Below are 57,671 nucleotides of genomic sequence, written 5' to 3' on the forward strand. Positions count from 1 at the left end.
TTAGGTGGTCAATTTAAACCAAAACTTGGTGGTCAATTTAAATTGGAATCAGATGATCAATATCACTGGTTTTTACAGTTTTCGGTACAGAAACAAGAAGTTACTTCCTCGGATTTTTCATTAAGATAATAAGTTCTGAGTGTTCCTTTTTTTATAAAAGCCACTTCTTGACATATTTTGCCCTGCATTGCAAAATAATTGTTTTTAGGTAAACTACGTCGTTTAAAATATTGGCTGTAATTTTCAAATTCCTGATCGCTGACAGGAGTAAGACTATTCAAAAATAATTTAAAATTTTCCATGAATGATTTTATTGCGGCAGTTCTTAATATGCTTTTCGAAGCATAAGTGCGTAAACGTTTGGTAGCGGACTTTCTTCAATAGCCATCGCAGTTTTTTCAATATCATAGTCGACTCTTATGAATTCTACCTGTACACCTTCTTTTTTTGAGAGATTACTGCTTTTGTCAATAGTTAGTACTGCATAACAGCTTTTAGGATTTCCGTCCTTTGGTTTTCCTACTGATCCTGCATTAATAGCATGGAAATAACTTCCTTTTTTATTTGGGTTTTCTAAAACTCTATGATAAGGCTTGTGTGAATGGCCACAAATAATAATGTCAGCATTGGAGTCAAGAAAAATAGCAGTAAAATCTTTTTCCTTTTTATCCTCAAGCAAATATTCCTTATTGCTGTAAGGACTGCCGTGTACCATTAAGATCTTGATTAGTTTATCCGCTGTCTGAAATTCTAGTTTAATATGGGAAGGAAGAGCAGAAAGATATTTAATCTGCTCTTTGCCCACTATTTGATATGCATAACTTTCTGAGTCATTAGAACCCTCATTATGTATTTCTACAGCTTTAACATCATGATTTCCTGCCAGAGTCGGAATATGTCTTTTACGAATTTCATTTATCACGGCGTTAGGGCATAAATTATAACCTACCAAATCTCCGAGGCAGTAAACAGTATCAATATTCTGCTGTTCGATACTTTTTAAGGTTTGTTCCAGTGCTGGAAAATTGGCATGTATATCCGATATTATTGCAATTCTCATCTTTTAGAAATTAGTATTAGAAACTATGCTGTTTTTAAATAATACTTTTTTCTGAACCAAAACGCAACATTAACCAGTGCAATAAGTGCCGGTACTTCTACTAATGGCCCGATAACTCCTGCAAATGCCTGACCGCTGTTTATTCCAAATACACCAATCGCCACTGCAATTGCAAGTTCGAAATTGTTTCCTGTGGCGGTAAATGCTATTGCTGTCGCCTTTGAATAGTCAGCACCGAAATATTTTCCAACAAAGAAGCTGATGATAAACATTATAGTAAAATATATTACAAGTGGAACTGCGATACGAACAACATCCATAGGAATCTGGACAATCAATTCTCCTTTAAGACTGAACATCACTATGATGGTAAAAAGCAGCGATATTAGTGTAATAGGAGAAATAAATGGTACATATTTAGTTTCAAACCATTCGGTTCCTTTTATTGCAATTAGAGCATAACGGCTTATTATTCCAAGAGCAAAAGGAATTCCTAAATATATACCAACGCTCTCGGCAATCTGGCCAATGCTTATGTTAACTTCAAATCCATTATAACCAAAGTAGGGAGGAAGAACAGTTATGAAAATATATGCATATACACTGTAAAGCAGAACCTGAAAAATGCTATTAAGTGCAATAAGGCCTGCAGCATATTCCCTGTTTCCATCTGCGAGATCATTCCAAACCACAACCATTGCAATACAACGAGCCAAACCTATCAGAATGACCCCTATCATATATTCCGGATATCCATTTAAAAAAAGCAAGGCTAGTAAAAACATTAAAATAGGCCCAACAATCCAGTTTAGAAAAAGAGAAGCCCCCAGAATTTTTGTGTTTCTAAAAACCTGTCCCATCTGCTCATATTTCACTTTGGCAAGAGGCGGGTACATCATAAGAATAAGCCCAATAGCCAAAGGAATATTAGTTGTCCCGCTTGAGAATGAATTTATAAAATTACCACTGGACGGAATAAAATATCCTATTGCTACACCAAGGGCCATAGCCAGGAAAATCCAGAGCGTTAAAAATCTATCCAAAAAGCCTAATTTTTTGCGTCCTGCAGCAGGCGCACAGTTATTTGCTGACATTTTTATTGTTTGATTTGTGAGAATACATAAAACATTTCAGTCCCAATCTGCAGGCTTCGCTCCTGATAAACTTCTTTTTGCTGCGGTGTGCCGTCGGAAATTTTTGGATCTTCAAAAGTAATCGGTACACGCTTTTCGGCACCTGCAATAAAAGGACAGCCTCCATCAGCTTGTGAACAGGTCATTATAGCAACAAATTCACTCTCAGGATTAAAATCATCATCATAGGTCTTAGAAAAGCCAATAACTGGTAGTTCATTTGCTGAAAATTTTATAGAGTAGACAGGATTTTGACTTTCAGAAATAGTTTTAACTTTAAACCCAGCGTGTTGCAGGGTTTCGGCTACCATTGGGAATAGGGCAGTTGCTTCTGTTCCTCCTGAATAACAGGAAACATTCTGTATATTATAATGTGCAGCAGCAGTCTGCGCCCAGACCTGAGATAAGTGGCTTCTTCTGGAATTATGTGTGCAGATTAAATTAAGTCTAATCGGCAGTTTGTTGTTGACTTTATTTTGGATATAATCAACTAAAGGCTGCAGGATAGTTTTACGCTCTTCTGAGATCTGATTAAAATCAAATGAGTTTATGGTGTTTTTTATTTCAGTAAATAACATAGTTTTTGTCTGGTATTTATAATAGGTGTTTAATTGTTATTAAAAATTAGCAGCAGCCTGATCCGGGTGCACATGAATTTGCACTATCAGCATTTAACTGAGATAATTGTACTCTTGATTTATCTGACGGTATTCCGCATTGTTCCTGAGCTAAACATGCAGTCTGTTTATTTAAAAGAATAAAGTTTTTGCCATTAAAATCAAGATCATATTTACCAATTGTGGTATCCTAGTATTCCACTTCAATTTCATGGTCTTCAATGCCTAAAACTTTTTCTGAAAGTTCAATAATATGAATCAATTTTTGTGGTTTAAGCCTGTGTTCACAATCATTGGCATCCCATAACTGAAAATTAACAACTGTTTCTTTTCTTACTGTTCCGCCACAATCAATAAAGTTTTTAGTAATTAGGCCAACTTCTGTTACGTGGAAATATTCCGGAACAAAATTTCCGTTTGGCAATTCAAAATTTACAGCTTCAACTGTTTTTAATACTTCTTTAATTTCTGAAAGTTTCATGATTTATGTGTTTTAAAAATTTATAATATTTTTTTGCAGCAGTGGTAATAACTATGATTAAGCAATTACTTCTGCTATTGTATTTATAATTAAATATTTAATTGATCAATTTGCTTCTTCTTTCCAGAAGAACGGTATCTCTCCAGATTCCATTTTGCTTTCCGATTTTTTCGCGAATGCCTAAAATCCTGAAACCTGCCTTTTCATGGATACGCAGACTTGCTGTGTTTTCCGGAAATATACCAGCCTGAAGTGTCCAAATACCATCAGCTTCACTTAAATGAACAAGCTCATTTAAAAGTATAAGACCGATTCCTTTACCTGACTGTTCTGGATCAACATATACGCTGACTTCGGCTACGCCTGCATAAACACATCTTGAAGAGACCGGTGTTAGTGCTGCCCAGCCAAGAAGCTGCCCATCTTTTTCTGTAACAACTCTGCAGGAGGCCAAGTGTGATGCATCCCAATCTTCCCATGAAGGAGTACTGGTCTGAAAAGTAGCATTACCGGTATTTATGCCTTTTTCATATATCAACCTAACCTGTTCCCAGTCACTAGCTAATAAATTTCTGATTTCCATACTGATGAATTTAGCAGCATTCGTTTCTCTTTTTTTCTAAATGAGCAGTGATATGTTCGAAAAAACCTTTTATTTTTTCTAATCCCGGTTCATTAATACAGTAACAAATAGAGTTACCGTCAATGCTTCCTTTTATCAAGCCTGCATTTTTAAGTTCCTTAAGATGCTGCGATACTGTCGGTTGCGATAAAGGCAGTTCATTAACTATATCTCCACAGATACAAGTATCTACTTTTAGTAGATATTCCATAATAGCGATTCGGGCGGGATGTCCTAAAGCCTTAGCTAAAACCGCAAGTTCGTTTTGACTGTCTGTAAAATAATCTGTTTTTGTAGCTCCCATTGTTTTATATTTATATTGCAATATTACGATAATGTTTTGAATGAAAAAAGAAAAAATGCTATTTTTTATAATTTTAGAATTTCATAGAATAAAAAAAATTGAAAAGAAGAGATCGATTAGACTACAAAATAATTGTTGAAATCTTTGATAATGGGCTATCGAAGGGTATCTATATCACGGAATAGAAATAGATGCAATAAGAAAACTGATTTTAAGAACTGCTATTGTCGATTTGCAAATATTTTTTAAGTAGAAATTCCCTTGTAGCATCAAGAAGAAAATTGATAAAATGTACTATCCATTAATGTTGTCACGTTTATAGATCTCTAAAGCGGAGTACTATGAAAACAATCACTTTTACAAGGGCGGAATTATACGATCTTGTCTGGAAAAAAAACCTCGGACAAATTAGCCATTTGTATGGTCTCTCTAGTTATGGGATTCGACAGGCCTGTGCCACGCTTAAAGTTCCACTTCCACATGCAAGTTATTGGATACAGTTAAAACATGGTTATAGTTGGGTTGCTAAACTTTCAGAGGCTTATGAGGGACCCGAATCGATAGAGATACTTAAAAAGAAGTACGAAACTAATGTGCCCCCGCCAGTGCCCTCGCCCATAGTAATCCGTACCAGAGAAATCGAAAAAGACCCGAAGGCTCCCCTTACCGTCGGGGAGCGACTCACAAAACCTCACAGGCTCATACAGATTACCAAAGACAGCTGGGACAAACGCGATAAAAGCAAAAGAAACTGGGAGCCCGATATGGAAGGAATCTCATTGAATATGGCTGATGCGCTTAAGCCCAGGGCACTGCGCTTTATGGATGGGTTTATCAAATTGCTGGAGTACCGCGGTCATGAATTCAGAAAGAACCAGTATGGCTATACGGTGGCACTGGTGGATGGCATTGAAATTGAGGTCTATCTTCGTGAAGCAGACAAACGTGTACCTTCAAAGTCCGGTTACGGCACAGATCTCGTGCCAACGGGCATCTTTATTTTTCAGGTGGGAAAGTATTCCGAACAGAAAGAATGGCGTGACGGAAGTACACCAATAGAGGGACTGCTGGCAAGGATTTTGGCAAAGCTGGAGCTGATGGCAGAGAAAGAAAAGGAGTGGCAGGAAGAGAGCAGGCTGCGTCAGATCGAACGTGAAAAGCAGGAAGCTATTACAAGGGCTGCTGCCGAAAGAAAACAAAAAGAAGTGCAAGATTTCAAAGCTTTGCTAAAGGCTGCTGAGCGGTTTGATGAAGTTACAAGACTGCGCAACTATGTAGAGGCGGTTCAAAAACAGGTCGATCCACTGGATGAGGAGATCCGGCAGTGGATAGTGTGGGCTGAGAAAAAGATCAACTGGATGGATCCTCTGGTGGGAACCCCTGACGACATCTTGACAGAGTCTGACCTGACGCAGTATAAAAAATGGTAAATGGTGCCCTTTTTTACATATTTTCAAAGTGAATTTTATAGTTAAAATTTATCGACGTAGTTAGTAATCATTCGAACTTGTGCGTTTAGATGTTTGTTTAACAGTGATGTAATTTGTTTTTTGAGTATAGATGCATCGATTCTGCCCCAAAATTAAAAATGGCGATAATTTATTATTGCGATAAGCTTACTACCATAAAATTTTTCGCTAAAAAGAAACTAATTTAAAAATTAAGAGTAATTGCGTTATTCCTATTTTGACATCATGATTAGGTTTAAAGTATGCAAGTAATTTGTAATATACTTTTGAAATGTTTGTATTAATGCTAAAATAAAGTTTTGGAGGATATATTTTATTATCTGTGTCAATTTACTTTTAGTATTTTTGTTTTGTAAGATGCATTCTACGACACTTAATAAATCACACGATGGCAGATAGAGAAAATGATATAGTATTTATTGAAACTGATTTATTCGACGAATTATCCATACTTGTCGAGCAAACTCAACAGCAAGTTATTGTTCAAAACAATAGTTCTCTAACATTGCTTTTTTGGGAGATTGGTTTTAGAATTAACGATACTATACTTCAAAATAAACGAGCAGAATATGGAAAACAAATTGTGTCGGCATTGTCTGTACAATTGGAAAATAAATACGGAAGAAATTTCGAAGAAAAAAATCTTCGTAGAATGATGCAGTTTGCTGATCAGTTTGCAGATAAAGAAATTGTCGTGACACTGTCACGACAATTAAGCTGGTCCCACTTTTTAGCAATAATACCCATTAAAAATCCGGAAGCCAAACTGTTCTATGCTAATCAGGTAAGCGACCAGTTAATGAGTGTTAGGGATTTACGAAAGCAAATAGCAGCAAAAACTTTTGAACGTACTGAAATAGCCAATATTCAAACGACATCATCTCCATATAATTTACAATACTCATTTAAAGATCCTTATTTGTTAGATTTTTTAAATTTAGGTAATGCCTATCTGGAAAAGGATTTAGAGCAGGCAATATTGTATGAGTTGGAAAAATTCATTCTTGAACTAGGGAAGGGATTTACTTTTGTCGAGCGTCAAAAAAGAATGATTATAGATGGTGAAGATTTTAATTTAGATTTACTATTTTATCATCGTAAATTAAAACGGCTAGTTGCGATTGAATTAAAATTAGGAAAATTCCAAGCTAAACATAAGGGGCAAATGGAGTTATATCTGCGATGGCTGGACAAGTATGAAAAGCAGCAAGGGGAGAAAACACCAATTGGATTAATACTCTGTGCAGAAAGCAGTCGTGAACAAATAGAATTACTCGAAATGCACAAAGATGGGATAATAGTTGCTGAATACTGGACTGATTTACCGCCTAAAAAACAGTTTGAAGAAAAAATCCATTCATTACTGACCGAAGCAAAAGAAAAAATAGAAAGAAAATACCTTTCTGAATAAATTTCTATTATACCCACACTGGACACAATTGGAAATTGTAAGGACATTTTTTTAATTACTTTTTAATAATTAAAGAACTGTTAGTAAATTATTTTTACAATATTGCCTTTTTAGCGGGCATATACAGTTTCAAACCACAATATGTAAGGCTCTGATTTAACTGGATTTTAGTTCCCAAATTATGATGTGTTACGCTTCTGCCATAAAACGCCACGCTTTATTGTATTTTTTGTAATGTTTAAAGCTTGATTTTTTGACATTAATTTTTAAATTGGAAAAAAGCGCTTCTTTTTTATTTCGACTTTAAATTATGGTATTCGGTAATTGTAAAATTTCCCAAGGCAGAGTGTCTTCTTTCAGTATTATAGAAATTTTCAATGTATTCCGAAATTGAGGTTTTTGCTTTTCGTCTGGTTTTATAATTATTTTTTGAAATCAATTCTGTTTTCAACGTTTTAAAAAAACTTTCTGCTACTGCGTTATCATAACAGTTTCCTTTTCTGCTCATGCTTCTTGAGATTTGGGGATTTTTTGTAATTATATAGGTAAAATCTTTACATGCGTATTGGATCCCCCTGTCAGAATGAAATATTAATCTTTGGCTGCTGGTTAAAGGGCGGTGTAATACACTTTTTTTATAAGCGGCAATAGAAGTGTCGATTGCTTTCATAGTTTCACTTGCTGACCAGCCTATTACTTTGCGGTCAAATAAATCAATGACTATGGTAAGATATAGCCAGCCTTGTCCAGTTCTGATATAAGTAATGTCAGATACCCAAACTTGGTTTTCTTTTCTAACTTTAAAATCCTGGTTCAGCAAATTATCTACTACAGGATATTTATGAAATGAATTTGTAGTTTTTTTGAATTTTAATTTCGAAACTCTTTGTAAATGCAATCTCTGCAGCAACCTTCCGACATACCCTAGAGAGATTTTAATGCCAATTGAGTGTAATTCCTTTGTAATTCTTGTGCCGCCGTATCTGCCTTGACTCCAATTAAAGATTCTTGAAATTTCAGAACATATAAATGCCCTGCGATCTCTTTTGCTATTGGGCTGGGCTTTGTTCCAACGGTAAAAACTGCTTCTGTTTATTTCGAAAACCTGGCACATCTTCCCGGTAGGGAATATCTGAGCATTATCTTTAATAAATTGATATTTTGCCTGCCTTTCTTGGAGAAGATGCTTAGCTCCTTTTTTAGAATATCGCGTTCAAGTTTTATATTTTTAATTTCTTTCCTCAATTTCAATAAATCTTCTTTAGTGATATCTGTAGCGGTTAATTTTGAAAAAGTAAGTTTCCCATCCTTATGCAGTTTTTTCCAATGTGAGAGAGTATTTTCGCTAATTCCAAGTTCTTGGGCAACGTCAATGATGCTCCCGTATTTTATGCTCATATCAACAGATGATATTTTAAATTCTAAGCTGTATTTTTTTCTAACTGTTTCCATGCTCTTAAAGGTAAAGAGAATAATTATTTGGCCTGTAGAATTAGAAGTAATATTTCACAATTCTGACTGGATAATTACCTGTTAAATTTCTAATTGCTGTATATTGAATTTACTGGCTTTTTTGGTTTAAAAGAAGTATACTGCCTTAGCTTTTTGGTGCGTTTACGAGAGGTATTCCAGAATCTCTGTGCACCGATTCTGCACCCAAATTCAATTTTACTATTTCAATATTCAAACATGCACAAAAATTAGAGTACTAACGAACTAACAAGAAGTTGTATTATTCTTTTGCTTTACAAATATAATTATAAATATTTAAAATGCAGGGCTTCCATAAATTTTGACTTTTTGTAGACTTTGAAAAGTTTCCTTTTAAATCAACCGCAGAGTGTAAAAGTTTCTAACCTAAACTTCTTAGGCCTTGATTTTGCTGATGTTGTACTTTTTCAAAATGAAATGCGCCACGATTCTGCCATAAAACTTGGAATGGTCAAATATCTTTACAAACCACCTTAACTTTTTGTGGCAAAAAGGGTATCCACTCCAAATTGGATTGATTATAAAATGTATATAGGTTACTATTATTTTAATAATTTATTGGTAAAAAGGTAATCGGCAGTCTGGTACCATGCAATAGTTTCTTCAAGGAACGGCTGGTTCATAGGTATGGACTTAAGGCTGTTATCTTCTTTATTCCAGGAGTAAAAAGCCTGTTTTTTCTGGTCTGATAAAATCATTACTTTTTCTTTTTTCATCAATACCAGCTTACGATAGGTACCCATTAGGGCACGCTCTTCAAACTTTGGATCAAGTACGTTTTTTCCAAAAAAGTCAGACTCATAATTCCATTTGAAAATAGAGAACAGGGTAGGCCACAGGTCAATCTGAGAACACTGCCTGGTAATTTTTTGGTTGTACTGCTCGGGCAGGTTTACTATGAGAGCCGGAATATGATAATTGGCAACATCTATTTCATCCTTGCCGGCGCTGCTGGCACAGTGGTCTGCAATGATTACAAACACCGTATTTTTAAACCACGGTTTCTGGCTGGCTTTCCTGAATAATTCCCTTAAGGCAAAGTCAGTATATTTTACTGCTCCTTCACGGCTGGTTCCAGATAGAATGTCAATTTTTCCCGATGGATAGGTAAAGGGCCTGTGATTGGAAGTGGTCATGACAAAATTGAAAAAAGGCTTATTGTTTTTATACTGCGCATCAGCAACGCTAAGCATTTTATTGAAGATATCTTCATCGCATATTCCCCATGCATTCTCAAATGTTACTTCATTGTCATCGATGTTATATCTGGTTGTTTTTATCTTATCACTCAGTACACTACCGCGCCCCCGGTCATATATTGTAAAGCCGTTTCCGCCAAAATAGGCATTCATGTTATCAAAATAGCCGTCTCCTCCGTAGAAAAAATTACAGTCATATGCTTTTGATTTAAAAACACTGCAAACCGTATATAGATTTTGATTTTCAGGTCTTTTTACAATCGACTGTCCTGGGGTGGGAGGAATACAGAGTGTCACTGCTTCCATACCCCGAACTGTTCGGGTACCTGTTGCGTAAAGATCATTAAAAAATATACTTTTCTGGGCCAGACTGTCCATAAAAGGTGTTATGTTTTCCTTGTTTCCAAACTCCTTTAAAAAACTGCCGCTTAAGCTTTCAACCAGAACAAAAACTATATTTTTTTTCTGGTCAGATGCTGCGCTGTCCTTTATGGTTCTATGAATAGAATATCCCGCAGAATTGTAACGGGTATTCGGATCTTTAAGTTTTTCTTTTATAATTCCAAATGCTTTATCGTTACCTATAGAAGTATAGAAATCAACATACTTCATCTGGTTGTTGCGAAAAGCAGCAAAAAAAGAATAGATTCCTGATTTTGAAATTTCCGAGTTATAACGATTCGCTGACCATTCGGCCTGATAATTATGGATAAAAAATCCAAAGAATAATGCAACCGCTACCGAAACGCTCAAAACCGTTAATCTGGTTTTTGCACTTGCTTTGGTTGTAAAGGTACTAGCGAAGGCTCCTCTTTTAAAGAAAATGAAAATAAAAAGCATAGTAAGTAGCAGCACACCTCCAACCAATAAAGGAAGCGGGTAGGACTGCTCGATATTAGCCACTACTTCATGGGTATAGATTAAGTAGTCCACTGCTATGAAATTAAAGCGAGTCTTAAACTCATCCCAAAAGGTCAGTTCTGCAAAAAAGGTAAACACCAGAATAAAGACAGTTAAGGTGGTAAAGAAATAAATTAAAATTTTATCCAGGACTGAACCAATCCATTTGTTAGGCATAACCGTATAATAAAGAATAGCGGTCAGTGTCACAAAAGTAATTGTTCCGATATCATAGAATAAGCCTGTAAAAAGTGTTCTGAAAAGGTTTATGATGTTCCAGGATACTTCATCATACTGCCATATAAAAAAAGTGATTCTAAGGATTTGTGACAGGATTAAAAACCATATCATAAAATAGAATAATACAGCGTATCTGCTGTGAGACGGATTTAGTTTCGGCATAACTTTTAATAAGCGTGAATTTTAAAATACAATTCAGAATTAATTCTGAATTTTTAATAACTGATTAAAAAAAATCTAAAATTTGTAACTGATTCCAAAACATATTACTGGTGTTTCGTAATAATCTTTGGTGATATAACTAAAATCTTCTTATTTTATTTTTTTTGTAAGACTAATGTATTAAAAATATCCATTGCATTTAAAAATACTTCACCTTCTCTTTTTTACAATGTTTTTTGTTTATGAAAAAATTTATGTTGTGTTAAAGTTAATTTTTGAGCCAATTATTTTCTAATTTTAGCGTAGATTTTATAATGTCAATTTAAAATTTAGAAAGCAAAAAGTTGTTAAACTGCAGGTTCGTAAGGATCTGAACGTACTCCAGCAAAATGATATAATTAAATTAAAAGGCAACTCAATTTCTAAGGGCTATACTGAAATTATTAATATTTTGGATCAAGACGATGAATTTCATTTCAATTCTTTTGAAAAGCCTGCAGAGGGCAGGATGGAAGTTCAGGAGTTATATAACTATTAAATAATACCGTAATTAAGTGAAGAGATTTCTACAATAGCTCATTAATTGTCAATATTAAAAGCTATGTGTTGCATAGTATTTTAAACTTTTTAAACATTCTAAATCCTGTTATGATGAGAAGATGAATATTTTTAAATAATAAATAAAAAGGAGTTGTTTTTTAACAGAGCAAAAAATAAAAAATATCTACATTTGATTTGAATTAGGTCCTTATTAATTTTAAAATATCTGTGATGGAAAAAGCTATAAAACAAAAAGTCCAAAAGGATTTGGATTGCCAGCAAAAGTTGAAATAATCAGACTAAAGGGAAGTTTAATTTCTAAGGGATATACAGAAATTATATATATTTTATATCAGGATAATGAACTTAATATCAATTCATTAGAAGCCACAGATGAAACGAAAAGTAAAGTTCAGGAATTTATAAAAGTATTTGTAATTAAAGAGAACATGGCAGATACAATATCGCTTTTTAAATAAATTTTTAACGGTTATAATTGATTAAATATAAAAACCTCCAGTGGAGGTTTTTATATTTAATCAATTTATAAATTATGTAACTCAAAACTTGCAGAAATACTCTAAAAAAAGCTTTAAGTTTTTGTCGCAAAAAAGGAATTCATTCCATTTCAGCTTTGTCACGAATGCCACAAATCCCAAATTGAACGTTTTAATCTGTTAAATTGTTTAAAATAAATGTTATAATTCATAAGTATTTCAATTGTAAAAATATATTTTTTTAAGAAATAATTTCGAACTCTTTTAAATCACACAAAAATGAATTCAAGAAAATACAAATTCAATTTTTGTAGTAAAATTAAAATCGACTCCAGATTTGTTTGTTATTGAACACGGACAAGTGCAGAAACGATATAATTTTGTTGACCAAAAAGAATAATTTTAATTTTTATTACGGAATATATCAATTTAGAATAATTAGATAGTTTTTAAAACACCTCCATCTGCTCTTAATGATGCTCCATTCGTAGCAATTGAAATCGGACTTGACAAATAAACAGCCAGCGAAGCAATTTCTTCAGGATCAATGAAACGCTGTAATAAAGAGTGTGGATTGGTCTGCTGTATAATGGCATTTTTCATTTGTTCAATTTCGATATTTTGTAAAGCAGCAATATGTTCAATTGTTGAAGCAACTCCGTCAGAATAAGTTGGTCCGCCTAAAATAGCATTCACTGTAACTTCCGTATCTGTAGTTAGTTTAGATAAACCATTACTTACTGCCGTCATTGCAGCTTTTGTCATTCCGTAATGAATCATATTTCCTGGAATATTCACGCCAGATTCACTGCTAATAAAAACAATTCTTCCTGATTTTTTCTGAAGCATTTGCGGTAAAAGTTTTTTAGAAAGCCTAATACAGCTCATCACATTAACTTCAAATATTCTATACCACTCTTCATCTTCCAGATTTTCAAAGTCTTTTAATTCGAAAATACCAACGTTATTAATCAAAATATCAATATTATTTAATTTAGTTAATAAAGCAGTTACTTCTTCTTTTTTTTTAAAATCACATACAATTCCTGAAATTACTGCATCTGAAAATTCATCGTTTAATTTTTGTACGGCTAAATTTGTCTTTTCTTCATGTCTTCCATTGATTATGACTTCAGCTTTTTCATTTAATAATTGTTTGGCAATTGCAAAACCAATTCCTTGTGTCGAACCACTTATAAATGCTCTTTTTCCTTCTAATTTTAAATTCATTTTTATTATTTTAATTTTGTAATGATTGATACATAAATATTCAAAAAAATTAGCTGATAACAGCTAATTGCATTTCGATTTGATTTTTTAAGACATTTTTATCTGGATACATTCTTCTGAGCGTATTAAGTCCACACCAAAATGTTATTAGATATTTCCCAAGGATCTCGGGATGTGTTGGTGTTTTTAAGTTTCCCTTTAATTTTTCATCTTTAATGGCTTTAGTAAACATTTGTTCTACATCTTTTAAAATTTGAACCGCACTGGCTTCCAGATTTTTATCTATAAAAGTCATTTCTACAACCGTATTGGCAATAATACATCCTTTAAGATGCTCATTTTCTTCTGCGGAAGCGATACTAATAAAAAAGTCTTTAATTAATCTTAATGGAGATTCGCTTTTGATTAATTCCAGTTTAAAAGCATCAAAAGCCAATCGTCGTTCTTCAATAGCTTTTTCAAAAACCTCTTTTTTACCACCTTTGAAAGTATTATAAAAGCTTCCGGTACCAGCACCAGTTGCTTTTTGTAAATCATTCATTGAGGTAGCACTGTATCCTTTCTGCCAAAAAACTTCTTGCGCTTTTTTTACAATATTAGAGTCTTCGTAGATGGTAGGTCTTCCTCTCATTGTTTTATTTATTTTTATAATGATCGATACAAAATTAAATAAAAATAAGTTTACTCTAAATTTTAAAGCAATTTTATTTTGCTAATTAAAAGATTGCCTTAATTGCAGGGGAGTTAAACTGATTTTCTTTTTGAAGAGTTTGATCATGCTACAATTCAGCGCTGGGTTTATAAGTTTACACCTTACTTGAGTCAGAGATGAAGAAGAGAAAAGGCAGTGTAAATATCTCAACAATATATTAGAACGGGACCATCGTTTCATCAAATGGCGCATCTAAAACGGATTAGGTTTTAAAAATTTTGAATCGCTCAAACGCACCTTAAGCGGAATTGAAGTTGTGCATGTGCTAAGAAAGAATGAGATGGTTAGATAAGGAATATCTATGTTTAAATCATTCTGTAAATTGGTGGACTAACTTTAACATTGATTAAAGTTTTATATTTGATTCTGACAGATTCGAACCTATTACTTTTAATATGATAATTAAATTATTCTAAATAAGGTATTTTCATTTCGTAAATTCATTATTTATATTAAATTGACCAATATTTAAAAGTCGAATTAAACTATTTTATACAAAAGCAGTCTTATTAAAATAATCTTAAAATACCTAAATAATGAAGACCCCAATTTTACTTATAATCTCTTTTTTTCTATTATTATCCTGCTCAAAAAATGAAGCAGATGAATCAAATCAAGATTCTGCTTATATAGATGATGATTTGGCAGGGCCTATTTCCAGGCCAAAAACCGGATATGGTTCGAATGGCAGTTATGAAGTTGCAAAAATTAGTTTTCCAAGCCCATTATATAGTGGAAAAAATGTTGAAATTTTTTACCCAAAAGGAATTACTTCCCCCAAACCTGTTATTTTTTATTCGCATCCTTATGGTGGTGAAGAAAGTGCATACAATATAGGTTTGTATGAGTTTATTGCAAAAAAAGGATATGTTGTCGTATTTGCACCTTATCCTACAACAGGTGTAACAGTCGATGAAAGATATGACACACTTTGGCAAAGCTTCAAAAAAGCTGTGACAGATTATCCCACTATAATTGACAAAAAAAAAGTAGGCTTCATGGGACATTCATTTGGAGGAGGAGCCTCTTTTGCTTTGGCTCATAAAGGATTTATTGATGAAGGCTGGGGACAAAACGGGCGTTTTATTTTTGCAATGGCACAATGGTATTCCTACGAAATTACACAGGCAGAATTACAAAGTTTCCCTGAAAATACAAAATTGATAACTCAGGTCTATAATGACGACGTAACAAATGATCATAGGCTGGCAATTGATATTTTTAAAAATATAAATATTCCAAACTCTGAGAAAGATTTTATTTTGATAAAAAAATCAGTTTTACCAACTTTTACTTACACGGCAGAGCATAATCTTCCTAATACACAAACCTCATATGATGCATATGATTATTATGGAATTTACAGATTACTTGATGCAATGATTGATTATAGTTTTAATGGAAATTTGACAGCGAAAAATGTAGCACTGGGAAACGGATCTAAAGAACAAATAACAATGCCGAGTTATAATGGCCAGGCACTATCTCCATTAGAGGTAACCGATAATCCTTCTCCATTATATCCGCAGAGTAAATATGCTTTCCAATGTGGAGCAGTAAATAATCCTAGAATTGCAAATTGTAATTAAAGATTTACGTATTGAATGATATATAATTGATATAAAAAAAGAGGCTTTTTATTGAGCCTCTTTTTTATTAATGTTTTCCATTTCCTTTCCCATTTCCATTATGGTTGCCATTATCGTGATGGCCATTATCTTTCCCTTGTTTATTATTTCCTTTGCCGGGCTTTTGACCAATTGTTTTTTGAGGTTGTCCCTTATAGCCTTTTCCATATTTTACTTTATGGGTTTTGAAATTATCATAAGGACGATCGCCTCTATAATCTGTCAATACAACTTTATATTCATTATAGAGATCATAATTTCTGTAAGCTGAAGGAAGTGATCTGGTTCTTACCCATCTCCCGTTATTTAAGTAAACATAGTTTGATGTGTTTACATCGTAATATGTTTCAAGGTCTGGCAGATAGTAATAACGAACATCTGTATAACCGGCAGGTCCCCATGCAGGAGGAGTGCCAATATTAACATTAACAGATACTTGAGCCTGCGTATAACTAAAAGAAAGGAATAGTATTCCGATCAAAAAATATTTTAAAGTTTTCATAATTTCAGTTTTTAATTCATTAATATTTTCAAATAAAACAAGAAACATGCCTAAAATTTTATTCAATGTATGTGTTTGATTAGCTGTTATTTATATTTGATGTTAATGCTAATAATATCAGAAGTCATATTAGTAGTTCGTGTGTAATGCCCGTAACGAATCTCTAAAGTATTCCAGTGTTTTAACCCAAATAATCCGTTTAGCGGTGTAAATTTCATTCCCATTCCAAAGAAACTGCTGTCAAACTTAGATAGATCATAATTACTAGTGTAATATTCATCAGAAGCAGTATGTTCGCCATATGGTCTAAAATATTTCGTTCCGGTTTGAGTATAATATCTGTAAAATGGACTAACTGAAAAGGCCTGTGTTAATTTTACAGGAATTTCCAGATCAGCGGTATGTGCTTTTAAGTTCCAATCATCAGTATAATATCTGTAATAAGCTCTAATGATTACATTATCTCCTAAAAAATAGCTTCCTCTGATTCCCAATGGAATTTTTAATCGGGTATCCGGCATTTTTTCCTGATGCACTGAACCATCTGCAAAATAAACTCTGTGAAAAGGCAGGCTTAAATATCCGTTTTGGCTGATAACATCACCTACAAGCATTACCTGTAGATTTTTGTTTACAACCTGAGAGTAACTTAAAGTTCCTGCAAAAGTATTTCGGTTGGCACTTTCATAACCTTCACTTCCTGGAGCACGAAGCTCAACGGGTTCAATTAGTTTCAGCTGATCTATAAAGGTTTGGAATTTAGCGGTAAATTCTCCGTTTCTGTCTTTTGTTTTTTGTGAGAAGCTAATATTTCCTCCAAAAGACTGGTAATCAAATTCGGTAGATGATGAAACACCGATTCCTAGTGTTCTGCCTTTTTCTTCATTTTCTCTCAGATAAGTCAAAGAAGGGTAGAAGCGATTGTCTGAAGATGAAGCTGATGAATTTGCACTCAAATCAATCATATCTGATGATGCTGAGGTATAATGATCAATACCGGCTTCGATATCAAAAGTATGCTTGATTCCGGTGTCTCCGTATTTTACCAGTTTAACATCTATTGTGTTTGCAATGTCGGTTAGATGTTCAGAACCAATTCCGCCCGTAACGGCTGAATTGTTTCCGTCCTGTTTATAATAGCTCGAAACTAGATTAACTTCTTCCAATTTTAATTTTTTGCTTTTATAACTGGTAGAATCAGTAGGAACATTTTGCGCTCTTACCTGAAATAATGCCAATAAAGCAAATCCTGTTACGAATATTCTTTTCATTTTTTATAGTATGAAAATTAGTTGCAGCCACAGCCACCGCCGCTTTTTCCTGAATTTGCTCCGGAAGCTCCTTCACGGTAGGATTGAAAACTGAGTTCTGTCTTTTCGATTTTTCTGTTAGAAAGCACCATTTCAGAATCGTTGATTTTTCCTTTTTGATATTCCTTTACCGAAGTGCAGGAGGTGAACAGGATGCCCGTAATAGCAATACTGCATAACAGTGCGAGATTTTTTTGCTTTGGCTTTTTCATTTCAGGTTAATGTTTTTTGAAGTGTAAATTTTGTTGTCATCGTCGATAATAATACAATATAGGTCAGGGATCTGATCTATTAAAAACAAGCCTGCCTTAATACCCATAACTGCTATTGGAGTTGCCATTGCATCTGCAAATTCTGCATTTGAAGCGATAATGGTAACACTTTTTATTCCGGTTATTGGCAGTCCTGTTTTTGGGTCAATGGTATGCGAATATTTTTTGCCGTTAATGGTTACAAACTTTTCATAGTTGCCAGAGGTTGCGACTGCTTTATTGGAGATTTCCATATAAGAGAATGCAGCATTTGGAGCATCTGGATTTGCTACGCCAATCGTCCATTTTTTTCCATTTGGCTGCAGTCCCCAAGCCGATAGATCTCCGCTGGCATTAATAATACCGCTTTGTACATTATTTTTGATAAGAATTTGTTTTGCCATTTCAGCAGCGTATCCTTTTCCGATGCCTCCAAAACCAATACGCATTCCTTTCTCTTTTAGAAATACGGTTGTGTTTTCTTTGTCAAGGATGATATTTCTGTAATCGATAAGATGCACCATTTTTAATGCTGTTTGGGCATAAGGTAATTTGGTCATGGCTTTGTCAAAATTCCATAAACTTTTGTCAATACTTCCGTAAGAAATATCAAATGCACCTTGTGTAATTTTCGAAATTCCGATAGATCTTTCGATAAGATTAAAAACTTCAAGATCTACTTTAACAGGCATAATTCCTGCATTTTCATTAATCAGATTAGTCTGGCTGTCATCTTTATAAGTAGTTAAAAGTTTTTCAATCCGTCTGATTTCTTCAATGGCGAGATCAATATTCTCATTTGCTGCTTTCTCATTTTCGGCAACAACTGTAATGGTAAAGTTGTTTCCCATGAGTTTTAGGGATTGTGAATATTTTTGATTTTTCTGGATATTATTTTCGGCTTTCACAGATCGCTTTTATTTCGGCAGTCCATTGTTCAGGAGTAGTTTCTGGTTTTCCGTGCCAGGTTTTAAGTATTTTGCCATCAGCATCAAGAAGAAGTGTTAGAGGGAAGCTGCCTTCTTTATTGTAAATTTCAGCAAGATCTTCGTTTCTTTTTACTTTCTCCGGAGTTCCGATGTTTTTCTTTTTTCGAGGAAAATCAGCATTAACTAACACTAAATTTTCATTTGCCATGTCAGTGAAAACCTGACTTTCAAGATAGTCTTTGCGTGTTACAATACAAGGTCCGCACCAGTCTGAACCGGAGAAGTTCAATAGGATTAATTCATGTTTTTCCTTTGCAATTTTTTTTGCATTATTAAAGTCAGGTTCCCAGTTTATAGGAAGCGTTGTTAATAACAGGAATAATGTAATCAGCTTCATTTCGCAGTGTTGTTTTAGATATATACGAAATAACGAATTGTTGGGTATCTTATTTTTTTTAATCGCTTAAGATTGGATTAATTTTTTAAGAATTAAAATTTTGCTTTCACTATTAATGTACTTAAAAATTTAAAAAGATATTCTGTTGTAGTAATGACAAAAGTGCGGCTGTATAGCTGCCTCGGGATATTTTTCAGAAGCCTTGGTATGTACACTTTTAGTGATTGTAAATACCGTTCTTGAACCTGTAGACCAATGGCTTAGAAATAGAAAGTAATGAATGGTGTTATCTTGCATTATAATCTAAAATCTTTACTACTATCATTTTTGATATAATTATAGCACGGCAAATTATATTAATATCACATGAAAACAAAGTTCTTCATTATCATAGTAATTGCAATACTATTATCTTGCTGCCAGCAAAAAGATTGGACAGGTCCAAATGAAAATGATATTGTGATAGATGCTTCTGAAAGTTTTACAATTAATAACAAGATGCTAAAAAATTGGTTCTCGTTGAATAGGTAATCAGATAGTATAATTGCCTAGGCACAACTGATTATTCAAAAGCAAAGAGAGGAAGCAGAATTTCATCCGCAAGATGAGCGTGAATATATAAGTACATGCATTGTCTAGGTTCAGCAGCATCTAGATGAAATGAAAAGAAAAGTAAAATATATTAAAGAGTTTGCAGTTAATATTGAAAATTATGATCCCTCCCTGCAGCATAAAATTAATTCATTACAAGCGGACTATATTCAAGTTGGCGATTCTGTCGAATTTGGGAATAAGTTTATCTTTATAATTTTAAACCCATCGAAAAATGAATGCCAAAGGTCATTGCTATCCAAGGTATATTATTCTGCAGGCAGTATATTTTAAGCTTAGGTTTACTTTAAATTATCGAGGTTTTGAAGGAATTTACTGCAGTAATAAAATCAATTTGGATAAAAATAGTAAAAACAGGACCAACTTTTTGTAATGTGCGACAACTTGAAAATTTGGACATAGAACTTGAAGAAGAACTTTTGCTGTATTTGATCCAAAAAAATCGGCAGTAAATTTCTTTTTCATTTCCCTGTTTTGTTTTTTTAAAGGCTCATTACAAAGTTACAGTATGCAACAGCTATGGCCCATCTAATTGAAATCCAGTAAGTTTTTTTTAGCTCAAGAGATTTAAATTGATGTTTCAGATTGTATCAGGGGCAAAGAGATAATAAATACGGCCCCGTTATCTTTTTCTCCGCCGGCGCTGATGGTCCCTTTATGTCTTTGGGCTATTTTTCTGCAAAGCGCCAGACCAAGTCCGTTTCCTTCGCACTGATCTTTGGAATGCAGCCTTTCAAAGGCAGCAAAAATCCTCTCGGCATCAGCAGCATCAAGTCCAATGCCATTGTCTTTAATTGTAATTTCAACCATATCGGTACCTTCGCTATTGGCTAGGACATGTGATATAATTACTCGTGGCGGCTGATCTGCTTTTGAAAATTTCAAGGCATTGTGGATCAGATTGTAAAAAAGTTGCTGGATCAGAATGGGGGCTCCCTGTATATGGGGAAGCTCGCTTGTAATCAGTATAGCATTTTTCTCCTTAATGATAAGTTCGAGATCTGTTTTTATACTTTCTATTAGTTCATTGAGATTGATCTTTTCAATGGGCTGTATTTTTTTATCCATCGTGGAATAGGCCAGGATTCCCTCTATAATGGTCTGCATTCTCTGTGCGGACTGATCTATCTTATTGAGGTATTTTTTTGAATTTTCAGTACAGTTATCCTGGGATTCATTTCGTAAAAGGTCATTAAAGATTTTGATTTTTCGAACAGGTTCTTTCAGGTCATGGCTCACGATATTGGCGAAATGCATAAGATCATCATTGGATCTTCGCAGTTCCTGTGTACTTTGATCCACCTGTTTTTTTAATTCATCCTGAAATTGTTTCTGCTCATCGATGTTCTGGACAATTCCAATAATATTGGTTGGAGTATTGTTCTGATCCTTGATGATTTTACCGTTAATTTTAACCCATTTAATAGAATTATCATCATTTACGATTCGGGCTTCATAGCACATTTTCCCAGTGCTCTGTGCCTGCTGATGTGCTTTTTCGCGCACAAGCTGATCCTCGGGGTGGAGTTTTGCAATGAGCTCTTCATTGTGGATTTCCCGGTCGATGGACCAGATAGTATTGAAGTTTCCGGAGGTCTTGATTTCCCTGGTAGCAAAATCTATTTCGTAAGTTCCCATTCCTGAGGATTCAATGGCCATTCTGAGTCTCTCTTCAGCGTTTTCTGTCTTTTGTTTAGCCAAATGCAGTTCAGTGACATCCGAACCTGTATTCATGACGCCATAAATTTTCATTTCTTTATTGAAAAGCGGGATAAAACTATAATTAAAATAATGTGTTTTTAAGACTCCGTCAATCACCAAATCTACTTTTCTGTCTTTTCCATGAAAGGGAATACCGGTTTTAAGCACCGATACTGCCTGTTCAAAAAACTTCTCATTCTGAACTTCAGGGAGCGCATCAAGATAATTTTTTCCAATCACCTGATCTCCTTTTCCCCAAGCGCTGATCATGGCGGGATTTGCCAGTACTATCTGGAGTTGATCACCGGTATAAACTGCTATTGGCAAAGGGGTATTGTCCACAATGTTTTTCAAAAACAATAGATTATCGTACATCGCTTGCTGGGTTATATTTTATCACGAAGCTATCTTTTATTTGGTATTGCAGTTTTACATTATTCTTTTGGATTGTTTTAAAATTCAAACATGTATAAGTTCCTTTAAAGAATTAAAACAGAACAGAGAGCATAAATATAGCGTTAGAAAAAAATAATCTGTACTATTTTTTTTTTTTAATTTTTAAAATTAAAATTTTCCTGGAGATCCAACAACGTCAATACTGATTTAATTTAAACTTACGAGAAATGGTCCGCAACCAAAAAATAAGATTATGCTTTTGTTTTCAGCTATAGTTTATACCGTAAATTTATTATTTTTGCAACATGAAAATTAAGGGAGAAATAATAGTGATAGAAGATGATCAGGATGACAGAGATTTTCTTAAAGATATTTTTGAAAGTTTAAATTACTCCAATAAAATTGTTTTTTTTGAAGACTCCACAAAAGTTGTGGATTACCTCTCGGATGAGAAAGTGAAGCCTTTTATGATTATCTCAGATATCAATATGCCTAAATTAAATGGATTTGAATTAAGAGACAAGATTCTTCAGGACACTTCAATTAGTAATAAATGCATGCCGTATATCTTTTTGTCAACTTCAAACAATCCAGAAAACATATCCAAGGCCTATACTCTTTCCATTCAGGGTTATTTTAAAAAGCACGACAATTTTGCACAGTATAAAGAAATGATAGACAAGATAATTCAATACTGGATTGTGAGCCTTACTCCGGTATCGGATATGTAATTTTATATATGAGAGAATGAGTATGGATTTAAAAAAGTTTACAATGGAGAAAGCCGTACAATTAAAAGTACGTAAGGACTTAGACAGCTCTCAGCAGTTAAACATTATCAAATTAAAGGGAAGTTTAATAGCTAAGGGATACACGGAAATTATACATATTGTAGATCAGGATGAGGAGTTTCACATTAATTCTTTTCAGACGCCTGCTGCATACAAAAATGAAGTGCATGATTTTATTGCTGCCTTTATCAGTAAAGAAAATTTAGAAGATACCATTACGCTCTGCAAAGGCTGAAATGAATAATAATGAAGAGCTTGTCTTAAGCCTATGCATAATGGCTGAACAATTTAAAAAGTACTGCCGTTCATGCTCTAGCCCTCTACTTTTTCCTTATGATGCTGCTTGAGCCATTTTTCCATTCGCTGCAATAGCTGCACTTCTTTAGGATCGCCTGTGGGATTGGAAAGCCCTGTAATTGTCCTTTCAGAGTTAAACCTTTTATCCTCAAAGGAGCAGGTGAATTTTGGGACCTCGTTGTGTTTGACCAGCCATCTGCCGGGGCCTGTAGTTGCAATTTCAAATTTCTTCATTTTTCTTAATCTCCTTGACAGCTGCAGGTACTTATTATATTGTTGTTGTTTTAGGCTGTTTTTACTGCTGAATTGTAAAGGACAAAATTAGAGCATTATTGCGCTTTTTTGTTATATAATTTACAGCTGGAGGATATTTTTTGATTACTTTGATTATTACTAAAATAAAATTAGCTGAGTCAGTCCAAATAAACAAGTTTCCAGACGGGTACTCAAAACCCTGTTTTTTTATGTTTGCATTATAGGCAAAAAATCATGAGGGAATCTTTGTTTTGCTGTGGCGAAAATAATGCTTTCTTTCAGAAGCTTTTCCCGCTATCCGTTGCAATCTTTTGTGCCGAACACCGGCACAAAAGTATTTTTACTACTATCGGGGCTAGGGCTGCCGGGGAGCCCTGGTTTTTGACTAATAAAAATAAAAACGTTATATAAAAAATGGCGTCAATTGTCTTCAATTGGCGCCATTTGGCTTGTTTGTGACCACTAAAGGACACATTTCAAACCATTTTAGGGAGGATTTGAAGAAATTGGCTTATTGGACGTAGAGACTGTCTTTCATTGGCGTTCTGAATTTGGTTTGGATGTACTGCTGGGGATTGAAGGACAATTCTATTTGATTACGAAGCGATTTCAAAAAAAAACTTATTGAATAATTTATTTAATGTAAAATCAACAGCCTTAACTTTTTGTGGAAAAAAAGGTATAAGCTCCATTTGATGAGTGCTATGTTTGTAATGGCTTTTTGCAATAAACGTTTTGCCGCTCCACGATCAAAATTTAACCACTTCCAATAAGTTTGTGGTTTGCTAAACAAAAAAATCTAAACAGTCGCTTCTTACATTTATCAATTTAAAATATAGGCTTAAGTTATTACAAAGTTTTTCAGAGTTATTACAAAGTAGCATTATTACTCTTTGATACAGCTTTTTTTTGTTTTAAAATTGCACTGAATTAAAGACAATAACTGCAGTAATAGAAGAACTTTTTTAGCTAAAAAATTTAATTGGGGAATGAAATACAAAAATATATTACTAGTCAACGATATAAATGATGATGCAGAGACTTTTGTATTAGTACTAAATGCAATTCATCATAAAATTAGGTCATCAGTAGAAGGTAGTGCACTTGAAGCTCTAAAAAAGCTTCAGGATTCAAAATTATCACCAGATATAATTTTCCTGGATTATAACATGCTATATCTTGATGGAACTGGATTTCTTAAATTACTTCGGGATATTAAAAGTCTAAAAAGAATTCCTGTTGTAGTTTATTCACGAAATTCAGGACTTATGCTAGATGAAGGGATGACCAAATTCAAGAGAGTGCAATTTTTGAAGAAGCATTCTAATTTTAGAAAGCTTTTTAAGTCCCTACAAAAGATAATAATGCCTGACAAGTCTGAAAAAAAAGTATAAGATTAAAATCATTATGTCGGAGAGTCACTGGTACTTGATTTATCATCGGTGAGTAATATAGCCCTTATTCTGTCAATGTGAACCTGTGACATTTTTGCCCTTTCATTGGCAGAATTAGCCATTGCGCCTTTTTGACCATTTGCAATAGTGGTGAGAAGATTTTTCCTTTCTTCAAACATTCTAAGGGCAGTCCACATTGTTTCTTCAATTTTTTCAGTTTGCTCAGCCAGTAAAGCAGCAGCTGTGTAGGCATGACCCGTATGACAGCGATACCTTAGCCCGAATCCCTCGTCCATTTTCCATAATACACCTCCACAGCCAGGACAGTTAAAAGGAACTTGTTCTCCGAGGGAATTAACTGAAGGCAGGTCACTTAGTACACGCTGAGCTATTTTAATTTCCTTAACTATATCTTGTGGAACTGGCAGTTGCTTAGTAGTTTTTCTTATCATTAGGGTGGAAAGAATACCGCCCATCTCTGTTAGGGGAACACAATAGTCTGGCTTCATCTGATTCAGTGCATTGGTTGGCATATCAGGATAATCCGCATCTGCAGGGTCCTGAATTATGCTGATACCTCCACACCTTTGTATGGCAATAAGTCCAGCTGTACCGTCGTCGAGATATCCTGTCAAAAGTATCCCTATTGTCCTGTTTCCAAAAGAAGCCGCCGCAGATCTGAAAAGGGGGTCGATTGCAGGGCGTGATCGATTTTCCTGAGCTCCTTTGGTTACCATAAGACAACCATCCTTTTCAACCATAAGATGATGATCGGAAGGAGCAAAATAAATATAACCGGGTTCAATACGATTTCCCTGCTTGGCGTGAATACATTTGAGTTTTCCAATTTTATTTAATGAATTCAGCAGAGCATCTCCTGTTGCATCGGCAGAGATATGCTGAACTATCAAAAGGGGTGCGGGAAAATCTTTTGGAAGCTGTTCTACCAAACTTATCAGGGCTTTCATGCCTCCTGCTGATGTACCTACTACCACTATATAATTATTTTTGTCGTGAATTTCTTTCATCTCATAAATGTAATCAAATAAAATTCAGTAAATTGAATATCCAATATCTATATAATTAATTATATATCGCTGTGAAAAGCAGCTCCAAAACAAATAAATTTTAGTAATTGTTGTCCCAATTTTTGATTAACCGTTATCGCAAGGGAAGCCAAATCCAAATTTTAATAATATTGTCAAAAAGGTCATAATAGGTTTTTAATTTTCAAACTATTTTTCTTCAAACTTATATATGAATTTGGTCCTATTTGTACCTCATATGCATATTCTATTACATAATACAGCGAAACTAATTTCTGTAAGTGAAATTAGCATTTGGTGAGTAATTTATATTTAATTTTTGAAAGCTTGTTTCTTTTGACTCAAATTAGAGGAAAGTTTAGGGGGTTTTTGGCTCCGCCCAAAACAATTAAAATCCCTGTGTTTACAGGGCTTTTTTATTCAGCGGAGTTTAGTAATGTTTCGAACTTGATCCTTCAAATTGTTTTAATACAGTATTATAAGTTCTTGTTAAATCTAAATGCATCTATTATTCAACCATTTTAACGCGCTAGCATCATTAGAAAAGCTATTATTTAATTGGCTGTTGATTCTGAAACTCTTCAATCGTTAAGTTTCCGAGTGCAGAATGTCTTCTGCAGGTGTTGTAAAAGTTCTCGATATAATCGGTTATTGATTTTTCTGCTTTGTCTTTAGTCTTATATTTATTTTGGTATACCAGTTCTACCTTTAATGTCTTGAAGAAGCTTTCTGCTATCGCGTTATCATAGCAGTTTCCTTTTCGGCTCATGCTTTGGGTTATTTTATTTGTGGCTAATAAAGCAATAAACTCATGGCAGGCATATTGCTTTCCTTGGTCTGAGTGAAAGAGTAGTTCCTGATTGTTCTGCAATGGACGATTTAAAAGAGCTTTCGTTAAAGAGGTGATGCTGGTATCTTTTGCTCTCATTGTTTCGCTGATTGACCAGCCGATCACTTTACGGTCAAAAAGGTCTATCACCACAGTGAGATAGATCCAGCCTTCATCTGTTTCGATGTAGGTGATATCAGAAACCCAGATTTCGTTTCTTCTGGATGCCTTAAAAATCTGTTCTAATCTGTTTTCTGCTGATCTGTTATTAGGGGGTGGGTTTGTAGTCTTTTTATATTTAGATTTTGCAATGCTTCTTAGATGGTTTTCCTTCATAATCTGCCCGACAAATTTTCTGGAAACTTTTATCCCGATGGAATCTAATTCTTTAGCAATTCTAGGGCTTCCGTATCGGCATTGGCTCCAGTGGTAAATTCTTATAATTTCTTTTATTATATGGGCTTTCCGCACAGACTTTGATGTGGGTGTTCTTTTCCTCCATCGGAAGAAACTGCTTTTGTGGATCTGAAAAATCCGGCACATCTTCTCGACAGGAAATATTTCAGCATTTTCTCTGATGAATTCATATTTCACCCGCCGCTCTTGGAGAAGATATTTTGAGCCTTTTTTAGGATGTCCCTTTCAAATTCTAATTCTTTTATCTGTTTCCGAAGCTTCTGCAGCTCATTTTTATGGGATATTTCAGCTGAAGTTTTCTTTATGGTAAATCTGCCTTCTTGGTAAAGCTTCTTCCAGTGCTGCAGGTTACTTGTACTGATGTTGAGTTCTCTTGCCACGTCACAGACTCTTCCGCAGTGGATGCTCATGGAAGCGGCCAGAATCTTAAAGCTTAAAGTAAAGGTTCTCCTCGTATTTTTCATGCTGTTAAAATTAGCAGGAATAAAATTAGCTGCCAGTCAGAAATTTTAGGCAATATATCATCATTTTTTATTGCTTCAGATAAACACTGCCTAAGCTTTTAGTCGCAAAAAAGGTATCAACTCCAGTTCTGTAACAGTCGCAAAAAAAGTATCAACTCCATCATATAAATTATCATTTCCTGAACTTTAAAATTTATTGACATTTTATTTTTTTTCCGTAAGAATTTTATTAAATTTAAAACTTTTAGAAGTTATATTTTTATTCTGATATCGGCTTCAATTTATAATAAGATAAGTTATGAATACAGATAAATGTTTAGAACTGGACGGGTCTACAAAATGTATTTCATCTACCAAGGATATTCGAAGCGAAATCAAATGCAATCACAGCACAGAGATTTTAGTTATCGGTACAAGCGCTGCAGGTATCAGCGCTGCCTACTGGTTAAGAAAATCCGGCAGGAAGGTGATACTGGCAGGCACGGCAATGCCTCACCAGAGCGGGGCCGGGAGGATCACAGCCAGTATAGCAAACCCCATAACGTGTAGTTATTATGACATGTCAGATAGGATAGGGGTGAAAAAAGCGGCCAAAGTTCTCAAGAGTTACAAAAATGCATTAGAATGGACTGCCTCTGTAATCAGGCAGGAAGCAATACAATGCGGATATAAGGAAGTGAAGAGTTATTTATTTCCTTGTGCGGATGAAGATGACAGCAGGATGGACAAAGAATATGCCGCTGCCCGATCCCTGCGGCTGCCGGTAAAGATGCTTCATTCTATACCGTCTTGTAAGACGGCGGAAAACAAAAAATGTCTGCAGCTTTCCAGACAGTCCCAATGTGATGCTGCCTCATTTCTTAATGGGCTTCTTAAGGCATTTATAGAGGAGGGCGGGATATTTTTTGACCACTCAAATGTTGAAAAAATCTCTGACCAAGGGGCAGATATTAACGGGTATTTCATACAATCGGACCATGTTGTACTCGCTTGTGATATGCTGATCAACAAGCTGCCTCAATTCTCGGCCAGACTCAATATGCAGAAAGCGTACCGCATCGGAGTAAAAATTCCAAAGGGTACAATGCCCTTTGGATTCTGGAGTGAAACCCGGCCTTTATATTCACAGCGGGTTTCCGGACCCAATCATAATGCTGTAGTGGAAGCACTGGATTCCCAGTACGATCTTTTAACTGCAGAAGCTTTATATGATACATCGGCAAGATATGAGCCTGAAACTGAAAAAGGGGAGCAGAGAATGGAAAAGCTTGCTTTATGGACTAAAATGCATTTTCCTTCTTTTACCGCTGCTGACTGTAAATGGTCGGGAGAAATAATGCAGCCTTGCGATCTGTTGCCTTTGATAGGCAGAAGTTCAGCCGGCGGGAATATTTTTATTGTAAAAGGGTCTGCAGTAAACGAAATTTCGGACGGGGCATTAGGTGCCCTTATTATTAAGGATCTTATTAATGGAAAAAGAAACAGCTGTGAAAAATTATATGCCCCGTCGCGGACTCCGATGAGGAAAGCCGGAGAGGATACTAGTGAAATTCGCAGGGCTTCACTGGAGAAGGCCCGAAAATGGCTTGCCTGGGATATTTCAACAGTTTCGGACCTGCCTGATGAAGAGGGCAGGATTATTACTGCGGGAGATGATAAAATTGCAGCCTACCGGGATAAAAGCGGAAAACTGCACCTCTATGAGGGAACCTGTCCTCACAGCGGTATGGACTTGGAATGGAATAAGGAATGTAAAACTTTTGACAGCATCTCAAAGGTTTCGAGGTTCTGCCCTTTGGGCATTGTACTCAGCGGACCTTCCGATATCGGGCTGCAGAAAAAGATTTTTTGAATATTGTTACGAAAAAAATCGCTTAGAGACTGTCATCACGCTCCTGCCGCTTTTAGATTTAGAATTTTTAACGCATCGAAAATGGATACCGAAGGTCATTGCTGTCCAAAGGTTACCATTCAGCAGGAAGTCTATTACAGGTTTAGGTTTATTTTAACTTATTGATATGTTGAAGAATGAAGATTATGGCTATGAATGTTAGTTCATGTACTTTATAGTAAAAAGATATATTCTTAATTTTTTCCAAAAAAGAGATGTCAAGTCCAAAATATTTATAGTTTTAAGCTCGCAATAAAATGGTAATCAAAATCTCTTATACAATTGACTATTAATATTGTATCTCATAGTAATTATATAAAAAGCCCTGAAATTTCAGGGCTTTTTATATAATTGTAATTTATTTTCAGCAAATTACATTTTTGGAAGCAGTACTGTGTCCACTACATGTATAACACCATTAGATTGATTTACATCTGAAATTGTAACTTTAGCCTTATTGCCGCTTTCGTCGCTAATGTACAAATCTTTTCCATCCATCCATGCAGTTAGAGTTCCTCCGCTCACTGTTTTTAAAGCAGCTTTTCCTTTACCAGCTTTTATTGCTTTTGCAATATCAGAACTATTCATTTTACCGGCCACTACATGATATGTCAATATGGTTTGTAATGATTTAATATTCTCAGGTTTCAATAATGTTTCAACAGTTCCAGCCGGCAATTTACTAAATGCTTCATTTGTTGGTGCAAAAACAGTAAATGGCCCTTTACCTTGTAAAGTTTCAACTAATCCTGCTGCTTTTACTGCTGCTACCAAGGTGGTATGATCCTTTGAGTTTACCGCATTTTCTATAATATTTTTATTAGGATACATAGCCGCTCCACCAACCATTACAGTTTTTTGCGCAAATGATGTAAATCCAAATCCTAATGCCAGGATTGCGGCTGCTAAAAATTTTCTAGTTTTCATAATTACTTTTTTTAAGTTATAAAGTCATTTACGCTTTAATATTCTTTTTGGTTTTAAAAGAAGTCAAAAAATAAAGTAAAATAAAATCGGACTAAGTAAAAGGTATTATGGATGAGTATTTTGAAGTAATATTTTTTGTGCAATTTACTTTTGTCAAAATAATTTCGCTGTTGTATTCAAAATCAAAGCAAACATGTAATGTATAGCCTAAATTTCTTCTTCTTTATCTTTGGCACTCCAAGTTTTCAATTAAGTAATTTTAATCAATTGATTATAAACTTTAAAAATCAAATGTTATTCTTTTAGCCCTTTTAAGGACTTAAAAGCTGGAATTCTTGAAATAAAGAATTGTGGCCTGGATTTTTTATCAATTTATAAAATAGAATTTCTTCCCATCTTTTAGATTATATCTATTGGTTTAAGATTTAATGTATTATCAATTCTCTCATAACTGTAAAAGTACTATTTTTGTTTAATGGTATTTAATAACTGTTAAACAAAATATGATAAAATCAATCATTGTAAAAATCGATAATGGTGTATTGAATGAAATTCAGATCGATAGAATTATAGAAATGGCATGGGAAGACCGAACACCTTTTGATGCAATAAAATTTCAATTTCATCTTTCAGAAGCCGATGTGAAAGCTTTAATGAAAAAATAGCTAAAATTCAGCAGTTATAAATTATGGCGCATTCGCGTTGAAAATTGTAAAACAAAACACGCTGCAAAGAGAGCCGAAACAATAGACAGATTTAAATGTAACAGGCAAAGAGCAATTTCAAATAATAAAATATCTAAGCGTTAATAAAAATATTCGAAGATGATAAAAAAAGATAAACCCGATAATGTAGTATTTTCTTCTGAGCATGGTTATAATGCAAGCCTATTGCCATATGCTACAAGTGTTGGCGCACCGGTAATAAAAGCAGATGATTTAGCAGGATGGAAAGGCATGGGCCTAAATAAGGTAAACAAAGAGTTTGAAAGTAGATTCAATGAACTAAAAATGCAATATCAGGATTTAATCGAAGAATTCCAATGGAATGAATTGGTATACAATGCCAGATTTTCTTTTGAACCTATTGTAGGTGAAATATATCACTTATATAAAGATGCAGACGGTTTTGATTTTCTCTCACTTATAGGACCCAAAGAATGGAATAAGGAACATATTGCTACTTTTAAACTTAACAGTGATAAAAAATGGATACTCATCAATTGAAAAGTTGCATTTTTTAATAAATTTCTACTAATGAAAAACAAAATAAATTTTAAAACCAGTGATCTGGAAAAAATGGAAAAGCAGACTGCCGTGCATCTAATCAATAGTTTAGGCGGTTTTAAAAGTGTGGCATTGGTAGGAACTTCTGATGTACAGGGAAATACTAATTTATCCATTTTTAGTTCTTTTTTTCATATTGGAGCAAATCCTCCATTAATAGGTATGATTTTTCGCCCCAGCCCGCCCGAGCGTGATACCATGAGAAATATTTTAGATACAGGATTCTATACCATTAATCATATCAATGAACAGATCTACAAGCAGGCACATCAGACATCAGCGAGATACAATAAAGAAATTTCAGAATTTGATACTGCAGGACTCAGTACGGAATATAAAAATAACTTTCCAGCTCCTTTTGTGCTCGAAAGCAACGTACAGTTAGGCATTAAATTTAAAGAAAAAACAGCCATTTCAATCAATAATACCACTATGATTATCGGGGAAATAGTCCAGATTTTCATTCCCGAAGACTGCTTGTCTGAAGATGGTTTTGTTAATTTGGAAAAAGCAGGTACCCTTACGTGTTCCGGTCTGGACAGCTATCATAAAACCATGCAGTTAGACCGATTAAGCTATGCAAAGCCCGATAAGGAAATTACATCACTGCTTAAAAGTTGAATAAAAAAAAGATAAATATTATGTGGTTCAAACGTGATCTCCGTTTTACAGATCACGAACCTCTTTTTATGGCACAGCAGGAAAATATCCCTCTTCTTTTGGTTTATTTTTTTGAACCCTCAATAATGGCTTGCGATGATGCTGATGTCCGTCATTGGCGGTTTGTTTATGAATCCTTAAAGGAAATGCAGTCTAAATTAAAATCATTTGCTGCGCAGATTTATTATTTTCATAACGAAGTCCAGACTGTTTTTGAGCACCTAAGCAGTCTTTATGATATTCAAACGGTATTTTCGCATCAGGAAATTGGCAATAAAGTCACTTTTGACAGGGATATTGCCATGGAGTCTTTTTTTGATGATCATAAAATTCTTTGGAAACAAGCTCAGCTCCATGGTGTAATCAGAAAGCTGCGATCAAAACAAGATTGGGATAAGCGCTGGGAAGAAACAATGCGCGCAATTCCTAAAATGATTGATCTGAATACTTTTGAATTTGAAGATTTAGATCCTGATTATTATCAAAAACTAAAAGGAAAAGCACTTTCAACCGAAATTACAAACCGACATGAAAACTTTCAACAGGGTGGAGAATATTGGGCATGGAGGTACCTAGAAAGTTTTGCAAAAGAAAGGCACGTAAATTACAGCAGACACATTTCCAAACCCAGTTTAAGCCGAAAAGGCTGCAGCCGTCTATCTCCCTATTTAACCTACGGAAACATAAGCATGCGAATGGTGTATCAATATACCAATCAGTTTTATGAAACATCTCCCAACAAAAGAGCCATGCTTAATTTTGTTTCAAGACTGCACTGGCATTGCCATTTTATGCAAAAATTTGAAAATGACTGTCAAATTGAATTTGAAAATATAAACAAAGATTACGATTCCTTGGTCAAACCAAAAAACGAAAATCTATATAAAAGCCTGGCAGGAGGGTAAAACCGGCGTTCCTATTGTTGATGCCTGTATGCGATGTTTAGTCCAGACAGGTTATATCAACTTTAGAATGCGGGCGATGCTGGTTTCCTTTTTCACATTCAATTTGTGGCAGGACTGGCGGGACCTCCATTTCTTGGCAAGACAGTTTTTAGATTATGAACCCGGAATTCATTATCCGCAGATTCAGATGCAGGCCGGTACAACAACAGGCAATACCATTAGAATTTATAATCCCGTAAAAAATTCACAGCAGCACGATTCAGAGGGCATATTTATAAAGAAATGGCTGCCTGAGCTGGCTGAAATTCCACCACAATTAATTCATGAACCATGGAAATTAAATGGTATTGAGCAGCAATTTTACAAATGTGAATTAGGAAATGATTATCCAGAGCCTATAGTTGACATAGAACAAACTCGAAAATACGCCAGTGATATTGTTTGGAGTTTTAGAAATAAACAAAAAAATGAGAGGAGTTAAAAAACAAAACCTGCCCACTAAAATCTGCATTGTTTGCCAGAGACCATTTGCGTGGAGAAAAAAATGGGAAAAAATCTGGGACGAAGTGAAATATTGCAGTGATAAATGCAGAATAAGCAGATAAATGATATTTATACTGGTACTAGTTCTTTAACAAAGGTATTAATGGGTAATATATTTAGAAAGTCAAAAAGGACTGTTTGTCAATTTAGAAAGCTTTTGCTTCTTATATTTATTAGTCCCTTAATAGTTATAATGCTTGCATCTGTAGCTGAATCTAGAATAATAAAATCTTCACTATCTAGCATTATTAATGCGTCTAAAACTTTTGCCTGATTTGACCTTTGGATAAGTAAACTCTCTTGCAGCGATTGATCAAGATAAGGAATAAGCATACTAGTTAAATCTTCAAAAGAGTAAATTTTCTCAGGGTTTTGCGCCAGTATATTAAGAATGATTTCAGAAATATTAAACTTGTTATACATAAAATAGTTTTACTTAAAATTATGCAAAATAATTCTATTTTAAAACTTAAAAAAGTTACCACGATAATTAGTGCAGAATTTAGAATATTAAACAAAATTACTTTCCAGAGTAAATATTTACTTTTTAAAATATTTTTTTTAATTATCAAAATCAATTAATAAAAAACATCGAAATAAAAAGCGGGGAATTTAGAATCTAATTGATGTTAGACGTACTTAGGTAAGAAAAGTCGTTTTAAATGTTATACTTTTAACTAAATTTATTAATCGTAAATTATGGATCAGGATATTATATTAGATAAGTTAAAAAAAGCTAAGCAAGAACTTATTTTTAATCACGAAGAATTGCAAAGATGTACTAAAGATTTAAAAATTGCCAATGTAAATTTGAACATCAGAGAAAAAGAAAAGGAGTTGAACATGGAAGAATTTAACAGTGGTTTAGAGCAGATGATGTTTGCAATTTCTCACAAGGTTAGAAAGTCCGTTGCCAATATCCTGGGTCTTTCAAAATTGTTGTGTGAAGATGTAAATCTTGGAAATAATGAGTTGAAAGAAATTTTACTTTTGATTATTCAATCTGCCGAATCACTGAATGCTTCGACAGAAGAATTATCGAAGTTCATTTGTAAAAAGAGGCGAACGGATATATGAATGATGGGAGGTCCAATATCTCGATATTGCTATTTTAGTATTATTCAGCCCAGTCATTAATCCAGTTACCAACAGTCTGGCACCACTGGTCGTCATCATTCAAACAAGGAACGGCCAAGAAATTTTCTCCTCCATTTTTCTCAAAATCTTCTTTGGCGCGCATGGCGATTTCTTCGAGCGTTTCTAAACAATCCGAAACGAAAGCAGGTGTTACCACAGCCAGATTTTTAATTCCTTTTGCCGGCATTTTATCAATTTCAATATCGGTATAAGGCTCTAGCCATTTATCTCCAGCCAATCGGGACTGGAAAGTTAAGCTGTATTTATCTTCTGGGGGACCTAATAATTTTACAACTTGTTTGGTTGTTTCATAGCATTGATGACGGTAACAAAAATCATGCGCAGCCGAAGGCGTGTTGCAGCAAGAGCCATCAATTTTGCAATGTGATTTAGTTACATCTGTTTTGCGGATGTGACGTTCCGGGATTCCGTGATACGAGAATAACAAATGATCGTATTGAAATCCGGCTAAATGTTTCTGAATTGAATCCGCCAGATTCCTTATATAATCTGGTTTATTGTAAAACGCAGGAACATCTGTAAAAGTCATGTGTGGGAATTTCTTTTTACGAATTTCTTCTGCTTTTACTAAAATAGTCAAAGTCGAAGCCATTGCATACTGCGGATACAGCGGAAAAAGCAGTACTTCCGTTGCGCCTTTTTCATGCAGTTCCTGCAGTCCTTTTTCAATAGTCATACTTCCGTAACGCATTGCCAAAGAAACCGGAACGTTTACCAAAGGCTGTACTTTTTTCTGCATTCTTTCTGAAAGCACCACAAGGGGCGAACCTTCATCCCACCAGATTTTTGCATAAGCATGTGCCGATTCTTTGGGTCTTTTTCTTAAGATGATACCTCGGACTAATAAAGCTCTTAGTAAATACGAAACATCGATCACAAATTTATCCATTAAAAATTCATCTAAATAGGGCTTTACATCTTTTGGTGTCGGGCTTTCGGGAGATCCTAAATTTACTAATAATACACCTTTCATTTTTTTTTTTTGGCTTTTTTACTTTAAGCTTCAGGCTTTAAGTATTTGTTGTTTAAATTGATGCTAAAAATAGTATTGGCTGCCTTTTAGAAAAAGGAAAAATCAATTTTATTTATGCTGTAATTTACAAAATCGACGCTGTTTTAAATTTGGTATTAACAGACATCAGGTATTTCTTTGGAGTTGTGGAAAATTTTTTCTTGAATCCCGCAATAAAGTGGCTTCCGGTGCTGTAACCTATTTTAAGCCCCACTTCATTTACATTGTAGGAACCGCTGTCAAGCAGTTTTCTGGCGAAATCCATTTTGTAATCAAACAGAAAACCATAAACGGTATCTCCGTAAATTTGTTTGAAACCTATTTTTAATTTTTTCATGTTCAGTCCAATTTCATCTGCCAATTGCTGTAATCCTGGTGGTTCGGCCATATTGGCGATAATGATTTCTCTGGCTTTTCTGATTTTCAGGACGTTAGCTTTATCGATCAAAAATGGACATTGTCCTGCGTTTGAATCTTCCATTTTATTGAAATACAAACTCAACAATTCGTATCCTTTTCCTTTATAATAAAGGTTCTTTAGGGAGGGATGAAGGCTGTAATGAAACAACTGTCTCAAAACAATAGCCATCGAAGGACTAATGTTCCCTTCGGTATAATCCTTTTTTTTCTTATTATCGGGGCTTAAAATAGTAATATAATCTGCTTCAACAGAAAATAATGAATGAAATTTCTCAATCGAAACAATAACTGAAATCACCCATGAATTTGGAGAAAGCTCTAAATGAAGCAATGACTGTTTCTGCAGATTGCACAAAATCAGGGATTTTTCCTCTTTCAATTCTAAAGCACAATGATCCTGATTGGACAAAAACAATGCATTGCCTTTTAGTCCGAAATGAAACTGTAACAGGCCAGCACTAATTTCGTGCTGTGCAAAAAAAGATTCTGAACTGTCGTTCTGAAACCGCATAAGGGTAAGGCCGTCCTCAATTTTTATTTCTTCCTGCATTTTTTTTATATAAAAAATTATTGACTTTTCAAGATAGTTTTTAGGCGGTTATTGCCTATTGGACCCTAAGACTGCGGCAACCTGGATATTTATTTTATTGGAAAGCTTACTTTTAACCAAATTTGGAATTTCAATATTAAAATCACTAGCATTTACACTAAAATTACATGAAATGCTAATCCCTGATGATGATCTGCTTATCCTTGCAGCAGTATTTATATCCCTGGATTTTCCGTGAAGTTCTAATGTACCTTTAATGATAAAATCTTTGGGATTTACTGTTAGGCTTTGAAGATCAAATCCTTCTATTTTTCCTTTAAATACTGCTTTTGGATATTGGTCACTTTCGATGTAATTTTCATTAAAGTGTTCTTCCATTAAAGCAACCTTAAACTGGAAACCTTTCATCAGGGCCAAACTTGCAATCTCTCCTGTTGCTGGATTCAAAACAAAAGTAACATTCTTGTTTACTGCTTTAACTTCTTCAAAAGAAGGAACGGAAGCTTCAAAAGTAACTTTTGCTGATTTTCTGACCATTTTTTCTTGTGATACGCCAATGGCGCAAACACACAGCATTGCAATAAGTATTGTTTTTTTCATTATTTCGCCTTTATTTTTTTATAAAATCATCCTGTTTTGCGAAGTCTTATTTTAAAACTGCAATAATTTGAATTTTGACTTTATTATCCAGTTTATATTTAATAAGCGCTGGAATTGGAATGTTGAAATCACTTGCATTTACTTCAAAATCAGATATAAGGGTGAATCTGGAACCCGATCTTGTAATTTTTGCATCGACACTTATATCCTTGGATTTTCCATGCACTTCTAGTTTTCCTTTTATGGTGTAATCTTTATAATCTTCTGTTAGACTTTTAATGTCGAAACCTTCAATTTGTCCCCTGAAAACTGCTTTTGGATATTTATCGGTTTCCATGTAATTTTCATTAAAATGTTCTTCCATCAATGCCATTTCAAACTGGAATCCTTTCATTAAGGCAAGACTAGCCACTTCTCCAGTTGCGGGATTCAAAACAAAAGTTACATTGCTGTTAGTTCCTGTAACCGGCTGAAAAGAAAGTACTGAAGCTTCCAGAGTTATTGTTGCAGATTTAGTTACTATTTTTTCCTGTGAAAAAACAATAAAAGAAGCCAATAGCATTGGCATTATTATGATTTTCTTCATGTTGCTGTTATAGATTATTTTTCTAATAATCCATCCTGATTCCATTTATTTATAATGTCGATAGTAGCTTGAGGCAATCTTGGTCCACCTTGCGGCATTAAGGAACTATCTCCATTTTCTAAAGAAATTCGTGTAAGCAAACCTCGGTTTAAAACTGCATTTTTCACCTGTTCATAAGTAACTAAAGACATTGACGCGCCATTTTTAGGAACTGCCGCATGGCATACAGCACATTAAAAGGTTATGAAATTATAATGGTCAAAATAAAAAGAGATAATGGTGAGTTAGAATATGCATTGAATTTTTCAATTGAACGATTAGGTATTAAAAACAAATTACACAGCTATTGGAATATTGCACAATATCCACCGGGTGATTATCTTAATTTTCAAGTTTGGGAATCTTCTATGTCACAAGTAAGTGCCATTACTGCCGCCATTATTACTAATCTTCAGGAGCAAGCACCTTTATTTTCAGAAGTTGTTGATAATAGAATACCAACTGTTTTTGTTAAAAAAGGATTATATAAAAATGGTAAATTGAACCTAGAAATCATTAACAAATCAAAAGCATCTAGTTTAGTTTTTGAAGGAAATAAAAAAATAACAGAATTGACAACACTAATTTTGTTTCGCAAAACATTAGTTTAACTGGCGAATATTTACAAAATTTAGCAATAGATTTAGGTGGTTTATTTGATATTGGTTTCTGTATAATGGGTGATTCATCAAATCAACCAGATGCTTTATAGTTAGCAGATGGTCCATGGGGATTAGATTATTTAAAAACAGAGTCTACTCTTACCTCTTTTAATATAACTATGTTTCTAGTAATAATTTACCAAATGATCAATATGCGATTGAAAGAAACACAACTGTAAAAGGAGAAACTTATGGCACGATGAATATTTTTAGAAATATACTTCCAGGAGAATTAGCTTTTGATGCAAGTTCGTATTCGACAGTAGGTTTTTATATGCACAATACTTTAGATGTAGAAGTAGTTTTGTTGACAGAAAGCAACACAGATTGGCAAAATAGATTGCGTTTGAAAATACCCGCAAATAGTTCTCCTACTGATGTTAATATTTATTTTGATGATTTTGTAAATACACTTGGACAAAAATACAACAATGAAAAAATTAAAGGATTAGTTTTTTCTGTACAAGGAAATTATCAATCTTTTCAACCCTTTGAAATTTCAGTATCCAATGTAGTCTTTAAAACAGTCAATACGCTTAATGCACCTATTTTTGAGAAAGTATTAGTAAAAAAAATGTATAGTTATCCAAATCCGTGTACTGCAGTAACACCATTAGTTTTGCCTAAAGTTATGGAAAGCGCCAATGTTAAAATTGTTGACATGAATGGTAGAATTATAAAAGATAAAACTTGATTCTATTTTTTATAATAACGAAATCGAAGTAGCATTGGATAACGTCAATTTGGGTATTTATTTTTTAATCGTTACTACCATAGAAAACGAAACTTTTAAAACCAAGTTAATTGTTCTTAATTAATATTTTTATCGCCGATTTTTTTGAGAGGCTGTCTAATTTTAGAGAGCCTCTTGTTTTGGTGCTTCCAGCATGGGCGATAAATCTAGGGTGTAAGTCCCGAAATCTTCTCCTGAAGAACAGAAACTATATATAAGAACAGGAATGTTGGATAAGGTTGCTAAACAAACAGAAGTCTCAAAATGTAAGGTAACATGATCGTAAATATCGAATAATTTTGATAGCTGCCTTGAGAAGGGAAGTACGGAATCTCAAAGCTACCAAGGAGTGCAGACCTTTATTTGGATAACTGAAAACAACCTCACGGAAGTATATTTGAAAATGTATCTTAAATTAAGAACCACCTTGGTACGGATCCGTATGCGAAGTGGTTTAGAAGGTCGCCTTGGGAATTAATCTCTAGGCTCCTATCCGATTAAATAGAAAACCTTTTGATTATTTGTAAGAAAAAAACTAATACATTTAAAATAACATTAGGGTAAACGGGATAGTAAGAACAAAATAAAGCCTCATTTTTGATACAAACAAATTCTCTTTGAACAAGATTGAATTTTATATTTAGGCTAGTTTTAAAATAATTAGGGATATTATTAAGGAAAATTAGTTATTTTTAACGTTAAAAGAAATAGAACTTCCTTACATAATTACGTTTGGTATAATACAAAAAAATAAAAATTCAGTTATATGCACAAACCTGAAATTCCTGATAACGAGCATCTTCGTTTCGAAGCCTTAGATGCTTATAAAATACTAGATACATTACCAGAAGAAGAGTATGATGCCTTAACCAAAATAGCAGCACAAATTTGTGGTACACCCATAGCATTAGTAACTTTAGTGGATCATAATCGACAATGGTTTAAATCGCATCATGGTTTAAATGCAACCGAAACTCCAAGGGATTTTGCTTTTTGTGCGCATGCAATAAACACACCGGATGAATTATTTATTATTCCAGATGCTACTAAGGACATACGGTTTCATGATAATCCGTTAACCACTAAAGACCCGAACGTAATATTTTATGCTGGAGCTCCTTTAAACACTAAAGATGGTTATTCTTTAGGGACGCTTTGTGTTATTGATACAAAACCAAGAGAAGGTCTTACAGAGAACCAACAAGAATCATTAAAGGCATTGGCCAATCAAGTGATTTCGCAATTTGAACTTCGTAAAAAAAATAGGTTTTTAGAAGATTTGAATGATGAAATTATTAAAAAAAATGTGCAGTTGGACCAATTTGCGTATCGGCTTACTCATGATTTAAAAGTACCGATACGAGGTATAAATTCATTATTAATTTTTATAAAAGAAGATTATAAAACACTCCTTGAAAACACAGAATTAGAAGCTTGCATCGATTTAATTTATTCTCGAAATGAATACATGGATTTCTTAATTAATGGAATCTTAGAATATACAAAAGTTAGTAACGATCAAATTTGTTTTGAAGATTTTAATGTCGAAAGCACTATTCAATATATAGTTAATAATGGTGCTTTACATATTCCGACTCATATACATTTTAGGAATTGCGATACCTTTATAAGGCATTCAAAAATAGGTTTTGTTCAAATTATTCAAAATCTTTTATCAAATACAACGAAACATACCGACAAAGAAGAATGTAATGTTTGGATTTCACTAACAGAAAATGAAACTAATTATTCTTTTGTTTATGAAGATGATGGGCCAGGTATACCAGAAAAATATTGGTTAAAAGTATTTGAGTTGTTTGAAACAGTTAACTCAAAATATGGTAAAAATGCCGGTATTGGCTTGTCAACAATAAAAGCCATAGTAGATCGAGTATTGGGTACTATTTATTTGAAGAATAGAGAAGATAATGAAAAAGGTGCTTGCTTTTGTTTTGTTTTACCAAAAGAGTATGACTGTTAATTTTTGACTGAAGATTTTATCAGCCTACAACAAGCATTTTACTTTTTCTTTTAATAAAAGTAGTATCGAAAATTTGTTTGTGAAGCAAGAAAATAGCACTTCACTAGAATTACATCGCCTTTTAATGATTTTAATTTGGATAAAAGCTTAGAGCTTTTTGGGCAAAAAAGGCGGTCATGTTTTTTGGTACTTAGAAAGTCTTTTTTGAAGGTGTAGGCAATTTCAAAATTGATTTTTAAAAGCGCAAAGTACAACAATAAATGGCAATGTAATTCTGGAAGTAATTGCAATAGTGGAACAATATTGGCGCAAACAGGTTAATGGCAGTGACAAAAATGAAACAAAAAATTAGTTTTAGTTTGTCATTTTTCAAGCAACTTATGAAAAATTCTTTGCTTGATACTATAACTTATGGTAACTAATACCGTTTTTGAAATGTATCGAATAAAATTTTCTTTTTTAAACGGTTATTAACAATTTGAAGTGTCATTCCGATGAATGAAATGGCTAAAAAAAAACATAATCAAAGTGTTTACTTCGATAGGGATCTTTGTCTCTAGGTTTTTTCCAACAGTTATAATAATCATTGAGAATACTAAATAGTGCTCAGATTTGATTCCAGTAGGAATTGTGTTTGCTAAAGTAATTGCTGTTTTCATTTTTCAGTGGTATTTGAATGAAACTTCATTTTTTGTTAATAAAAAATTTTAATTTTGAGTGCTTAACAGATTCATAATATCATGTAACGAAATGCTAATAACTGATGAATTGTTAAATTGTTTTTGGAAATAATTATTTTTTAATTTTTATTTTTTTGTCCATTAATTCTGATACAAATCTAAGGCGATTATAAGAATTATTTTTGTCTTTTTCGATGAATGGCGGTTCGATGTCGGTGAATAATCAATCTCTACACTTGACTTGCAAGTGATTATGAATGTATGTGTTCACGAATAAACATTTAAAAGGAAATATTCCTGTTTTTTGGAGTTTTTTTAATATTAAGTTTACTTAGTAAATTACGTACAGAGATTTTACTTCATATAATAAATTTTAAAAATCAGATCAATGGGTATTCGATAAAAATAGATTGAAGTATAAGATCCTTTTAGATTTCGCTTTTGCAGGCTTGAAGATGGTTTTTTATGGATCAATTGCATATTTATACCATTCGTCTACACTTTTTTTCCAATTGTCTATACTTTATTATGAGTTAACGAAAAACAACTCGTATTTTATAGAGAATGAAATACATTTGAAGTTGAATAAGTATGCATCAAACTTTAAAATTAATAAAATGGCAAAATCGTTGAATATACTATTAATAGAAGATGATGCAATTGAAGTAATGAAATTCAATAGAGTTCTAAAAAGTTTAGAACTCAATCATCGCATCATTGAAGCAAATAATGGAGAGGAAGCAGTTAATGTATTAAAAAGGAAAGAAATAATACCAGATGTTATTATTTTAGACCTTAATATGCCTAAACTAAACGGTATCGAGTTTTTATCTATCTTAAAAGCAGATGATGTATTAAAATACATACCAGCAATTATCTTAACTACTTCTAACAATCATAGAGACGTGATGGAGTGTTATAAAATAGGTATTGCAGGCTACATTTTAAAGCCTTTGAAATATGAGGATTATGTAGATAGGATAAAAAAAATACTAGATTATTGGAGCACGAATGAATTAATTTCTCAGTAAAAATAAGTAGTGTTATTTTTTGAGTCTCGTACTAGAGATAAGAATTAAAGCTTTTAAATATTTTTTTTGTTTTTTATGTCATAAACAAATTTAAAACCACTTAAGATTGAAAACATTTGTAGAGTAAGAAAAAAAGTAGTACTTTAACTTACAATTCTAAAAGAGTTGAATAGCTGGAATTTGAGTTGGGTTTAGCAGTAGTCTTATCTACTTTTCGTAATCAAAAACATTCGAAATAATAGAATGTATTCAGATGCCATATTCATGAAATTTTTAAAACTAAGGAGGTAACAACATGGAAAATTCTCAATTTCATTTTGATAGTGAAACATTCAATAGGATTTTCCCTTTTTATGTTTTACTAGACCACAACTTAATCATTCAAGACCGAGGTAAAGGTTTAATCAAATTGCTACCGGACTTAAAATGCAGAGGACATTTCCTGAGATTATTTACAATTACCAATCCATTTATCGAAGAGCTAAATGTTGACAATTTTTATAAAGTTACCAATCAATTAGTTATAATAGAATCTGTTAAAGATAAAATTTCGCTTCGAGGACAATTTGAAAACTATGAAAATGGCTATTTATTTATAGGTAGCCTATCGCCTACTTCCTTGAATTATTTTGAAGAAAAAAAAATCTCTCTTTATGATTTCGCTCACTACGATGTAGCATTACAAAATTCTTTGAATACAATACATCAGCAAGAAAATCAATTAAAAGAAGCCAATAAGAAAATTGTTGATATTGCTCTTTTTACTACTCAAAGTCCAGATCCATTAATTCGCATTGATTTTGAGGGTCATCTATTAAAAATGAATCCAGCAGCCGAAGATTTAAAAAATCTTATATTTCTGGGAATTGATTATGAAATTGAGGATTTTTTAAAATTTATCATTCATCAAATTGATAAGAGAAAAGAAAGATGGATGTTTGAGGCGGAGAATAATGGTAAGTGCTATTCTTTTGTTTGTAAAAGTCTGCAACAAGAGGGCTGTGTAAATATCTATGGACGTGATATTACAGAACAAAAAAGAAATCAAGAAGAGCTAAATAAGCTGTCCTTGGTAGCAAAAACGAATAAAAACGGCATTGTATTCACTTATCCGGATGGAAAGATATTTTGGTGTAATGATGCATATCTTAAATTGACAGGATATGAGAACGATGAAATCATTGGTAAAACACCTGTTGAAGTAGGTTCGGACGCTCTATCGAATAAAGAGGAGATTCACAGAATGATCAATGCATTTTACGAGGGAAATACTTTTGAAGTAGAAATTTTGCATGCTAAAAAAAACGGTGACACTTTTTGGTCTAAAACAGTGGGACAACCCATTTTTGATTCCTCCAAAAAGGTGATTCAATATTTTGCAATGATTGAGGATATTTCTGAAGATAAACAAAAAGAAGAACAACTTTTATTACTTTCCTCGATAGCAGATAAAAATATTAGTGCAGTCATTATTTGCGACAGTGAAGGTAAAATTGAGTGGGCCAATAGTAGTTTTACCACAATGACTGGCTACTCCAAGGAAGAATTGATTGGTAAGAGTCCTGGTCGTTTATTACAAGGTGAAGCAACCAATCCAAAAACGATTGCTTATTTAAAGAATCAAATAAAACAAGGACTTCCTTTTACTTGTGAGATCTTAAATTATACAAAATATAAAAAGAAATACTGGGTTAGAGTACAAGGACAGGCGCTTCATAACAAACAAGGAGAGGTGATTAAATATTTTGCTATCGAAGAAAATATAAGCCAAGAAAAAGAGTTCAATCAACAGCTTATAGATTCTGAGAATCGTTTAACGTTATTAATAACCAATCTTCAATCAGGCATTTTACTAGAAGATGAGGATAGAAAGGTGCTAATTGCCAATAAAAGGTTTTGTAATTTATTCGATTTTAAAGGAGAACCAGAAGAGATGATAGGTTTTGATTCTAAAATGGCTACTGAAGAAAATAAACACTTTTTTAAAAGACCAGATGAATTTATTGAAAGGGTAGAAGAAATTTTAAGAAATAAAAAAAACGTCTTTTCTGAAGAAATTGAATTGGCCGATGGACGCGTTTACGAAAGGAGTTTTATTCCGATAGCCAAAGGCAAGAAAAATGATGGTCATTTATGGAGTTTTGAAGATATTACCATCAAGAAAAAGTACAAAGAAAGCCTGGAAGCAGAAAAAGAAAAATATAGAAATATTATTGCTAATATGAATATGGGTTTATTGGAAGTAGATATGGATGACGTAATACAATTAGCCAATCAGTCTTTTTGTGATATGAGTGGTTTCTCTTTAATTGATTTGTTAGGCAACAATGCATCTGAAATTTTGTTGCATCCTGAGGATAAAAAATTAGTAAATTTTAAAAATAAAGAACGGGTTAAAGGTAAGTCAGATTCGTATGAAGTTACTTCTATCAATAAAAAAGGAGAGACAAGATATTGGTTAATTAGCGGCGCTCCAAATTATAATGTAAATGGTGAAGTAATTGGTTCAATAGTTATACATTTAGACATAACTCGACAAAAGAGCCTGGAATTGCAAAAAGAAGAATTACTTAAAAAATTAGAAAAACAGAACGAGCAGCTCAATGATTATGCTCAAATTGTATCGCATGATTTAAAGTCACCACTACAGAGCATACATTCTTTAGTTACATGGATTAAAGAAGATAATGAAAAAGAGTTTAATGCGCAAACGAGTCAATATCTTGATATGATTGAAGACAAAGTCGAGAAAATGGATCATTTGATTGAAGGAATTCTAACTTATTCTAAAGTAGATGATATTGAGATGATTACTGAGAATATTAATTTGAATGTTGAAATCAATAAAATAATTGATATTATTCATATACCTAAGAATATTGAAGTTATAGTAAAAAACGAACTACCGACAATCAAAGCTGAGCGATTTAGAATGCAACAGTTGTTTCTAAATATCATCAGCAATGCGGTGAATTATATTGATAAGCCTCTCGGAATTATTCAAATAAGTTTTGAAGAGGAAAAAAAGCATTATATTTTTGCTATTAAGGATAATGGTCCTGGAATTGCTACAGAGAATCAGGAAAAAATTTTTAAAATATTTCAGTCTTTTACATCTAATAAAAAATCAACAGGTATCGGATTGTCTATTGTAAAAAAAATAGTCGAGAATTACAAAGGAAACATTTGGATAGAAAGTGAACTGACTAAAGGTACAACCTTCTTTATTAAATTACCAAAATAGAAACTATGAAAATAATTCAAGCTTATAAAAAAAAGAATGAAAATTGGCAGTACCTAACAAATAAGGAAGAATTAAAAAATCCGCTGGTACTTGTTTTTGCCAATAGGATGCAATTAGAGCTTCCAGAAGTCATTGATGCTATTAGAAAGGAGTTTCCTTATGAACATCTGGTTTTTGGCTCTACAGCGGGTGAAATTTTAGATGCAAATGTCTTTGATGATTCTATTGTTGTTAGTGCTATAGAATTTGAAAAAAGTACGTTTGCAATTAAAACCGATAATATTTTTAATCATAATAAAGATGCAAATGCTTTAGGGGAATCTCTTTACCAACAAATACCCAAAGAAAACTTAAAGCATTTATTTGTACTTTCAGAAGGTAGTTTCGTAAACGGAAGCTCACTTATTGAGGGTCTTGAGAATGGCATTCAAAATAAAGTGCCTATCTCAGGAGGAATGTGTGGAGACGATGCAAAATTTGAGAAAACATTGGCTTCTTATAAAGAAAATCCAAAAGAAGGAGAAGTCGTTTTAATTGGGTTTTATGGAGAAACTTTAGAAATTTCGTTTTCAAGTTTTGGAGGATGGAGCTCATTTGGTCCCGAAAGAATTATTACCAGATCAGAAGCCAATATATTGTATGAAATCGATGGACAACCTGCTTTAGATTTGTATAAAAAATACTTAGGAGACAAAGCTAATGAGTTGCCGCAAGCTTCTTTGTTATATCCTTTAAATGTTACGCCCGAAGGTAAATCACAAGCTGTAGTTCGTACCATTTTAAATATCAATAACGAAGATCAGTCGATGATTTTAGCTGGAGAAGTGCCTGAAAATGCCAAAGTACAGCTCATGATGGCTTCTGTAGATGCTATTGCCGAGGGAGCTTCACAAGCGGCAATGTTAGCAATGCAAAATAGAATAAATCACCCACAACTTGCTTTACTAGTGAGTTGCGTAGGAAGAAAATTAGTTATGAATCAACGGGTTGAAGAGGAAATAGAGCAAGTGCAAGAAATAATAGGAAATGAAGTAGCAATTACCGGGTTTTACTCGTATGGCGAAATGGCTCCATTTAGCGAGAATACTTTTTGTGAATTACATAATCAAACCATGACTTTAACCCTAATCAGCGAATAATGAATACTCTTTTAAAAAGGCAAATTGCTAAATTTATAAACCCTGAGCACTTAAAAGATTTAAAGCATTTTTTGCACGCAGTCAATGAATCTTATGATAATCACGAAGATCAGATGAACATGTTGCAGCGAGCGATGAAAATTAGTTCTGATGAACTTTTCCAAGCCAATAAAAAACTACGCGATGAAGCCAATAGTTTAAAAGAAATAAATTCAAATTTGACAGAAATATTGAATTCTATGAATTTGGATGCTGAAAAATTAGGTAATGAAAAAGATTTTAATCAATCCGATTTCTTAAAAAAACAATCTATAGAAATTGTGACTATGAATAAGCAAAGAGAAGAATTACTAAAGAGTTTAGAAAATCATAATAAAGAACTTAACGAATATGCTCATGTTGTTTCTCATGATTTAAAAGCACCACTCAGAAATATAGACACCCTTATTAATTGGGTCATTGAGGATAATAAAGAAATGGGTGAAAGTTGCTTAAACTCTCTTAATCAGGTACTTTTTAATGTCGAAAAAATGGATTTGCTCATCAAAGGAATTTTAGATTATTCTACTGTAGACAAGTTAGAATCTGAAGAAAGATTAATTGATCTTAATGAGGTAATTGACGAAATAAAGAGAGATATTCATATTCCGAAAAATATTGAAATTTCGATAATCAATGATTTACCAAAAATAAAAGGAAATACATGGCGATTCAAACAATTAATGCAAAATTTAATTGAAAATAGCATCCATTATAATGATAAGTCTCAAGGCCAAATTGAAATTGGTTGTAGAGAAAAAGAGCAAGATTTTGAATTTTACATCAAAGATAATGGCATCGGAATCGCTGAAAAATACCACGACAAAATTTTTAAAATATTCACAAAATTAGAAAGCAACAATCAAAATTCAGGAGTAGGGCTTTCTATAGTTAACAAAATTATTGAGTATTATAAAGGTTCAATCTGGCTTGAAAGTAAAGAAAACATTGGAACAACATTTTATTTTACCTTACCTAAAAACTATGGAACAGCCTAATTTAAATTATATTGACCAACTCTGCGGAGAAGACGATGCATTTAAGCAAAAAATGATTGCAATTATTAAAAAAGAACTCCCTCTTGAAATAGATTCCTATCATAAATTTATGCAAGAGCAGCATTATAAGCTGGCTGCAGAGTGTGTTCATAAATTAAAGCATAAAATATCTATTTTTGACCTTGAAAAAAGCTATGATATTACTCATGAATACGAAAATCACTTATTAAATGGCACACTTGAGTCTGAAGACAAATTTGAAAGTATTTTACAGTTAATGCAAAATTTTGTAAACGATTTGTAAAAAGCTTAGTTTACGAATGGTATTATTATTATTATTATTATTATTATTATTATTATTATTATTATTATTATTATTATTATTATTATTATTGGTAGTTAAAACATATATTATCATACTTTACATTCTCCTATTATATGTCAGAGATATTAAAAAACAAATAGAGTCAAAATAATCTTTAACCGTTTGTCATAAAAGTATTTATTTAATAAAAAAGCGAAAAGCAAGTTATGGTTTTAACTTGCTCTATACTTTATTGGTTGTAGTTTTTTACCTGTAATGAATTGCGATTTGGCTAATTTGGCCAATAATTTTTATGGAATCTTTAAATGACAATTTCGAACCATCCATGTGAATCCATCTGTTTAAGGGTTTTTCTAAAATTAACTCTTGAGTCTTTGTAGAGCCATATATTTTTTTCATTCGCATAAAAATCTCTACATCAAAAACCCATTTTGTTATGAATTTTTCATTAAAGGTTTTTTCTATAATTTCTTTTGTCATTATTTTGGCGCCACATTGTGTATCGTTAATTTCCATTCCAAGAATTTTTCTGATGATATAATTTATGGTTTTGCTAATGATAGCTCTTGCTGATTGTTTGGTAATATCAGCTCCCATTCTTGAAATTCTGGAGCCAAAAACCAATTTGTATTTAGAGTTATAAATTGTATCTGCCAAATCTTGAAAATCATCGAAATTGGTAGATAAATCGGCGTCTAAAAAACCGATGTAATCAAATTGATTTTGCTTGGCCAAGTGTAACATTCCCAGACGGACAGCTTCTGCTTTTCCACCATTTTTTTCACAATCATACACGCTAATATATTCTTCTTTTCCTTTTGTTAATTCATGCAATACAGCTAGTGTATTGTCTTTACTTCCATCGTTTACAAAACACAAATGGTATCCTAAATTTTTATGTACAAAAGACTTAAATTCATCACTAGACAAACGAGTTTCCTCGTTATAACACGGAATAACAACTCCAATACACTTGTTTTGGATATATTGCTCTTTCGAATTGGGTTTTTCCGTAACACTTTTTTCGATAGTAGAGCCTATTAATCTTTTTACTCTTGCGCCAATTTCGCTTAAGCTCAAAGGTTTTTTCATGTAATCATCAATTCCCAAATCAAAACCTTTTATAATGACTTCTTCATCAGTATTACCAGATAAAACCATTACAGGTGTATTGTCTTTTTTGATTTGTTTAATATGCTTGACTACTTCCAGACCAGACGCATGCTCATTTATAGATTCTGTATTAGAAAGATTTGACATATTAATGTCAACAATAACTAAATTTGGTTTTTCACTGTCATATCTAGCAATAGCATCCATTATATTGTCTGCACTTATAACTTCATATCCTAAACCACTTAACAATTTTTCTAAAGACAACAGAACCAATTGCTGATCATCTACTATTAGTATTTTCATAATATTACATTTAAGTTTATTGTATTGATTTAAAACATTCTATATACATCATTATAATTTTGTCCATTGATAGGTCGCTTGCGGCCTGAAAATTAGCAATTGCTAATTCTTTTCGATAGGTATCGTTTGAAATAATTTTGTCAATCGCTATAGCTAAAGAATCGGCACTTTCCGGATTAAAAAATTCTCCTTTATACCCTTCATCTTTAATTAGCAAGGCCAAATCGCCCAAATCAGGCATGATAACTGCTTTGCCGTAGCTTCCTGCTTGATGCAAAACTCCAGAACTGCCAGTCGTAGATGTATAAGGAAATACGACAATTGTACTATCAGTAAAAATTCGTTCTACATCATTTTCTTCAACATATCCGGTAAAAATAATTCCCTCAACGTTTTTGTATTTTTCTTGTACTGCATCTAAATATCCAGGTGTGTTTGGACTATCTGTTCCAGCAATTACAACTTCTAATTTTTCTGGATTTGTTTTTCTAACAATTTCGACTGCATCAATTAAAATTTCCACTTTTTTGTAGGTTCCAAATTTCCCAAAAGCCATAATTTGTTTAGGGCCAGATTTAATTTCAAAATTAGGATTTTTGACTGATTCGAATGTCCCATGAGGGATTAGCATTACATTTTGGGTATGGTATTTAGCATTTAAAACATCTACATATTTATGAATAGTTACAGCAACTTTATTGGCTTTCAAAATGCATCTGGTAATGTTAGTTCCAATAAAATTATAGATCTTCTGCATGAATTTACTCTGTGTGAATCCTGCTTTTTCTAGATCAACTTGTTCTAAGATATTGTGTAATAAAACCACTGTTTTGTATCCAAAAAATCTCAAAATCATGGGTAACAATAATCCTAAGGCAGAAGGTATTTTTTTGTCTCCAAATTTTACAAACTGAAGATTAAACAAAATCACATCTGGTTGTTCTTCTCGAACTGCATTAAGAACAGAAAAAATAGTGATGTAACTGTTAAATCTCCAACATTCTTTTACTTTTACCTTTTCTTTTTGGTCAAAGTCTAATTGTTTAGCTTCAGATGTTTTATCGGATAATAAAATTAATTCGGATACTTCTGAGTTTTGAACAAAGTTTTTTACCAAATGATAACCATATTCATTCAGTGTAACTTTACTTGGCGGAAATGCAGTGACTACAGCTACTTTCATATTTAAAATGTTACTTTTTATTGTTATTAAAAAAGAAAAAAAACAATTGAAATAATAATAATAGCACCATTGCGATGATTTGCATAACAACAACCTGTTCGAGTGAATTATGATAGAGGACTATTAGAATTATTTGTGCAAGTCCCAGAAAGGCTGATATTATGACAGGTATATATTTATTTATAGAAAGAAAATAGTAAGCAAAAATATTTGCGATAGCAAAAATTGAAGTTGCCAATGCATATTTCCACAATAAGAAAGCAATGGGCAGGTATTTCTCGCCAAACATTAATCGCACTACTATTTCGGGAAATAAGAGTGCACTTAAAACAATTATTGTAGACAAGAAAACAATATATAAAACATATTTTAATAGAATTGGAAGTGTATCTGCTCCTTGTTTTTTTAACTGTATTACTTTAGGCAAAAGAAGCATTACAAACATCCAAGCGACAAAATATACTACCCGACCTATTAATGCTAAAGAAGCATATAAGCCCGCTTTTTCATTATCAAAATAATGTTTAACCAACATAATATCACTATTGTTAATGATGATTTGCGTTAATTCATAGAAGGCTGTTAGAGCGAAAAATGTAATAATGGATTTTGTATCTAAATTGTCACTTGGTGTTTGGTTGTTTTTGGTGTTAATTATTTTTTGAAAAGGAATCAAACCAAAGGCAAAAGAAATTAAAATTCCTAGTGCGATGATAATAGAAGATTGAATTTGAGGTAAAAGACATAGTAACAAAAGCGTCAAAATCAAACGACATAACATTTCAAAATAGTAGGTTTTTGACAAATTTCTCAGATCATTTTTTCCCTGATATAAACCCCTATTAATGCTCATTATAAAATACATTGGAAGTCCAAAACCAAACAAAACGAACATTAGTGACGTTTTGGTTTTAAAAATTTCTTGCAATTGATGACCGAAAACCACAACTGTAAATCCCAGTATTGCACCGAAAAGCAGTGCATACTTAAAAATAAATTTAAAAAAAATATGCAATTGATTTCCTTCCAGCAAAACTGCATATTTAGCAGTAGTAACCTGAAATGTCATTCCAACAAAAGACAATACTAAAAGTAAAGTTATTAAAATCGCAGCGTCAGCAAACTGAGAAGGACCAAGTATTCTTCCTAATAGCAAATTGTACAAATAATTTCCTGCATTTACAAATAAAATTGTAAGCATAAAAAAATTTTCCGCAGTGATCTTTTTATAAGTATTTTTAATATTCAATTCAAGTGTGTAGTATTAAAAAAATAGTATGATGAAATTTTAAAAAGCTTATTCTTATAAACAAATATAAGAAAAATAAGAAAACTTTAACAAAAATAAAAAGGAATTTATCAGATAAATTCCTTTTCGGCAACAATTAACTAAACCAACATATTTATTATGAATTGTAATTTTTGAAATTAAACAGTAATTTTAACCAGCGACTTGACAAAATATTTAAACACACAATGTTTTTTTAGAAAATTACATCACTACGAATAGTATCATTACATCATTCTGGTAATAATTATTTTTAGAATATTATTCTGATGTAAAATTAGTGCTCTTGTATGACTTTTTTTTGATATTTTAGATGTTTGGTACTGTTTCTTTCGATGAAAGGACATTTTGTACAGTTATATTGTTTTCGTCTATAAAACGATATCGCTATATTTACAAAAACAATAATCTAAAATAATAGCGGTTGAAAGAGACTTCTAATAAATATTTGATAGTAGCCTTACTTTTTGGATTGACTTTCCATGGCAGCGCTATTTTTTTTACCTTAGAAAGTACTTACGATGCTTTAATTCACATGTTTTTCGGAAATCATTATGCCCACAGTTGGTTTGAACCGTGGAACTATAGTTGGTATACGGGTTTTAATGTGATGAGTTATCCTCCATTAGTGCACCAAACCATTGGGTTACTTTCTTTAATTGGGGGTTTGAAATTTGGTATGTTTACTGTGGCCATTGTTGGAATTATTTTATTCATTACAGGAGCTTTTAGATTTTCACTTTTAATAACTGGAAATCGAACCGTAGCAGGCTATTCTGCTATCCTGGCGGTTATTTCTTCTTCTTTTGTAGAAACATTGCATATTTTTGGACAGCTCCCGAGTATTATTGGAATTTCTGTTTTAATGCATGCACTTCCAGAGATTTATCTTTTTATCAAAACAGGAAAAAAGAAATATTACTTCACATCTTTGTCTTTGATGGCCGTAACTGTTTGTTCGCATCATGTTACACCTTTATTTGGAATGGTGTTTTTTGTTTCGCCTTTAATTGGTATGATAGTAATGGATAGCGCTCGCGATAAGGTTAATTCATTCAAGGAAATCACATTCAAAATATTCTACAAAACATTTCTATCATTATTAAAACGGATTATTCTTTTCTGTGCTAGCGTCGTTTTTCTGCTAGTATTTTGCATACTGCCTTATTGGATTAATTCTAAAGCCAATCCCATTACTCAGGTTCCTATTCCTCATGGGAGTCGCGATAATTTTATAGAAGTAACCTCTTCAGGGTTGATGTTCTTCTTAATACCTTGGGGAATATTACTTTTTATATTGCCTTATATATTTTATAGATATTACAGCAAAAGGTATATTTTTTTCGGATTATCTTTAACCTTGCTAACTGTTTTAGGGACAGGTGGCACAACTCCAATTCCCTTCTCAATTTTAGGAAAAAATGCTTTTAATATCCTAACCTTGGATCGCTTTACACTTTGGGCTTCTATAATGAGTTTACCCATTTTTGGTGAATTTGTGTACCGATTAGTTGAAGGTGACTTAAGAACCGCTTTGCAAGTGAAATTTGGTAGTGTTTATAGGAGGATCGTAGGCGGATTATTTGCTGGTTGCTTTTTGTTTTTTGCAGTTTTTACTATGACGTTAGGGTATTTTAGACCCTTGCAACCGCAAAAAATTAACTTTTTACCAATTGTCAATTTCTTAAATCAGGATCAGCATGATCATTGGAGGTTTCTACCATTAGGTTTCGGTGATCAGATGGCCTACTTATCGACACAAACAAAGGCAATGACGGTTGATGGAAATTACCATTCGGCAAGAAGATTACCAGAATTGACTTCTCGTGCGGTAGAAAGGCTGGAAAACTCCAAATTTCGAGGACTTGAAGGTATTGGTTCCTTGCAGCAATTTCTAACGGTTCCTGAAAAATACAATTTGAAATATGTTTTTTCTAACGATAAATTCTACGATCCAATTCTCTATTTCTGCGGTTGGCATCGATTATCACAATTAGAAAATGGTATAATGGTGTGGGAAAAACTAAATGTGCAGCCCTTGTCTAAAATTCTCCCAAAAGATGAAGTACCGATCTATTTGAAATTAATGTGGGGAATTATTCCGCTGTTGACCATTCTTCTGGCTTTTATACTTAATGTTCAGATTATTTGGTTGCAGGCCTTAAAAATAAAGCCTTTAGAGAAAGCTTCTTTCAATAAGTATGGAATTGTTTATGCTAATTTCCCAAGAGCGATGATAAAATTTCTACACATTTGGACAGGAATTTTACTGCTAATTATAAGCTTTGGAGTATATCTCATTTACATCAAAAATGCTACTCAGATTAGTCCTGAAAATGTTGTAAAAGCATATTATGATGCTCTAGATTTTAAGTTTTTTGATAAAGCGCACTCATATATTGTTCCTGATAAAGAATACTCGGTCGCGCAATTTATGCTGGAAATTTCTGTTTCTGATGGCATTCTTAATTCTTACGCGAAGCTAGACGCTATCGAAACTAAAATTGTTCAGCAAAGTAAAGATAAAGCCACAATCATTGCAACCACCAAATGGGTTACACCATTAGAATTAATTGAAAAAAAGTACACACATAACGTTCAGAAAATAAAAGGGAAATGGTTTATTATTCCAGATAAAAAAGACACCGATATTCCTCCGGACGAATTTATTTCAGAGAATATTAATTCGTATTACAAGCAAGGTAGACGAAAGATAACTACCCAGCAGACCTATCATGAAGATGTACTGCGCCAACCAGATTTAGAGATTATATCGGCAAGTTTGGTAAAAATTGAGAGTCAATATATTGTGATTGGTGAAGTTCAAAATATAGATAATGTCCCTGCAGATGTGGTCTTGAAAGCTACTTTATATGACAGAAATGATAAATCGATTGCCGTATTCAACGCGAAGTATACTATTAAACATAAGTTGATGCCAAAAGAAGTCACGAGTTTTAAGGTGAATTTTGAAGATATTGCGTGGTTAAAGCCAACTGATGTAAAGCCGACAACTTTTAACCCCGATGAATTTACAATAAAAGAATTGAAAAATATTCCCACCACATTTGATATTCAAAGTGCAGGAAATGTAGCGACCACCGACTTGTATAATTCGGTTGCTATTTCAGATTTAGTGATAGATAACAACCAGATCAAAGGTACTTTATTCAATTATGGAATTCAAGAAGTAACCATTCCAGAGCTCTTAATTTCGTATTACAATGATAAAAAAGAATTGGTTTATGTTGATCACCAGTTTATAAAAGAGGGCGTTCGCATTCAGCGTAAGCAATATTTTACCTATAATTTGCCTACAGATTTGAATCCTGTGATTATAAAATCTTCAACAGAAAATTGTTTTGTAAATGGTTTAAAATCAGAAGCTCTTGCTCGTGCGGTAATTCCGGTACGAAACAGTAAACAAGAAAGTGCACAAATGCAAAGGGTTAAAGGACATAAAGGGTATTCGTTTATTAAAATTGAAATTAATAATTACATTGGAAATCCTAGATAATGAAGAATAAAATCTATATATTTTGTTTTTGTTTGTTTACTATATTATTGGTATCAGTTACTTTATTGCCTAAAAAACAAACGGGCGCTATTGTACTAATTACCCAACAAAAGACTTTTATAGCAGGTGCCAAAATAGCTTTAGATTTTACGGTAAATTCGTCAAATCAAACGAAGTTATTTTTAATTCATTCTTTAGGAAAAACACTTTTGGAGGGTACCATAAAAAATGATAAATTAACTTTTATCCTTCCTAAAGTTTATGCTAAAAAATCGGGTCGAATTGATTGGTTTTTGGTTGTAAACGGAGAAAATAAACTACAGGGAAACTTTGAAATTTTGCCCAACAACGACACTAAAACGGATATCGAAAATTATTTAGGCCCACCAAGTACGTTGGTAGGAGATGATCATTTTGTAATGTACGTTACCATTCCGACAGATGGCTTTGATAATCCGAAACCTGAAAATACTCCCGTAATTTTTAGAAGTCAGTTTTTAAATGCTATTACGGCTCAAACGGTAAAAACGAAAGATCTTATTGCTTGGAAAATAGTTAATGCCCCTACAAAATCTGGAATAGTTTTGGTTTCTGCCCAATGCAATGCTACAATTACTAAAGAATTTGACGCTGTAATTTTTCCTGGAATCGCTACAAATTTCATAATTTCATTTGCCAGAAATCATCAATTTGCCGATGGAAATCAAATTACGACCTTAAAAACGACTGTTATTAAAGACAAGTTTGGTAATGTTGTAAGCGACGGAACTATGGTTTTCTTTGTGATTACTACTGCTAATAATATGATTTTGAAATCATTTGGAACAACAATAAACGGAGTTGCAACCGCTCAGATTTTACATCCTGATCACCAAGATGTTTATACTGCAAAAGCGTATGTAGCGGGAATAGCAGAAAGTAATTCTATAGCAATCAACTACAAACCGATAAATCCGAAAATTGAATTTGAATTTTCAAAAGATAATCGCGCTATAATAGTTGGTCCCTTGCGTAGTTTTATGAATCAGTTAGTTCCTGACGGAATTAAAGTGACTCTGAAAGTGTATCATCATAATCAACTCGTAGCAACTTTGCAAGAAGATAGCGTAAAGGGCAATACTGTTTTTACTATTTCATCTGAATATTATAAAGAAAAAAAATATTCATTTGAAATTTCAACCTTAGGAAGTATTCAAAAAGTAGAAGAAAAAAATTATGATAGTAATTAACAATAAAAATAATTATCGGGCAATTTTAATAGTTTCATTTATTGCAATTAATATTTTGGTATTATTTGCAATTAGTGAAATTTTGGGCTACTTAAATTCGGGAGCAGATAGAAGTTCGATGCTGCATTTAGAAAAAGTGACCTCAAATACATATTTACCAAAAGTAACGTGGGAAACCTCAAAAAATCAAGGTAGACGGATGGAAAATCAAACCATCCAGAAAATTGAGAAACATTATTTGTTTTCTTATGTAATAAAAAATAATGCTCTCAAAAACAATGTTAATGATGGAATTGACGATTATTTTACAGAAAGTCCGAGAAAGCAATTACAGCAAAT

General features: G+C 33.1%; 56 protein-coding genes and 3 pseudogenes (1 of these 59 running past the window's edge). 28 read left to right on the top strand and 31 right to left on the bottom strand.

Going from position 1 to position 57,671, the window contains the following annotated elements; genetic code table 11:
* Positions 1-325: 325 nt before the first annotated feature.
* The 6 genes and pseudogenes from GKZ86_RS23565 to GKZ86_RS23590 all read right to left on the bottom strand — a co-directional run bounded on the left by GKZ86_RS23565 (position 326) and on the right by GKZ86_RS23590 (position 4,217).
* The gene (locus tag GKZ86_RS23565) at positions 326-1,060 is read right to left on the bottom strand and encodes a metallophosphoesterase (protein WP_154785487.1); all 735 of its coding nucleotides are present in this window, start codon (positions 1,058-1,060) and stop codon (positions 326-328) included.
* Positions 1,061-1,083: 23 nt separating this feature from the next.
* Positions 1,084-2,154 carry an ACR3 family arsenite efflux transporter gene (gene arsB / locus GKZ86_RS23570; RefSeq protein WP_154785488.1) on the bottom strand — a complete coding sequence of 357 codons (1,071 nt, stop codon included), beginning with the start codon at positions 2,152-2,154 and terminating at the stop codon, positions 1,084-1,086.
* Between the two features lie 2 nt (positions 2,155-2,156).
* Complete coding sequence (locus GKZ86_RS23575; protein WP_154785489.1) at positions 2,157-2,771, bottom strand: low molecular weight phosphatase family protein; 615 nt, start codon at positions 2,769-2,771, stop codon at positions 2,157-2,159.
* Between the two features lie 46 nt (positions 2,772-2,817).
* Positions 2,818-3,291: pseudogene (locus GKZ86_RS23580) on the bottom strand (DUF6428 family protein).
* Positions 3,292-3,388: 97 nt separating this feature from the next.
* The gene (locus GKZ86_RS23585; protein WP_154785490.1) at positions 3,389-3,874 is read right to left on the bottom strand and encodes a GNAT family N-acetyltransferase; all 486 of its coding nucleotides are present in this window, start codon (positions 3,872-3,874) and stop codon (positions 3,389-3,391) included.
* Between the two features lie 10 nt (positions 3,875-3,884).
* Entirely contained in the window at positions 3,885-4,217 is a 333-nt protein-coding gene (locus GKZ86_RS23590) for a helix-turn-helix transcriptional regulator (RefSeq protein ID WP_154785491.1), read from the bottom strand.
* Positions 4,218-4,558: 341 nt separating this feature from the next.
* Between GKZ86_RS23590 and GKZ86_RS23595 the strand changes: the two genes are divergently transcribed.
* Together GKZ86_RS23595 and GKZ86_RS23600 are read left to right on the top strand one after the other, a co-directional pair.
* Positions 4,559-5,647, top strand: coding sequence for a hypothetical protein (locus GKZ86_RS23595; RefSeq protein ID WP_154785492.1), 1,089 nt, complete (start codon positions 4,559-4,561; stop codon positions 5,645-5,647).
* 427 nt (positions 5,648-6,074) lie between these two features.
* Positions 6,075-7,097 carry a YhcG family protein gene (locus tag GKZ86_RS23600; RefSeq protein ID WP_154785493.1) on the top strand — a complete coding sequence of 341 codons (1,023 nt, stop codon included), beginning with the start codon at positions 6,075-6,077 and terminating at the stop codon, positions 7,095-7,097.
* Between the two features lie 292 nt (positions 7,098-7,389).
* Here GKZ86_RS23600 and GKZ86_RS23605 read toward each other — a convergent pair whose 3' ends face one another.
* The 3 genes from GKZ86_RS23605 to GKZ86_RS23615 form a co-directional block, all read right to left on the bottom strand.
* The gene (locus GKZ86_RS23605; RefSeq protein ID WP_317173653.1) at positions 7,390-8,247 is read right to left on the bottom strand and encodes an IS3 family transposase; all 858 of its coding nucleotides are present in this window, start codon (positions 8,245-8,247) and stop codon (positions 7,390-7,392) included.
* Positions 8,190-8,549 carry a transposase gene (locus GKZ86_RS23610; protein ID WP_059118738.1) on the bottom strand — a complete coding sequence of 120 codons (360 nt, stop codon included), beginning with the start codon at positions 8,547-8,549 and terminating at the stop codon, positions 8,190-8,192. Before GKZ86_RS23610 ends, GKZ86_RS23605 begins: the two co-directional genes overlap by 58 nt.
* A gap of 581 nt (positions 8,550-9,130) precedes the next feature.
* Positions 9,131-11,089 carry an LTA synthase family protein gene (locus GKZ86_RS23615; protein ID WP_154785495.1) on the bottom strand — a complete coding sequence of 653 codons (1,959 nt, stop codon included), beginning with the start codon at positions 11,087-11,089 and terminating at the stop codon, positions 9,131-9,133.
* 812 nt (positions 11,090-11,901) lie between these two features.
* On the opposite strand from GKZ86_RS23615, the gene GKZ86_RS23620 reads away from it, so the two are divergent.
* Positions 11,902-12,108 carry a hypothetical protein gene (locus GKZ86_RS23620; protein ID WP_317173651.1) on the top strand — a complete coding sequence of 69 codons (207 nt, stop codon included), beginning with the start codon at positions 11,902-11,904 and terminating at the stop codon, positions 12,106-12,108.
* Between the two features lie 456 nt (positions 12,109-12,564).
* Here the strand turns inward: GKZ86_RS23620 and GKZ86_RS23625 are convergent, their stop codons facing one another.
* Positions 12,565-13,356, bottom strand: coding sequence for an SDR family NAD(P)-dependent oxidoreductase (locus GKZ86_RS23625; protein WP_154785496.1), 792 nt, complete (start codon positions 13,354-13,356; stop codon positions 12,565-12,567).
* Between the two features lie 49 nt (positions 13,357-13,405).
* Positions 13,406-13,987: a TetR/AcrR family transcriptional regulator gene (locus GKZ86_RS23630; protein WP_154785497.1), complete on the bottom strand. Its 582-nt coding sequence runs from the start codon at positions 13,985-13,987 to the stop codon at positions 13,406-13,408.
* 214 nt (positions 13,988-14,201) lie between these two features.
* Between GKZ86_RS23630 and GKZ86_RS25515 the strand changes: the two are divergent.
* Positions 14,202-14,360 (top strand): annotated as a pseudogene (locus tag GKZ86_RS25515) (DDE-type integrase/transposase/recombinase); the annotation flags it as partial.
* A 244-nt stretch (positions 14,361-14,604) separates the two neighbouring features.
* Complete coding sequence (locus GKZ86_RS23635; protein WP_154785498.1) at positions 14,605-15,657, top strand: alpha/beta hydrolase; 1,053 nt, start codon at positions 14,605-14,607, stop codon at positions 15,655-15,657.
* A 67-nt stretch (positions 15,658-15,724) separates the two neighbouring features.
* On the opposite strand, the gene GKZ86_RS23640 is transcribed toward GKZ86_RS23635, so the two are convergent.
* From GKZ86_RS23640 to GKZ86_RS23660, 5 genes are all read right to left on the bottom strand, one after another.
* Positions 15,725-16,198, bottom strand: a complete 474-nt coding sequence (locus GKZ86_RS23640) for a hypothetical protein (RefSeq protein ID WP_154785499.1) — start codon at positions 16,196-16,198, stop codon at positions 15,725-15,727.
* A gap of 86 nt (positions 16,199-16,284) precedes the next feature.
* Complete coding sequence (locus GKZ86_RS23645) at positions 16,285-17,469, bottom strand: DUF3570 domain-containing protein (RefSeq protein ID WP_154785500.1); 1,185 nt, start codon at positions 17,467-17,469, stop codon at positions 16,285-16,287.
* A gap of 17 nt (positions 17,470-17,486) precedes the next feature.
* Entirely contained in the window at positions 17,487-17,720 is a 234-nt protein-coding gene (locus GKZ86_RS23650; protein WP_154785501.1) for a DUF4266 domain-containing protein, read from the bottom strand.
* The gene (locus tag GKZ86_RS23655; RefSeq protein WP_154785502.1) at positions 17,717-18,610 is read right to left on the bottom strand and encodes an FAD:protein FMN transferase; all 894 of its coding nucleotides are present in this window, start codon (positions 18,608-18,610) and stop codon (positions 17,717-17,719) included. The genes GKZ86_RS23650 and GKZ86_RS23655 overlap by 4 nt, the downstream gene beginning before the upstream one ends.
* Positions 18,611-18,650: 40 nt before the next feature.
* Complete coding sequence (locus GKZ86_RS23660; protein ID WP_154785503.1) at positions 18,651-19,085, bottom strand: thioredoxin family protein; 435 nt, start codon at positions 19,083-19,085, stop codon at positions 18,651-18,653.
* A gap of 660 nt (positions 19,086-19,745) precedes the next feature.
* Between GKZ86_RS23660 and GKZ86_RS23665 the strand changes: the two genes are divergently transcribed.
* On the top strand, positions 19,746-19,970 hold the full coding sequence (locus GKZ86_RS23665; RefSeq protein ID WP_154785504.1) for a hypothetical protein: 225 nt from the start codon (positions 19,746-19,748) through the stop codon (positions 19,968-19,970).
* 294 nt (positions 19,971-20,264) lie between these two features.
* Here the strand turns inward: GKZ86_RS23665 and GKZ86_RS23670 are convergent, their stop codons facing one another.
* Positions 20,265-21,773 (bottom strand): ATP-binding protein, encoded by a 1,509-nt coding sequence (locus GKZ86_RS23670; RefSeq protein WP_154785505.1) that lies wholly within the window; start codon positions 21,771-21,773, stop codon positions 20,265-20,267.
* 326 nt (positions 21,774-22,099) lie between these two features.
* On the opposite strand from GKZ86_RS23670, the gene GKZ86_RS23675 reads away from it, so the two are divergent.
* Positions 22,100-22,525 (top strand): response regulator, encoded by a 426-nt coding sequence (locus GKZ86_RS23675; RefSeq protein ID WP_154785506.1) that lies wholly within the window; start codon positions 22,100-22,102, stop codon positions 22,523-22,525.
* Positions 22,526-22,568: 43 nt separating this feature from the next.
* Positions 22,569-22,820 (top strand): hypothetical protein, encoded by a 252-nt coding sequence (locus tag GKZ86_RS23680; protein WP_154785507.1) that lies wholly within the window; start codon positions 22,569-22,571, stop codon positions 22,818-22,820.
* Positions 22,821-22,897: 77 nt separating this feature from the next.
* On the opposite strand, the gene GKZ86_RS23685 is transcribed toward GKZ86_RS23680, so the two are convergent.
* Entirely contained in the window at positions 22,898-23,116 is a 219-nt protein-coding gene (locus GKZ86_RS23685) for a hypothetical protein (RefSeq protein ID WP_059119092.1), read from the bottom strand.
* A gap of 1,010 nt (positions 23,117-24,126) precedes the next feature.
* On the opposite strand from GKZ86_RS23685, the gene GKZ86_RS23690 reads away from it, so the two are divergent.
* Positions 24,127-24,531, top strand: coding sequence for a PleD family two-component system response regulator (locus tag GKZ86_RS23690; RefSeq protein ID WP_059119091.1), 405 nt, complete (start codon positions 24,127-24,129; stop codon positions 24,529-24,531).
* Between the two features lie 11 nt (positions 24,532-24,542).
* Here the strand turns inward: GKZ86_RS23690 and GKZ86_RS23695 are convergent, their stop codons facing one another.
* From GKZ86_RS23695 to GKZ86_RS23705, 3 genes are all read right to left on the bottom strand, one after another.
* Positions 24,543-25,559 carry a chemotaxis protein CheB gene (locus GKZ86_RS23695; protein ID WP_154785508.1) on the bottom strand — a complete coding sequence of 339 codons (1,017 nt, stop codon included), beginning with the start codon at positions 25,557-25,559 and terminating at the stop codon, positions 24,543-24,545.
* A gap of 568 nt (positions 25,560-26,127) precedes the next feature.
* Complete coding sequence (locus GKZ86_RS23700; RefSeq protein WP_194632636.1) at positions 26,128-27,000, bottom strand: IS3 family transposase; 873 nt, start codon at positions 26,998-27,000, stop codon at positions 26,128-26,130.
* Complete coding sequence (locus GKZ86_RS23705) at positions 26,997-27,287, bottom strand: transposase (RefSeq protein ID WP_154785510.1); 291 nt, start codon at positions 27,285-27,287, stop codon at positions 26,997-26,999. Before GKZ86_RS23705 ends, GKZ86_RS23700 begins: the two co-directional genes overlap by 4 nt.
* A gap of 298 nt (positions 27,288-27,585) precedes the next feature.
* Between GKZ86_RS23705 and GKZ86_RS23710 the strand changes: the two genes are divergently transcribed.
* The gene (locus tag GKZ86_RS23710) at positions 27,586-29,139 is read left to right on the top strand and encodes an FAD-dependent oxidoreductase (protein WP_154785511.1); all 1,554 of its coding nucleotides are present in this window, start codon (positions 27,586-27,588) and stop codon (positions 29,137-29,139) included.
* Positions 29,140-29,550: 411 nt separating this feature from the next.
* Here GKZ86_RS23710 and GKZ86_RS23715 read toward each other — a convergent pair whose 3' ends face one another.
* Positions 29,551-30,105 carry a fasciclin domain-containing protein gene (locus GKZ86_RS23715; protein WP_056249461.1) on the bottom strand — a complete coding sequence of 185 codons (555 nt, stop codon included), beginning with the start codon at positions 30,103-30,105 and terminating at the stop codon, positions 29,551-29,553.
* A 503-nt stretch (positions 30,106-30,608) separates the two neighbouring features.
* Between GKZ86_RS23715 and GKZ86_RS23720 the strand changes: the two are divergent.
* From GKZ86_RS23720 to GKZ86_RS23740, 6 genes and pseudogenes are all read left to right on the top strand, one after another.
* Positions 30,609-30,914: pseudogene (locus tag GKZ86_RS23720) on the top strand (TIGR03643 family protein).
* A gap of 15 nt (positions 30,915-30,929) precedes the next feature.
* Positions 30,930-31,331, top strand: coding sequence for a DUF2452 domain-containing protein (locus GKZ86_RS23725; protein WP_154785512.1), 402 nt, complete (start codon positions 30,930-30,932; stop codon positions 31,329-31,331).
* A 30-nt stretch (positions 31,332-31,361) separates the two neighbouring features.
* Positions 31,362-32,012 (top strand): flavin reductase family protein, encoded by a 651-nt coding sequence (locus tag GKZ86_RS23730; RefSeq protein ID WP_154785513.1) that lies wholly within the window; start codon positions 31,362-31,364, stop codon positions 32,010-32,012.
* Positions 32,013-32,032: 20 nt separating this feature from the next.
* Positions 32,033-32,956 carry a deoxyribodipyrimidine photo-lyase gene (locus GKZ86_RS25520; RefSeq protein ID WP_228526645.1) on the top strand — a complete coding sequence of 308 codons (924 nt, stop codon included), beginning with the start codon at positions 32,033-32,035 and terminating at the stop codon, positions 32,954-32,956.
* The gene (locus tag GKZ86_RS25525; RefSeq protein WP_370456794.1) at positions 32,934-33,437 is read left to right on the top strand and encodes an FAD-binding domain-containing protein; all 504 of its coding nucleotides are present in this window, start codon (positions 32,934-32,936) and stop codon (positions 33,435-33,437) included. Before GKZ86_RS25520 ends, GKZ86_RS25525 begins: the two co-directional genes overlap by 23 nt.
* Positions 33,424-33,561: a DUF2256 domain-containing protein gene (locus GKZ86_RS23740; protein WP_154785514.1), complete on the top strand. Its 138-nt coding sequence runs from the start codon at positions 33,424-33,426 to the stop codon at positions 33,559-33,561. The genes GKZ86_RS25525 and GKZ86_RS23740 overlap by 14 nt, the downstream gene beginning before the upstream one ends.
* Positions 33,562-33,640: 79 nt before the next feature.
* Here GKZ86_RS23740 and GKZ86_RS23745 read toward each other — a convergent pair whose 3' ends face one another.
* Positions 33,641-33,922: a hypothetical protein gene (locus GKZ86_RS23745; protein ID WP_154785515.1), complete on the bottom strand. Its 282-nt coding sequence runs from the start codon at positions 33,920-33,922 to the stop codon at positions 33,641-33,643.
* 276 nt (positions 33,923-34,198) lie between these two features.
* On the opposite strand from GKZ86_RS23745, the gene GKZ86_RS23750 reads away from it, so the two are divergent.
* Entirely contained in the window at positions 34,199-34,576 is a 378-nt protein-coding gene (locus GKZ86_RS23750; protein WP_154785516.1) for a hypothetical protein, read from the top strand.
* Positions 34,577-34,616: 40 nt separating this feature from the next.
* On the opposite strand, the gene hemH is transcribed toward GKZ86_RS23750, so the two are convergent.
* The 5 genes from hemH to GKZ86_RS23775 form a co-directional block, all read right to left on the bottom strand.
* Positions 34,617-35,630 carry a ferrochelatase gene (gene hemH, locus GKZ86_RS23755; protein WP_154785517.1) on the bottom strand — a complete coding sequence of 338 codons (1,014 nt, stop codon included), beginning with the start codon at positions 35,628-35,630 and terminating at the stop codon, positions 34,617-34,619.
* Between the two features lie 124 nt (positions 35,631-35,754).
* Entirely contained in the window at positions 35,755-36,639 is an 885-nt protein-coding gene (locus GKZ86_RS23760; RefSeq protein ID WP_154785518.1) for an AraC family transcriptional regulator, read from the bottom strand.
* Between the two features lie 48 nt (positions 36,640-36,687).
* Positions 36,688-37,239 carry a YceI family protein gene (locus tag GKZ86_RS23765; protein WP_154785519.1) on the bottom strand — a complete coding sequence of 184 codons (552 nt, stop codon included), beginning with the start codon at positions 37,237-37,239 and terminating at the stop codon, positions 36,688-36,690.
* 46 nt (positions 37,240-37,285) lie between these two features.
* Positions 37,286-37,825: a YceI family protein gene (locus tag GKZ86_RS23770; protein WP_154785520.1), complete on the bottom strand. Its 540-nt coding sequence runs from the start codon at positions 37,823-37,825 to the stop codon at positions 37,286-37,288.
* 14 nt (positions 37,826-37,839) lie between these two features.
* The gene (locus GKZ86_RS23775) at positions 37,840-38,016 is read right to left on the bottom strand and encodes a hypothetical protein (RefSeq protein WP_154785521.1); all 177 of its coding nucleotides are present in this window, start codon (positions 38,014-38,016) and stop codon (positions 37,840-37,842) included.
* 27 nt (positions 38,017-38,043) lie between these two features.
* On the opposite strand from GKZ86_RS23775, the gene GKZ86_RS23780 reads away from it, so the two are divergent.
* From GKZ86_RS23780 to GKZ86_RS23815, 8 genes are all read left to right on the top strand, one after another.
* Complete coding sequence (locus GKZ86_RS23780; protein WP_154785522.1) at positions 38,044-38,475, top strand: hypothetical protein; 432 nt, start codon at positions 38,044-38,046, stop codon at positions 38,473-38,475.
* A 250-nt stretch (positions 38,476-38,725) separates the two neighbouring features.
* Entirely contained in the window at positions 38,726-39,220 is a 495-nt protein-coding gene (locus GKZ86_RS23785) for a hypothetical protein (RefSeq protein WP_154785523.1), read from the top strand.
* Positions 39,221-40,025: 805 nt separating this feature from the next.
* Positions 40,026-41,240, top strand: coding sequence for an ATP-binding protein (locus tag GKZ86_RS23790; protein WP_154785524.1), 1,215 nt, complete (start codon positions 40,026-40,028; stop codon positions 41,238-41,240).
* A gap of 1,297 nt (positions 41,241-42,537) precedes the next feature.
* Positions 42,538-42,951 (top strand): response regulator, encoded by a 414-nt coding sequence (locus GKZ86_RS23795; RefSeq protein WP_154785525.1) that lies wholly within the window; start codon positions 42,538-42,540, stop codon positions 42,949-42,951.
* Positions 42,952-43,246: 295 nt separating this feature from the next.
* Positions 43,247-46,195: a PAS domain S-box protein gene (locus tag GKZ86_RS23800; RefSeq protein WP_154785526.1), complete on the top strand. Its 2,949-nt coding sequence runs from the start codon at positions 43,247-43,249 to the stop codon at positions 46,193-46,195.
* Between the two features lie 5 nt (positions 46,196-46,200).
* A complete protein-coding gene (locus GKZ86_RS23805) occupies positions 46,201-47,334 on the top strand; it encodes an FIST signal transduction protein (protein WP_089479750.1) in 1,134 nt (377 codons plus the stop codon).
* Positions 47,334-48,371: an ATP-binding protein gene (locus tag GKZ86_RS23810; protein ID WP_089479751.1), complete on the top strand. Its 1,038-nt coding sequence runs from the start codon at positions 47,334-47,336 to the stop codon at positions 48,369-48,371. Before GKZ86_RS23805 ends, GKZ86_RS23810 begins: the two co-directional genes overlap by 1 nt.
* Positions 48,358-48,675 (top strand): histidine kinase, encoded by a 318-nt coding sequence (locus GKZ86_RS23815; protein WP_089479752.1) that lies wholly within the window; start codon positions 48,358-48,360, stop codon positions 48,673-48,675. Before GKZ86_RS23810 ends, GKZ86_RS23815 begins: the two co-directional genes overlap by 14 nt.
* A 267-nt stretch (positions 48,676-48,942) precedes the next feature.
* On the opposite strand, the gene GKZ86_RS23825 is transcribed toward GKZ86_RS23815, so the two are convergent.
* From GKZ86_RS23825 to GKZ86_RS23835, 3 genes are read right to left on the bottom strand one after another with little or no spacing between them, the layout of a single operon-like run.
* Positions 48,943-50,115 carry a response regulator gene (locus GKZ86_RS23825; protein ID WP_154785528.1) on the bottom strand — a complete coding sequence of 391 codons (1,173 nt, stop codon included), beginning with the start codon at positions 50,113-50,115 and terminating at the stop codon, positions 48,943-48,945.
* A gap of 16 nt (positions 50,116-50,131) precedes the next feature.
* Positions 50,132-51,298, bottom strand: a complete 1,167-nt coding sequence (locus GKZ86_RS23830) for a glycosyltransferase (RefSeq protein ID WP_154785529.1) — start codon at positions 51,296-51,298, stop codon at positions 50,132-50,134.
* Between the two features lie 10 nt (positions 51,299-51,308).
* A complete protein-coding gene (locus GKZ86_RS23835; protein WP_317173650.1) occupies positions 51,309-52,547 on the bottom strand; it encodes a sugar isomerase in 1,239 nt (412 codons plus the stop codon).
* Between the two features lie 463 nt (positions 52,548-53,010).
* On the opposite strand from GKZ86_RS23835, the gene GKZ86_RS23840 reads away from it, so the two are divergent.
* The 3 genes in view from GKZ86_RS23840 to GKZ86_RS23850 are tightly spaced (each overlapping or abutting the next) and all read left to right on the top strand, a layout consistent with a single transcriptional unit that may run on beyond the window.
* Complete coding sequence (locus GKZ86_RS23840; protein WP_154785530.1) at positions 53,011-56,103, top strand: hypothetical protein; 3,093 nt, start codon at positions 53,011-53,013, stop codon at positions 56,101-56,103.
* Complete coding sequence (locus tag GKZ86_RS23845) at positions 56,103-57,332, top strand: hypothetical protein (RefSeq protein WP_154785531.1); 1,230 nt, start codon at positions 56,103-56,105, stop codon at positions 57,330-57,332. The genes GKZ86_RS23840 and GKZ86_RS23845 overlap by 1 nt, the downstream gene beginning before the upstream one ends.
* Positions 57,319-57,671, top strand: partial view of a cellulase family glycosylhydrolase gene (locus GKZ86_RS23850; RefSeq protein ID WP_154785532.1) — the beginning only. 1,201 nt of this gene lie beyond the right edge of the window; the window shows 353 of its 1,554 coding nt (coding positions 1-353); it begins with the start codon at positions 57,319-57,321; its stop codon lies beyond the right edge, outside the window. The genes GKZ86_RS23845 and GKZ86_RS23850 overlap by 14 nt, the downstream gene beginning before the upstream one ends.

Source organism: Flavobacterium sp. LC2016-13, from assembly GCF_009707955.1.
In the GTDB taxonomy this organism is placed as follows: Bacteria; Bacteroidota; Bacteroidia; order Flavobacteriales; family Flavobacteriaceae; genus Flavobacterium.

Coding starts and splice junctions, on each gene's coding strand:
- GKZ86_RS23730 (WP_154785513.1), top strand. CDS start 31,362: ATGAAAAACAAAATAAATTTTAAAACCAGTGATCTGGAAAAAATGGAA.
- GKZ86_RS23650 (WP_154785501.1), bottom strand. CDS start 17,720: ATGAAAAAGCCAAAGCAAAAAAATCTCGCACTGTTATGCAGTATTGCT.
- GKZ86_RS23610 (WP_059118738.1), bottom strand. CDS start 8,549: ATGGAAACAGTTAGAAAAAAATACAGCTTAGAATTTAAAATATCATCT.
- GKZ86_RS23790 (WP_154785524.1), top strand. CDS start 40,026: ATGCACAAACCTGAAATTCCTGATAACGAGCATCTTCGTTTCGAAGCC.
- GKZ86_RS25520 (WP_228526645.1), top strand. CDS start 32,033: ATGTGGTTCAAACGTGATCTCCGTTTTACAGATCACGAACCTCTTTTT.
- GKZ86_RS23830 (WP_154785529.1), bottom strand. CDS start 51,298: ATGAAAGTAGCTGTAGTCACTGCATTTCCGCCAAGTAAAGTTACACTG.
- GKZ86_RS23600 (WP_154785493.1), top strand. CDS start 6,075: ATGGCAGATAGAGAAAATGATATAGTATTTATTGAAACTGATTTATTC.
- GKZ86_RS23695 (WP_154785508.1), bottom strand. CDS start 25,559: ATGAAAGAAATTCACGACAAAAATAATTATATAGTGGTAGTAGGTACA.
- GKZ86_RS23705 (WP_154785510.1), bottom strand. CDS start 27,287: ATGAAAAATACGAGGAGAACCTTTACTTTAAGCTTTAAGATTCTGGCC.
- GKZ86_RS23575 (WP_154785489.1), bottom strand. CDS start 2,771: ATGTTATTTACTGAAATAAAAAACACCATAAACTCATTTGATTTTAAT.
- GKZ86_RS23565 (WP_154785487.1), bottom strand. CDS start 1,060: ATGAGAATTGCAATAATATCGGATATACATGCCAATTTTCCAGCACTG.
- GKZ86_RS23785 (WP_154785523.1), top strand. CDS start 38,726: ATGAATATTTTTAGAAATATACTTCCAGGAGAATTAGCTTTTGATGCA.
- GKZ86_RS23740 (WP_154785514.1), top strand. CDS start 33,424: ATGAGAGGAGTTAAAAAACAAAACCTGCCCACTAAAATCTGCATTGTT.
- GKZ86_RS23675 (WP_154785506.1), top strand. CDS start 22,100: ATGAAAATTAAGGGAGAAATAATAGTGATAGAAGATGATCAGGATGAC.
- GKZ86_RS23750 (WP_154785516.1), top strand. CDS start 34,199: ATGGATCAGGATATTATATTAGATAAGTTAAAAAAAGCTAAGCAAGAA.
- GKZ86_RS23690 (WP_059119091.1), top strand. CDS start 24,127: ATGAAATACAAAAATATATTACTAGTCAACGATATAAATGATGATGCA.
- GKZ86_RS23765 (WP_154785519.1), bottom strand. CDS start 37,239: ATGAAAAAAACAATACTTATTGCAATGCTGTGTGTTTGCGCCATTGGC.
- GKZ86_RS23825 (WP_154785528.1), bottom strand. CDS start 50,115: ATGAAAATACTAATAGTAGATGATCAGCAATTGGTTCTGTTGTCTTTA.
- GKZ86_RS23615 (WP_154785495.1), bottom strand. CDS start 11,089: ATGCCGAAACTAAATCCGTCTCACAGCAGATACGCTGTATTATTCTAT.
- GKZ86_RS23770 (WP_154785520.1), bottom strand. CDS start 37,825: ATGAAGAAAATCATAATAATGCCAATGCTATTGGCTTCTTTTATTGTT.
- GKZ86_RS23685 (WP_059119092.1), bottom strand. CDS start 23,116: ATGAAGAAATTTGAAATTGCAACTACAGGCCCCGGCAGATGGCTGGTC.
- arsB (WP_154785488.1), bottom strand. CDS start 2,154: ATGTCAGCAAATAACTGTGCGCCTGCTGCAGGACGCAAAAAATTAGGC.
- GKZ86_RS23590 (WP_154785491.1), bottom strand. CDS start 4,217: ATGGGAGCTACAAAAACAGATTATTTTACAGACAGTCAAAACGAACTT.
- GKZ86_RS23630 (WP_154785497.1), bottom strand. CDS start 13,987: ATGAGAGGAAGACCTACCATCTACGAAGACTCTAATATTGTAAAAAAA.
- GKZ86_RS23635 (WP_154785498.1), top strand. CDS start 14,605: ATGAAGACCCCAATTTTACTTATAATCTCTTTTTTTCTATTATTATCC.
- GKZ86_RS23815 (WP_089479752.1), top strand. CDS start 48,358: ATGGAACAGCCTAATTTAAATTATATTGACCAACTCTGCGGAGAAGAC.
- GKZ86_RS23715 (WP_056249461.1), bottom strand. CDS start 30,105: ATGAAAACTAGAAAATTTTTAGCAGCCGCAATCCTGGCATTAGGATTT.
- GKZ86_RS23660 (WP_154785503.1), bottom strand. CDS start 19,085: ATGAAGCTGATTACATTATTCCTGTTATTAACAACGCTTCCTATAAAC.
- GKZ86_RS23760 (WP_154785518.1), bottom strand. CDS start 36,639: ATGCAGGAAGAAATAAAAATTGAGGACGGCCTTACCCTTATGCGGTTT.
- GKZ86_RS23625 (WP_154785496.1), bottom strand. CDS start 13,356: ATGAATTTAAAATTAGAAGGAAAAAGAGCATTTATAAGTGGTTCGACA.
- GKZ86_RS23795 (WP_154785525.1), top strand. CDS start 42,538: ATGGCAAAATCGTTGAATATACTATTAATAGAAGATGATGCAATTGAA.
- GKZ86_RS23810 (WP_089479751.1), top strand. CDS start 47,334: ATGAATACTCTTTTAAAAAGGCAAATTGCTAAATTTATAAACCCTGAG.
- GKZ86_RS23680 (WP_154785507.1), top strand. CDS start 22,569: ATGGAGAAAGCCGTACAATTAAAAGTACGTAAGGACTTAGACAGCTCT.
- GKZ86_RS23780 (WP_154785522.1), top strand. CDS start 38,044: ATGGCATACAGCACATTAAAAGGTTATGAAATTATAATGGTCAAAATA.
- GKZ86_RS23640 (WP_154785499.1), bottom strand. CDS start 16,198: ATGAAAACTTTAAAATATTTTTTGATCGGAATACTATTCCTTTCTTTT.
- GKZ86_RS23745 (WP_154785515.1), bottom strand. CDS start 33,922: ATGTATAACAAGTTTAATATTTCTGAAATCATTCTTAATATACTGGCG.
- GKZ86_RS23655 (WP_154785502.1), bottom strand. CDS start 18,610: ATGGGAAACAACTTTACCATTACAGTTGTTGCCGAAAATGAGAAAGCA.
- GKZ86_RS23665 (WP_154785504.1), top strand. CDS start 19,746: ATGAAAAGAAAAGTAAAATATATTAAAGAGTTTGCAGTTAATATTGAA.
- GKZ86_RS23805 (WP_089479750.1), top strand. CDS start 46,201: ATGAAAATAATTCAAGCTTATAAAAAAAAGAATGAAAATTGGCAGTAC.
- GKZ86_RS23775 (WP_154785521.1), bottom strand. CDS start 38,016: ATGTCTTTAGTTACTTATGAACAGGTGAAAAATGCAGTTTTAAACCGA.
- GKZ86_RS23710 (WP_154785511.1), top strand. CDS start 27,586: ATGAATACAGATAAATGTTTAGAACTGGACGGGTCTACAAAATGTATT.
- hemH (WP_154785517.1), bottom strand. CDS start 35,630: ATGAAAGGTGTATTATTAGTAAATTTAGGATCTCCCGAAAGCCCGACA.
- GKZ86_RS23645 (WP_154785500.1), bottom strand. CDS start 17,469: ATGAAAAGAATATTCGTAACAGGATTTGCTTTATTGGCATTATTTCAG.
- GKZ86_RS23585 (WP_154785490.1), bottom strand. CDS start 3,874: ATGGAAATCAGAAATTTATTAGCTAGTGACTGGGAACAGGTTAGGTTG.
- GKZ86_RS23670 (WP_154785505.1), bottom strand. CDS start 21,773: ATGTACGATAATCTATTGTTTTTGAAAAACATTGTGGACAATACCCCT.
- GKZ86_RS23725 (WP_154785512.1), top strand. CDS start 30,930: ATGATAAAAAAAGATAAACCCGATAATGTAGTATTTTCTTCTGAGCAT.
- GKZ86_RS23845 (WP_154785531.1), top strand. CDS start 56,103: ATGAAGAATAAAATCTATATATTTTGTTTTTGTTTGTTTACTATATTA.
- GKZ86_RS23595 (WP_154785492.1), top strand. CDS start 4,559: ATGAAAACAATCACTTTTACAAGGGCGGAATTATACGATCTTGTCTGG.
- GKZ86_RS23800 (WP_154785526.1), top strand. CDS start 43,247: ATGGAAAATTCTCAATTTCATTTTGATAGTGAAACATTCAATAGGATT.